This window comes from Pseudomonas sp. S2_H10 (assembly GCF_054668285.1).
Window position 1 is genome coordinate 1,378,114 of the sequence record NZ_CP162754.1, and the last position, 57,671, is coordinate 1,435,784.

The 57,671-nt window shown below is 60.3% G+C and carries 53 protein-coding genes and 1 pseudogene (2 of these 54 only partly in view); 37 read left to right on the top strand and 17 right to left on the bottom strand.

All coding sequences use genetic code 11. The features are described from left to right. Nucleotides 1-324 carry the 5' portion of a hypothetical protein gene (locus tag AB4O16_RS06090; RefSeq protein WP_460157306.1) on the bottom strand. Its footprint begins 27 nt before the window's first position, so the window shows 324 of its 351 coding nt (coding positions 1-324); it begins with the start codon at nt 322-324; its stop codon lies beyond the left edge, outside the window. A 148-nt stretch (nt 325-472) separates the two neighbouring features. Between AB4O16_RS06090 and AB4O16_RS06095 the strand changes: the two genes are divergently transcribed. The 9 genes from AB4O16_RS06095 (at nt 473) to AB4O16_RS06135 (ending at nt 5,471) form a co-directional block, all read left to right on the top strand. After that, nucleotides 473-721: a hypothetical protein gene (locus AB4O16_RS06095; RefSeq protein ID WP_160390037.1), complete on the top strand. Its 249-nt coding sequence runs from the start codon at nt 473-475 to the stop codon at nt 719-721. Nucleotides 722-741: 20 nt separating this feature from the next. Then, on the top strand, nt 742-1,071 hold the full coding sequence (locus AB4O16_RS06100) for a DUF6388 family protein (protein ID WP_160390036.1): 330 nt from the start codon (nt 742-744) through the stop codon (nt 1,069-1,071). 24 nt (nt 1,072-1,095) lie between these two features. Further along, the gene (locus AB4O16_RS06105; RefSeq protein WP_460157307.1) at nt 1,096-1,800 is read left to right on the top strand and encodes a YoaK family protein; all 705 of its coding nucleotides are present in this window, start codon (nt 1,096-1,098) and stop codon (nt 1,798-1,800) included. A gap of 198 nt (nt 1,801-1,998) precedes the next feature. Further along, nucleotides 1,999-2,391, top strand: coding sequence for a sulfurtransferase complex subunit TusD (gene tusD / locus AB4O16_RS06110; RefSeq protein WP_160390097.1), 393 nt, complete (start codon nt 1,999-2,001; stop codon nt 2,389-2,391). Between the two features lies 1 nt (nt 2,392). Beyond that, nucleotides 2,393-2,755, top strand: a complete 363-nt coding sequence (gene tusC / locus AB4O16_RS06115; RefSeq protein WP_460157308.1) for a sulfurtransferase complex subunit TusC — start codon at nt 2,393-2,395, stop codon at nt 2,753-2,755. Beyond that, a complete protein-coding gene (gene tusB, locus AB4O16_RS06120; RefSeq protein WP_160390033.1) occupies nt 2,755-3,048 on the top strand; it encodes a sulfurtransferase complex subunit TusB in 294 nt (97 codons plus the stop codon). The genes tusC and tusB overlap by 1 nt, the downstream gene beginning before the upstream one ends. Next, nucleotides 3,045-3,380, top strand: coding sequence for a TusE/DsrC/DsvC family sulfur relay protein (locus AB4O16_RS06125; protein ID WP_046037873.1), 336 nt, complete (start codon nt 3,045-3,047; stop codon nt 3,378-3,380). The genes tusB and AB4O16_RS06125 overlap by 4 nt, the downstream gene beginning before the upstream one ends. Then, nucleotides 3,377-4,378 carry a glycosyl transferase family protein gene (locus AB4O16_RS06130; RefSeq protein ID WP_460157309.1) on the top strand — a complete coding sequence of 334 codons (1,002 nt, stop codon included), beginning with the start codon at nt 3,377-3,379 and terminating at the stop codon, nt 4,376-4,378. Before AB4O16_RS06125 ends, AB4O16_RS06130 begins: the two co-directional genes overlap by 4 nt. Nucleotides 4,379-4,469: 91 nt before the next feature. Next, complete coding sequence (locus AB4O16_RS06135) at nt 4,470-5,471, top strand: glutathione S-transferase family protein (protein ID WP_160390030.1); 1,002 nt, start codon at nt 4,470-4,472, stop codon at nt 5,469-5,471. A gap of 131 nt (nt 5,472-5,602) precedes the next feature. On the opposite strand, the gene cysG is transcribed toward AB4O16_RS06135, so the two are convergent. The 6 genes from cysG to AB4O16_RS06165 form a co-directional block, all read right to left on the bottom strand. Further along, the gene (gene cysG / locus AB4O16_RS06140; RefSeq protein WP_460157310.1) at nt 5,603-6,997 is read right to left on the bottom strand and encodes a siroheme synthase CysG; all 1,395 of its coding nucleotides are present in this window, start codon (nt 6,995-6,997) and stop codon (nt 5,603-5,605) included. Beyond that, nucleotides 6,998-8,278, bottom strand: a complete 1,281-nt coding sequence (gene serS, locus AB4O16_RS06145; protein ID WP_160390028.1) for a serine--tRNA ligase — start codon at nt 8,276-8,278, stop codon at nt 6,998-7,000. 16 nt (nt 8,279-8,294) lie between these two features. Beyond that, entirely contained in the window at nt 8,295-8,669 is a 375-nt protein-coding gene (crcB, locus tag AB4O16_RS06150; RefSeq protein WP_460157311.1) for a fluoride efflux transporter CrcB, read from the bottom strand. Further along, the gene (locus AB4O16_RS06155) at nt 8,669-9,991 is read right to left on the bottom strand and encodes a replication-associated recombination protein A (RefSeq protein ID WP_460157312.1); all 1,323 of its coding nucleotides are present in this window, start codon (nt 9,989-9,991) and stop codon (nt 8,669-8,671) included. The genes crcB and AB4O16_RS06155 overlap by 1 nt, the downstream gene beginning before the upstream one ends. Nucleotides 9,992-10,131: 140 nt before the next feature. Beyond that, nucleotides 10,132-10,755 (bottom strand): outer membrane lipoprotein chaperone LolA, encoded by a 624-nt coding sequence (lolA, locus tag AB4O16_RS06160; RefSeq protein ID WP_160390025.1) that lies wholly within the window; start codon nt 10,753-10,755, stop codon nt 10,132-10,134. Nucleotides 10,756-10,820: 65 nt separating this feature from the next. Further along, the gene (locus AB4O16_RS06165) at nt 10,821-13,232 is read right to left on the bottom strand and encodes a DNA translocase FtsK (RefSeq protein WP_160390024.1); all 2,412 of its coding nucleotides are present in this window, start codon (nt 13,230-13,232) and stop codon (nt 10,821-10,823) included. Between the two features lie 306 nt (nt 13,233-13,538). On the opposite strand from AB4O16_RS06165, the gene trxB reads away from it, so the two are divergent. The 4 genes from trxB to infA all read left to right on the top strand — a co-directional run bounded on the left by trxB (nt 13,539) and on the right by infA (nt 16,601). Then, on the top strand, nt 13,539-14,498 hold the full coding sequence (gene trxB / locus AB4O16_RS06170; protein WP_160390023.1) for a thioredoxin-disulfide reductase: 960 nt from the start codon (nt 13,539-13,541) through the stop codon (nt 14,496-14,498). A 61-nt stretch (nt 14,499-14,559) separates the two neighbouring features. Next, entirely contained in the window at nt 14,560-15,240 is a 681-nt protein-coding gene (aat, locus tag AB4O16_RS06175) for a leucyl/phenylalanyl-tRNA--protein transferase (RefSeq protein WP_460157313.1), read from the top strand. A 323-nt stretch (nt 15,241-15,563) separates the two neighbouring features. Then, nucleotides 15,564-16,271: an arginyltransferase gene (locus tag AB4O16_RS06180; RefSeq protein WP_160390021.1), complete on the top strand. Its 708-nt coding sequence runs from the start codon at nt 15,564-15,566 to the stop codon at nt 16,269-16,271. A gap of 111 nt (nt 16,272-16,382) precedes the next feature. Continuing rightward, nucleotides 16,383-16,601, top strand: coding sequence for a translation initiation factor IF-1 (gene infA / locus AB4O16_RS06185; protein WP_002553999.1), 219 nt, complete (start codon nt 16,383-16,385; stop codon nt 16,599-16,601). Between the two features lie 231 nt (nt 16,602-16,832). Here infA and clpA read toward each other — a convergent pair whose 3' ends face one another. Together clpA and clpS are read right to left on the bottom strand one after the other, a co-directional pair. Beyond that, on the bottom strand, nt 16,833-19,103 hold the full coding sequence (clpA, locus tag AB4O16_RS06190) for an ATP-dependent Clp protease ATP-binding subunit ClpA (RefSeq protein ID WP_110660637.1): 2,271 nt from the start codon (nt 19,101-19,103) through the stop codon (nt 16,833-16,835). Between the two features lie 30 nt (nt 19,104-19,133). Next, nucleotides 19,134-19,496 carry an ATP-dependent Clp protease adapter ClpS gene (gene clpS / locus AB4O16_RS06195; RefSeq protein WP_027925124.1) on the bottom strand — a complete coding sequence of 121 codons (363 nt, stop codon included), beginning with the start codon at nt 19,494-19,496 and terminating at the stop codon, nt 19,134-19,136. A 224-nt stretch (nt 19,497-19,720) separates the two neighbouring features. On the opposite strand from clpS, the gene cspD reads away from it, so the two are divergent. Further along, nucleotides 19,721-19,975 carry a cold shock domain-containing protein CspD gene (cspD, locus tag AB4O16_RS06200; RefSeq protein ID WP_160390020.1) on the top strand — a complete coding sequence of 85 codons (255 nt, stop codon included), beginning with the start codon at nt 19,721-19,723 and terminating at the stop codon, nt 19,973-19,975. A gap of 81 nt (nt 19,976-20,056) precedes the next feature. On the opposite strand, the gene icd is transcribed toward cspD, so the two are convergent. Next, on the bottom strand, nt 20,057-21,313 hold the full coding sequence (icd, locus tag AB4O16_RS06205; RefSeq protein ID WP_075947937.1) for an NADP-dependent isocitrate dehydrogenase: 1,257 nt from the start codon (nt 21,311-21,313) through the stop codon (nt 20,057-20,059). On the opposite strand from icd, the gene AB4O16_RS06210 reads away from it, so the two are divergent. From AB4O16_RS06210 to aceA, 10 genes are all read left to right on the top strand, one after another. Continuing rightward, entirely contained in the window at nt 21,312-21,479 is a 168-nt protein-coding gene (locus AB4O16_RS06210) for a hypothetical protein (RefSeq protein ID WP_178120805.1), read from the top strand. The genes icd and AB4O16_RS06210 overlap by 2 nt on opposite strands. Nucleotides 21,480-21,806: 327 nt before the next feature. Then, a complete protein-coding gene (locus tag AB4O16_RS06215; protein ID WP_460157314.1) occupies nt 21,807-24,032 on the top strand; it encodes an NADP-dependent isocitrate dehydrogenase in 2,226 nt (741 codons plus the stop codon). Nucleotides 24,033-24,229: 197 nt separating this feature from the next. After that, nucleotides 24,230-24,676, top strand: a complete 447-nt coding sequence (locus AB4O16_RS06220; RefSeq protein WP_460157315.1) for an NUDIX hydrolase — start codon at nt 24,230-24,232, stop codon at nt 24,674-24,676. Nucleotides 24,677-24,735: 59 nt separating this feature from the next. Continuing rightward, nucleotides 24,736-25,869: a tRNA 2-thiouridine(34) synthase MnmA gene (gene mnmA / locus AB4O16_RS06225; protein ID WP_160390017.1), complete on the top strand. Its 1,134-nt coding sequence runs from the start codon at nt 24,736-24,738 to the stop codon at nt 25,867-25,869. Beyond that, nucleotides 25,866-26,489 carry a high frequency lysogenization protein HflD gene (gene hflD, locus AB4O16_RS06230; RefSeq protein ID WP_150717149.1) on the top strand — a complete coding sequence of 208 codons (624 nt, stop codon included), beginning with the start codon at nt 25,866-25,868 and terminating at the stop codon, nt 26,487-26,489. Before mnmA ends, hflD begins: the two co-directional genes overlap by 4 nt. Before the next feature lie 124 nt (nt 26,490-26,613). Beyond that, entirely contained in the window at nt 26,614-27,984 is a 1,371-nt protein-coding gene (purB, locus tag AB4O16_RS06235; RefSeq protein WP_460157316.1) for an adenylosuccinate lyase, read from the top strand. Between the two features lie 86 nt (nt 27,985-28,070). Then, nucleotides 28,071-29,240 carry a ribosomal protein uL16 3-hydroxylase gene (locus tag AB4O16_RS06240; RefSeq protein WP_460157317.1) on the top strand — a complete coding sequence of 390 codons (1,170 nt, stop codon included), beginning with the start codon at nt 28,071-28,073 and terminating at the stop codon, nt 29,238-29,240. After that, nucleotides 29,233-29,658, top strand: a complete 426-nt coding sequence (locus tag AB4O16_RS06245; protein ID WP_160390015.1) for a GNAT family N-acetyltransferase — start codon at nt 29,233-29,235, stop codon at nt 29,656-29,658. The genes AB4O16_RS06240 and AB4O16_RS06245 overlap by 8 nt, the downstream gene beginning before the upstream one ends. A gap of 213 nt (nt 29,659-29,871) precedes the next feature. Further along, nucleotides 29,872-30,633, top strand: a complete 762-nt coding sequence (locus tag AB4O16_RS06250) for a secretin N-terminal domain-containing protein (protein WP_460157318.1) — start codon at nt 29,872-29,874, stop codon at nt 30,631-30,633. 476 nt (nt 30,634-31,109) lie between these two features. Then, nucleotides 31,110-32,435 carry an isocitrate lyase gene (gene aceA / locus AB4O16_RS06255; protein WP_110662143.1) on the top strand — a complete coding sequence of 442 codons (1,326 nt, stop codon included), beginning with the start codon at nt 31,110-31,112 and terminating at the stop codon, nt 32,433-32,435. Nucleotides 32,436-32,680: 245 nt separating this feature from the next. Here the strand turns inward: aceA and leuS are convergent. Together leuS and AB4O16_RS06265 are read right to left on the bottom strand one after the other, a co-directional pair. Further along, nucleotides 32,681-35,268, bottom strand: a pseudogene (gene leuS, locus AB4O16_RS06260) (leucine--tRNA ligase). Nucleotides 35,269-35,350: 82 nt separating this feature from the next. Next, entirely contained in the window at nt 35,351-36,565 is a 1,215-nt protein-coding gene (locus AB4O16_RS06265; RefSeq protein WP_160390012.1) for an MFS transporter, read from the bottom strand. A gap of 1,569 nt (nt 36,566-38,134) precedes the next feature. On the opposite strand from AB4O16_RS06265, the gene AB4O16_RS06270 reads away from it, so the two are divergent. The 13 genes from AB4O16_RS06270 (at nt 38,135) to nuoN (ending at nt 53,072) form a co-directional block, all read left to right on the top strand. Then, entirely contained in the window at nt 38,135-38,548 is a 414-nt protein-coding gene (locus tag AB4O16_RS06270) for an NADH-quinone oxidoreductase subunit A (protein ID WP_003223812.1), read from the top strand. Nucleotides 38,549-38,558: 10 nt separating this feature from the next. Next, nucleotides 38,559-39,233 (top strand): NuoB/complex I 20 kDa subunit family protein, encoded by a 675-nt coding sequence (locus AB4O16_RS06275; protein WP_046037844.1) that lies wholly within the window; start codon nt 38,559-38,561, stop codon nt 39,231-39,233. A gap of 72 nt (nt 39,234-39,305) precedes the next feature. Further along, nucleotides 39,306-41,090 carry an NADH-quinone oxidoreductase subunit C/D gene (gene nuoC / locus AB4O16_RS06280; protein ID WP_460157319.1) on the top strand — a complete coding sequence of 595 codons (1,785 nt, stop codon included), beginning with the start codon at nt 39,306-39,308 and terminating at the stop codon, nt 41,088-41,090. 2 nt (nt 41,091-41,092) lie between these two features. After that, on the top strand, nt 41,093-41,590 hold the full coding sequence (gene nuoE / locus AB4O16_RS06285) for an NADH-quinone oxidoreductase subunit NuoE (RefSeq protein ID WP_129394523.1): 498 nt from the start codon (nt 41,093-41,095) through the stop codon (nt 41,588-41,590). Then, nucleotides 41,587-42,942 carry an NADH-quinone oxidoreductase subunit NuoF gene (gene nuoF / locus AB4O16_RS06290; protein WP_160390010.1) on the top strand — a complete coding sequence of 452 codons (1,356 nt, stop codon included), beginning with the start codon at nt 41,587-41,589 and terminating at the stop codon, nt 42,940-42,942. The genes nuoE and nuoF overlap by 4 nt, the downstream gene beginning before the upstream one ends. 136 nt (nt 42,943-43,078) lie before the next feature. Next, entirely contained in the window at nt 43,079-45,793 is a 2,715-nt protein-coding gene (gene nuoG / locus AB4O16_RS06295; protein ID WP_460157320.1) for an NADH-quinone oxidoreductase subunit NuoG, read from the top strand. After that, entirely contained in the window at nt 45,790-46,797 is a 1,008-nt protein-coding gene (nuoH, locus tag AB4O16_RS06300; protein ID WP_160390008.1) for an NADH-quinone oxidoreductase subunit NuoH, read from the top strand. Before nuoG ends, nuoH begins: the two co-directional genes overlap by 4 nt. 12 nt (nt 46,798-46,809) lie before the next feature. Next, nucleotides 46,810-47,355, top strand: a complete 546-nt coding sequence (gene nuoI / locus AB4O16_RS06305; RefSeq protein ID WP_178120804.1) for an NADH-quinone oxidoreductase subunit NuoI — start codon at nt 46,810-46,812, stop codon at nt 47,353-47,355. A 9-nt stretch (nt 47,356-47,364) separates the two neighbouring features. Beyond that, nucleotides 47,365-47,868, top strand: coding sequence for an NADH-quinone oxidoreductase subunit J (gene nuoJ, locus AB4O16_RS06310; RefSeq protein WP_160390007.1), 504 nt, complete (start codon nt 47,365-47,367; stop codon nt 47,866-47,868). A 2-nt stretch (nt 47,869-47,870) separates the two neighbouring features. After that, a complete protein-coding gene (gene nuoK / locus AB4O16_RS06315) occupies nt 47,871-48,179 on the top strand; it encodes an NADH-quinone oxidoreductase subunit NuoK (RefSeq protein WP_007946416.1) in 309 nt (102 codons plus the stop codon). Beyond that, nucleotides 48,176-50,029, top strand: coding sequence for an NADH-quinone oxidoreductase subunit L (gene nuoL, locus AB4O16_RS06320; protein WP_160390006.1), 1,854 nt, complete (start codon nt 48,176-48,178; stop codon nt 50,027-50,029). The genes nuoK and nuoL overlap by 4 nt, the downstream gene beginning before the upstream one ends. 39 nt (nt 50,030-50,068) lie before the next feature. Beyond that, nucleotides 50,069-51,601, top strand: coding sequence for an NADH-quinone oxidoreductase subunit M (gene nuoM, locus AB4O16_RS06325; protein ID WP_460157321.1), 1,533 nt, complete (start codon nt 50,069-50,071; stop codon nt 51,599-51,601). A 7-nt stretch (nt 51,602-51,608) separates the two neighbouring features. Further along, the gene (gene nuoN / locus AB4O16_RS06330; protein WP_160390004.1) at nt 51,609-53,072 is read left to right on the top strand and encodes an NADH-quinone oxidoreductase subunit NuoN; all 1,464 of its coding nucleotides are present in this window, start codon (nt 51,609-51,611) and stop codon (nt 53,070-53,072) included. Nucleotides 53,073-53,331: 259 nt separating this feature from the next. On the opposite strand, the gene AB4O16_RS06335 is transcribed toward nuoN, so the two are convergent. The 5 genes in view from AB4O16_RS06335 to AB4O16_RS06355 are tightly spaced (at most 47 nt apart) and all read right to left on the bottom strand, a layout consistent with a single transcriptional unit that may run on beyond the window. After that, a complete protein-coding gene (locus AB4O16_RS06335) occupies nt 53,332-55,074 on the bottom strand; it encodes an ABC transporter substrate-binding protein (protein WP_160390003.1) in 1,743 nt (580 codons plus the stop codon). A 47-nt stretch (nt 55,075-55,121) separates the two neighbouring features. Continuing rightward, entirely contained in the window at nt 55,122-55,394 is a 273-nt protein-coding gene (locus AB4O16_RS06340) for a DUF2160 domain-containing protein (RefSeq protein WP_103395750.1), read from the bottom strand. Nucleotides 55,395-55,404: 10 nt separating this feature from the next. Next, entirely contained in the window at nt 55,405-56,205 is an 801-nt protein-coding gene (locus tag AB4O16_RS06345; RefSeq protein ID WP_110662253.1) for a carbohydrate ABC transporter permease, read from the bottom strand. 10 nt (nt 56,206-56,215) lie between these two features. Then, nucleotides 56,216-57,082, bottom strand: a complete 867-nt coding sequence (locus AB4O16_RS06350) for a carbohydrate ABC transporter permease (protein ID WP_103395468.1) — start codon at nt 57,080-57,082, stop codon at nt 56,216-56,218. Next, a protein-coding gene (locus AB4O16_RS06355) for an ABC transporter ATP-binding protein (protein WP_160390002.1) crosses the window boundary here: on the bottom strand, nt 57,079-57,671 show its 3' portion. 523 nt of this gene lie beyond the right edge of the window; only the last 593 of its 1,116 coding nucleotides appear in the window; its start codon lies beyond the right edge, outside the window — the gene reads right to left on this strand; it ends in the stop codon at nt 57,079-57,081. The genes AB4O16_RS06350 and AB4O16_RS06355 overlap by 4 nt, the downstream gene beginning before the upstream one ends.

Below are 57,671 nucleotides of genomic sequence, written 5' to 3' on the forward strand. Positions count from 1 at the left end.
CCGGCGCTTGGCGACGAAATCATCCTGCTGTGCGTAGTAGCTCAACACCGTCCCCGAGGCATCGGTGGTCACGTCCACGAACGACTCTGCCGAACGGGTATAAACGGTGGTGCCGCCCTTCTCGCCCGGTTGCAGATAGGCCGCCGCATCGACGCCGAACACGGACTCGTCCTGCCAGGAAAACTGTATGCACTGGGCGACGTCTTTTGCCGGTTTTTCCGAGTTCAGGGTCTTGTACGGGGCCTTGGTGCGGGCATCGTTCATCGCCGAGCCCGCACATCCCGCCAGCACAGTCACGGCCAGCGCCACCATCAGAATTCGCATTGCATACACTCATCAGGAAAAAGCGGACTTTATCATCCCGGCAGCCGGTATCGTTCTGCTTTACTTCATTTATACCGCGACATGGCGCGACGATTCGCGCACCCTGTCGCGCCTATCGCACCGCATCGCACCCATGACTGGAAACCTGATGACACCCAACGCCGAGTTCTACAAACCGACCACCGAATACGCCGACAAGCTGATCAGCCAGATCGGCCAGACGCCGTCCTGGATCGCCAAGCGAATCGGTGTCACCGAAAAACGGATCAAGTACATCCTCGACGGCGAAAGAACCGTCAAAGGCGATACCACGCCGATCCAGATGACCTACACCGAACAGTTCGCCCTCGAATGCCTGGCGGCAGCGGCCAAGGCCAGCAAGCAGCAGAATTCGTAATCCCCAATCAAGGAGTGACCATGGCGGCAACCGACCAGCAGCATGAGCAGGCACTGAAGCGTTTTCTCGACGAACGCCCCGAGTTGCGCCACGACCTCGACAATCTCAACCCGTTGCTGGCCCAGGCCAAGGGAGAAACCCAGGCACAGTACCGTGACGAACGCTTGCATGAGGCCTTCGAAGCCGAAGCCGAGCGCCTCGGACTGTTCGCCTGGGAGCTCACTCTGCAACTGACGGCGGCCACGGCCGCAGACTACGAAGCCCAGCGCCTTGAAGTGCACCGGGAAGTGGCGGAAATGGCCGGCATGGACTGGCTGGAATATTGCGAGTTGTATGGGATAAAACCCTAAGCACATTCAGGGATACCATCACCGATGCTGCCCAACACCACCAGGACCCACGCCAGCCCCGGTCATCTGCACACGCAGAAATGGCGCGGACGCATTGGCCTGGGCCTGGTGGCCATGCTCTCGGTACTCGCCGGCATGACCGACGCCATCGGCTTCATGGCCAGCGGTGACTTCGTCTCGTTCATGAGCGGCAATACCACCCGGATGGCGGTCGCCATCAGCACTGGCGACCTTGGCTTGACCCTGCGCCTGGTGATCCTCGTCGCTACCTTCATCGTCGGCAACGCGCTGGGCATTATCGTCAGCCGCCTGGGTGGCCGTCGGGCCCTGCCCTTGTTGCTGTGCATCGCCGCCCTGCTGTGTGCCGCCGCGGCCTGGCCTTTTGACGCGCAGCTGCCAGCCCTGCTGGCGGCGATCATTGCAATGGGCATGCTCAACGCCGCGGTGGAACAAGTGAACGGCCTGCCGGTGGGCCTGACTTACGTCACCGGAGCCCTGTCGCGTTTCGGCCGCGGACTGGGCCGCTGGATGCTCGGCGAGCGCCGCAGCGGCTGGCGCGTGCAACTGATCCCCTGGACCGGCATGTTCGCCGGCGCGGTACTCGGTGCCGTGCTGGAACATCACCTGGGGCTCAAGGCATTGTTTGCCAGTGGCCTGCTGGCTGCCGCGCTCGGGGTGTTGTCGTTGAAGATCCCGCGGCGCTGGCAGCTGGGGTATATGCCGGGCTGAGACTTGCATCGCCTGTTCGGCCGCTATCGCTGGCAAGCCAGCTCCCACAGGTTTTGTGGTCATACCGCAATCGTTGGCATGGCATAGATCACTGTGGGAGCGGGCTTGCCCGCGATGAGGCCCGTCCAGACAACATCACTTTAGCCGCCCCGCCGATAAAGCTTTATCATGGCCGCAGTTTCGCTGATCGAGTCCGTCATGAAGTTCGCCATCGCCGTGTTTTCCGCCGCCCACGCGCCCTCCTCGCGCCGCGCCTTGCTGTTCGCCCAAGCGGCGCTGGCCGGCGGGCATGAGATTGTCCGGCTGTTTTTCTATCAGGACGGTGTCTACAACGCGTCCGCCAGCGTGGTCACGCCCCAGGATGAACTGGACTTGCCCAAACAATGGCGCACCTTTGTCAGCGACCATCGACTCGATGGCGTGGTGTGCATCGCCGCCGCCCTGCGTCGTGGCGTGTTGAACGAAGAAGAAGCCAGGCGCTATCAGCGTGAGGCCGTTGCCGTCGGCGCGCCGTGGGAATTGTCCGGACTCGGCCAGTTGCATGACGCCGCGCAGGATGCCGACCGCCTGATCTGTTTTGGAGGCGCATGACATGGCCAAATCCCTGTTGATCATCAGCCGCCAGTCGCCATGGTCCGGCCCGGGCGCGCGCGAAGCGCTGGACATCGTGCTGGCCGGCGGCGCCTTCGACCTGCCGATCGGCCTGTTGTTTCTCGACGACGGCGTGTTCCAGCTGGCCGCCAGCCAGAATGCCAAGGCCTTGCAGCAGAAAGACCTCAGCGCCAACCTGCAGGCCCTGCCGATGTTCGGTGTCGAGGAACTGTTCGCCTGCGCCGACAGCATCACCCAACGCGGCCTCGACCCAAGTGGCCTGTCGCTGCAGGAAGCCCAAGTGCTGGCCACCGACGAAATCACCGCCCTCATTGACCGTTACGACCAGGTGATCACCCTCTGATGTCGACTTTGCATGTGTTGTCTCATTCCCCGTTCGCCGACGAACGCCTGACCAGTTGCCTGCGCGTGATCGGCGCCAACGACGGCTTGCTGCTGTGCGGTGATGCGGCCTATGCGTTGCAGCCAGGCACCGCCCCCTTCACTGCGCTCAGCGCACGTGGCCTGAACCTGTTCGTCCTCGACGAAGATGCCCGGGCCCGGGCGCTGGCGGTTCCAGACTGGGCCCGCGCCATCGACTACCCGGCCTTCGTCGAACTGTCGATTCACTACGACAAGGTCAACAGCTGGCTATGAATGCATTGACGGTCGGCGCCCGCGCCATCGAGCTGGACAAGGACGGTTTCCTCGTCGAACTGAGCGACTGGTCGGCCGATGTGGCCAGTGCCCTGGCGGCGGCCGAAGACATCGAGTTGACGCCCGAACACTGGGAAGTCCTCGAACTGCTGCGCAGTTTCTACGCCGAATTCCAGCTGTCCCCGGCCACCCGCCCACTGATCAAATACACCGCATTGAAACTCGGCCCGGAAAAAGGCAACAGCCTGCACCTGAACCGACTGTTCAAAGGCACCCCCGCCAAACTCGCCGCGAAACTGGCGGGCCTGCCCAAACCGACGAATTGCCTATGACCGACTATCCAGCACTGACACTCGAAACGCCCGCCGAGCATCCGTTCGCCCAGTTCGTGCGGATCCTTGGCAAAGGCAAACGCGGCGCCCGCGACCTGACTCGGGTCGAGGCCCGCGAAGCCATGGGCATGGTGCTCGACGAAAAGGTCGAGGAAACCCAGCTCGGCGCGTTCCTGATGCTGTTGCGGCACAAGGAAGAAAGCGCCGAGGAAATGGCCGGCTTCACCGAGGCCTTGCGCGAACGCCTGAATCCTCCGGCAATGGCGGTAGATCTGGATTGGCCGACCTATGCCGGCAAGAAGCGTCATCTGCCGTGGTATCTGTTGGCGGCCAAGTGCCTGGCGCAGAACGGCGTGCGGATCTTCATGCACGGCGGCGGCGCCCACACGGCGGGTCGACTGTACAGCGAGCAATTGCTGGGCGAATTGAACATCCCGCTGTGCCGCAACTGGCAGCAAGTCGGCGCGGCACTGGACAACGGCGGCCTGGCGTTCATGCCGCTGGTGGACTGGGCGCCACAGCTGCAACGGATGATCGACCTGCGCAACACCCTGGGGCTGCGCTCGCCGATCCATTCGCTGACGCGGATTCTCAACCCGCTGGGTGCGCGTTGCGGCCTGCAGAGCATTTTCCACCCTGGCTATCAGGCCGTGCATCGCGATGCCAGCGGACTGCTGGGTGATACCGCCATCGTGATCAAGGGCGATGGCGGCGAAATCGAGATCAACCCGGACGCCGACAGTCACCTGTACGGCACCACGGGTGGCGTCAGCTGGGATGAGGAATGGCCGCAACTGTCGAGCCAGCGCCACGTCAAACCGGCATCCCTCGAGCCAGAACACCTGAAAGCCGTATGGCGTGGCGAAGTGGTCGACAGCTACCCGCAAATGGCCTTGATCTCCACCATGGCGCTGGCCTTGCGTGGCCTCGGCCAGACCCGCGAGCAGGCGTTCGAAACCGCTGAAAAATACTGGGCTGCGCGGGATAAATCGATTTAACCGATCATTCACGCCCGATCTTTGCGCTTTTTGTTCGAACTCATCGGAATAGACTCGACTCCAACGATTATTGCCTTCTGGAGTCTTGAACATGGGTTTGTTAGTGGATGGCCGCTGGCAGGACAAGTGGTACGAAAGCAGCAAGGACGGCGCGTTCCAGCGTGAACAGGCGCAACGTCGCAACTGGGTTACGGCTGACGGCCAACCCGGCCCGAGCGGTGTCGGCGGTTTTGCAGCCGAGCCTGGTCGCTATCACCTGTACGTGTCCCTGGCTTGTCCGTGGGCCCATCGCACGCTGATCCTGCGCAAACTCAAAGGTCTGGAAAGCCTGATCGATGTGTCGGTGGTCAGTTGGCTGATGCTGGAAAACGGCTGGACCTTCGACAAAACCCTCGGCTCTACCGGCGACAAGCTCGACGGCTTCGCATTCATGCACCAGCGCTACACCGCCGACACCGCCGACTACACCGGCCGCGTCACCGTGCCGGTGCTCTGGGACAAACAGCAGAAGCGCATCGTCAACAACGAATCGGCGGAAATCATCCGCATGTTCAACAGCGCCTTCGATGATTTGACCGGCAATGACCTGGACTTCTACCCGGCCCCGCTGCGCAGTGAGATCGATGCGCTGAACGAGCGGATCTATCCGGCGGTGAACAACGGCGTATACCGCGCCGGTTTTGCCACCTCGCAACAAGCTTATGAAGAAGCTTTCGATGATGTGTTTGCAGAGCTGGACCGACTGGAGCAGGTGCTGGACGCCAACCGTTACCTGACCGGCGAATACCTGACCGAAGCGGACATCCGCCTGTTCACCACGCTGATTCGCTTCGATGCGGTGTACTTCGGGCACTTCAAGTGCAACCTGCGGCGCATTGCCGATTATCCGAACCTGTCGAACTGGCTGCGGGAGATTTATCAGTGGCCGGGGATTGCCGAGACGGTGGATTTCACCCACATCAAGCATCACTACTACGCCAGCCACAAGACCATCAATCCAACCGGGATTGTGCCAAAAGGTCCAGAGCAGGATTTCACCGCGCCCCATGATCGGGAGCGGTTGAGCGGGAAAGGGGTTTGGCGCAGGGCCTGAGATTTGCGTAGGTTTTGAAGGCCCCATCGCTGGCAAGCCAGCTCCCACAGTGATCCATGTGATGTTGAAGACTGCAGCTTCAACACAAAATCTGTGGGAGCTGGCTTGCCAGCGATGGGGACACCCGGGTTTCAGAGTTGCCCCTGAGCCCCTTCGAACCACGCCAGTTTTTCGCGCAGTTGCACCACTTCACCGACGATCACCAATGTCGGCGCATGCACTTCATGCTCCGCCACCAATCGTGGCAAATCGGCCAGGGTGCCGGTAAACACTCGCTGGTTGACCGTAGTGCCCTGCTGGATCAAGGCCGCCGGGGTATCTGCACCGCGACCGTGCTTGATCAACTGTTCGCAGATGATCGGCAAGCCCACCAGCCCCATGTAGAACACCAGGGTCTGCGCGGGGGCCACCAGATCGGCCCATGGCAAATCGCTGGAGCCGTCCTTGAGGTGGCCGGTGATGAAACGCACCGACTGCGCGTAATCGCGATGGGTCAGCGGAATCCCGGCATAGGCTGCACAACCACTGGCTGCCGTGATCCCCGGCACGACCTGGAACGGGATGCCATTGGCCGCCAGTTCCTCGATCTCTTCACCGCCACGACCGAAGATGAACGGATCGCCGCCCTTCAATCGCACCACGCGCTTGCCTTGCTTGGCCAGGTTCACCAATTGCTGGTTGATCTGCTCCTGCGGCACCGCGTGATCGGCCCGGCGCTTGCCGACATAAACCCGCTCGGCGTCGCGGCGGCACAGTTCGAGGATCGCCGGTGCGACCAAGCGGTCGTACAGCACCACGTCGGCTTGCTGCATCAGACGCAATGCCTTGAACGTCAGCAGATCGGGATCACCCGGCCCTGCACCCACCAGATAGACCTCACCGGTCGCGACCGGCGCCTCGCCGTCGATTTTCGCCTGCAGCAGACGCTCGGCTTCAGCGCCCTGCCCGGCCATTTGCCGATCGGCAACCGGGCCCTGGAAAACATCCTCCCAGAACGCCCGACGCTGCTGCACATCCGGAAACAGGCCTTTGACCTGATGACGGAAGCGCGCAGCCAGTCCGGCCAGTTGACCATAGGTGGAAGGAATCCAGGTTTCGATCTTGGCCCGGATCAAGCGCGCCAGCACTGGCGCATCGCCGCCGCTGGACACGGCAATGATCAAGGGCGAACGATCGACGATCGCCGGGAAGATCACGCTGCACAGGGCCGGCGCGTCCACCACGTTGACCGGCACGCAACGCCGATGGGCATCGGCGGAGACTTGCGCGTTCAGCGCTTCATCGTCGGTGGCGGCGATGACCAGCCCGCAACCGTCCAGGTCCGTTTCGGCGTAGCCACGCAACAGGCACTCGCCACCGCTGCCGGCAACCAGTTCGCGCAGTTGCGCTTCGATTTCGGGTGCAACCACCCGCAGCAGCGCACCGGCATCGGCCAGCAGGCGGGATTTGCGCAAGGCGATCTCCCCCCCACCGACGACCAACACACGACTGCCGCGAAGGTTGTGGAACAGCGGCAGATATTTCATTTAGCCGATGACCTCGAGGCCACCCATGTACGGCTTCAGCACGTCCGGCACGCGAATCGAACCGTCGGCCTGCTGATAGTTCTCGAGCACCGCCACCAGGGTACGGCCGACTGCAAGACCGGAACCGTTCAGGGTGTGCACCAGTTCCGGCTTGCCGGTTTCCGGGTTGCGGAAGCGCGCTTGCATCCGACGGGCCTGGAAGTCGCCGCAGTTGGAGCACGACGAGATCTCGCGGTACTTGTCCTGGCTCGGGATCCACACTTCCAGGTCGTAGGTCTTGACCGCGCTGAAGCCCATGTCGCCGGTGCACAGCGCCAGGGTGCGGTAAGGCAGCTCCAGCAGTTGCAGGACTTTCTCGGCGTTGGCGGTCAGGCCTTCCAGCGCTTCCATCGACTGCGACGGCTCGACGATCTGCACCATCTCGACCTTGTCGAACTGGTGCTGGCGGATCATCCCGCGGGTGTCACGACCCGACGCACCGGCTTCGCTGCGGAAGCACGGCGTGTGGGCGACGAACTTGATCGGCAGCAGTTTCGAATCGACGATTTCACCGGCGACGATGTTGGTCAGCGACACTTCGGCGGTCGGAATCAGGTACAGGTCGGCCTCGCCTTCGCGCGCGATCTTGAACAGGTCTTCTTCGAACTTCGGCAGCTGGCCGGTGCCTTGCAGCGCCGGAGCCTGGACCAGATAAGGCGTGTAGGCCTCTTCATAGCCGTGCTCGGTGACGTGCAGGTTGATCATGAACTGCGCCAGGGCGCGATGCAGACGGGCGATCGGGCCGCGCAGCAGAGCGAAACGGGCGCCGGACAGCTTGGCGGCGGTTTCGAAGTCCAGCCAGCCGAACTTCTCGCCCAGGGCCACGTGGTCCTGAACCGGGAAATCGAAGGCAGTCGGGGTGCCCCAACGGCGCACTTCGACGTTGCCGTCTTCGTCTTCGCCGACCGGTACCGATTCGTGCGGCAGGTTGGGGATGCCCAGCAGGATCGAATCCAGATCGGTCTGGATCGCGTCCAGTTCGACTTTACCGGCGCTCAATTCGCCCGCCATGCGCTCGACGTCCGCCATCAGCGGCGCGATGTCTTCGCCGCGCTGCTTGGCCTGACCGATGGATTTGGAACGCGCATTACGTTCAGCCTGCAGTGCTTCGGTGCGGGTCTGGACGGTCTTGCGCTGTTCTTCCAGCGCTTCGATGCGCGCAACATCCAGGGTATAGCCACGGGATGCCAGGCGGTCCGCTACGTCCTGAAGGTTGCTACGTAACAGTTTGGAATCGAGCATGTCGGTTTCTCGTTTATCAAAGTTTGGTCAAGGACAGGCCGGCCCAGGTGGCAAGCAGCCCGCCGAATACGCTGAGCGCCGCATAGCCCAGGGCCAGCAGCACTTGCCCGCTTTCCAGCAGGCGCACCGTATCCAGTGAAAAGGATGAAAAAGTCGTCAGCCCCCCGAGGAAGCCGACGATCAACCCGGCACGCACCTCGATGGGCACCTCCGGGCGTATCAAAAACAGACCGTATAGAACGCCGATCAGCAAACAGCCCACGATATTAACGGCCAGCGTCGCGGTATAGAAGTGCCGCGGCCAATTCGCGTTGATCCAGTTGCCCGTGGCGAAGCGCAACAGCGTGCCGGCCATCCCGCCGACGGAAACCGCAACGATCAGTGGAAGCACTATTTTCTCCGCTGCCGGGGGCTTAAACGGTCGAGTTTTGCCAGGTGATTGAGCTTCTCGCCGATTTTCAACTCCAGGCCACGGGGCACCGGTTGATAGAACGGGATCGGGTCGAGTTCTTCCGGGAAATAGTCTTCGCCGGCGGCATAGGCGTCCGGCTCATCGTGGGCATAACGGTATTCATCGCCGTAGCCCAGCTGCTTCATCAGCTTGGTCGGCGCATTGCGCAGGTGCAGCGGCACTTCCAGCGAGCCGTGTTCGGCGGCGGCGCGCAATGCGGTCTTGAAGCCCATGTACACCGCGTTGCTTTTTGGTGCGCAGGCCAGATAGGTGATGGCCTGGGCCACCGCCAATTCGCCTTCGGGGCTGCCCAGGCGCTCCTGCACTTCCCACGCAGCCAGGCACAGGCTCAGGGCGCGCGGGTCGGCGTTGCCGATGTCTTCGCTGGCCATGCGCACTACGCGGCGTGCCAGGTACAGCGGGTCGCAACCGCCGTCGATCATGCGCGCGAACCAGTACAACGCGCCGTCGGGGTTGGAGCCGCGCACGGATTTATGCAGCGCGGAAATCTGGTCGTAGAAGGCTTCACCGCCCTTGTCGAAGCGTCGGCGCGTATCACCGAGCAGGCTTTGCAGGAGCTCGGTACCGATTTCGCTGTTGTCTTCCGCCAGGTCCGAGGCGTTTTCCAGCAGATTGAGCAGGCGTCGGCCATCACCGTCGGCGGCCGACAGCAGCATCTGGAAGCCTTCGTCGCTGAGGCTCAGGTTGCGCTTGCCCAGGCCCCGTTCTTCGCTCAGCGCGCGCTGCACCAGTTTGCGCAGCGCCGTTTCGTCGAGGCTTTTCAGCACATAGACGCGCGCACGGGAGAGCAAGGCGTTGTTGAGTTCGAAGGAAGGATTTTCCGTGGTCGCGCCGATGAAAATCAGCGTGCCGTCTTCGACATACGGCAGGAACGCATCCTGCTGGGATTTGTTGAACCGATGCACTTCATCGACGAACAGGATGGTGCGGCGACCGTACTGCGCGGCCTGCTGCTTGGCGATTTCCACCGACTGGCGGATCTCCTTGACCCCGGCCAGCACCGCCGAGACCGTTTCGAAGTGCGCGTCCGAGACTTCGGCGAGCAATCGCGCCAGGGTCGTCTTGCCCACGCCAGGCGGCCCCCAGAAAATCATCGAATGCAGGGCACCCTGCTCCAGCGCTTCGCGCAAGGGCTTGCCGCGAGCGAGCACGTGTTCCTGACCGACGTACTCGTCCAGATTGGCCGCGCGTAAACGGGCGGCCAGGGGCTGGGCGATGGGGGTGCTGCGAAACAGGTCCATCACGTACTTTTAAAACCTCGCTATGAACACCGCATCCCCCTGTAGGAGCCGGCTTGCTGGCGATGGTGGGTCAGTCGACATTAATGTTGAATGACAAACCGCCATCGCCAGCAAGCCGGCTCCTACAAGGGTTGTGCGTGTTACTCCTGGATCACGTCCGCACCCTTGGGGATGTCGAACTTGAACTTGGACGCCGGGATCGGCTCGTTGGCCTTCACCCCGGTGAACAGGATATTAGTGCGCTGGCCGACGCTGTCGATCAGTTGCATGTCATTGACCAGACCATTGCGGAACGACAGGCGCAGGCTGTCGAACAAGGTGTCCTTGGTTTTCGGCTTCAAGGTGAAGTCGATCACGCCACCGGCTTCCTTGGCGCTGATGTCGAAGCTCTGGCTGATCTTGGACACGTCACCGGACAGCAGCAAGGCCGGCGTCTGGGTCAGGCGCTGGTCGAGGTTCTTGATGGTGGCCTGTTCCAGGTCCGGGTCCCACAGGGTGACCTTCTTGCCGTCGGAAATCATGGTCTGTTCGGCCGGTGCATCGGTGTGCCAGTAGAACAGGCCCGGGCGCTGCAGGGACATCTCGCCAGCGGTTTCCTGCAACTGGGTGCCGGTGCCATCCAGGGTCAGTTGCGAGAAACGCGCGGTCAGGGTCTGGGATTTTTCCAGCAATTGGGTCAGGCGCGCCACGTCCTTGTCATCGGCGTGAGCCTGGAGCGTGGTCAAGGCCAGTACCGGCAGCAACAGCATGCGGATCAGACGCATGGGAGTCCTCATAACATTCGTGGGAGTGCGGGCGGCGCCAATGGCACCGCCCCTTTCATACTCGGTCAGTCGCGCACCGGGCCCGGAGCCAGGACTTCACGCGAACCGTTGGTGTTCATGGACGTCACGACCCCGGCCATTTCCATGGCTTCGATCATGCGCGCGGCGCGGTTGTAGCCGATCTTCAGCTTGCGCTGAACCGCGGAAATGGAGGCGCGACGGCTTTCCAGCACGAACTGCACCGCTTCGTCGTACAGTGCATCGGCCTCGGGATCGTCACCGTCGCCGCCACCGCTGCTACCTTCAAAGCCGCTACCGGCCTCTTCGACGCCATTGAGGATGTCGTCGTTGTATTCCGGCGCGCCACGCAACTTCCAGGCTTCCACCACGCGGTGAACCTCGTCGTCGGACACGAAAGCCCCGTGAACTCGAATCGGCAGGCTGGTGCCCGGCGGCATGTAGAGCATGTCACCGTGGCCCAGCAGTTGCTCGGCGCCGCCCTGGTCGATGATGGTCCGCGAGTCGATCTTGCTCGATACCTGGAACGCCATGCGGGTCGGGATGTTGGCCTTGATCAGACCGGTGATCACATCCACCGACGGACGCTGGGTCGCGAGGATCAAGTGAATACCGGCCGCACGCGCCTTCTGGGCGATACGGGCGATCAGTTCTTCAACCTTCTTGCCGACGATCATCATCATGTCGGCGAATTCGTCCACGACCACGACGATGGTCGGCAGCTTTTGCAGCAGTGGCGCTTCGTCGTGGATGCTTTCGCGCTTGTACAGCGGATCGCTCAACGGCGTGCCGGCGTCCTGGGCTTCCTTGACCTTGGCGTTGAAGCCCGACAGGTTTCGCACGCCCATCTTGGCCATCAGCTTGTAGCGTCGCTCCATCTCGGCAACGCTCCAGCGCAGGGCGTTGGCGGCGTCCTTCATGTCGGTGACCACCGGGCACAGCAGGTGCGGAATGCCTTCGTAGATCGACAATTCCAGCATCTTCGGGTCGATCATGATCAGCTTGGCGTCTTCCGGGCCGGACTTGAACAGGATCGACAGGATCATCGCGTTCACGCCCACCGACTTACCGGAACCGGTAGTACCGGCCACCAGCAAGTGCGGCATCTTCGCCAGGTCGGTGATGACCGGCTTGCCGCCGATGTCGTGGCCCAGGGCCAGGGTGACCGGCGACTTGAAGTTGTCGTACTCGGGGGTCGACAACACCTCGGAGAAACGCACGATCTGCCGGTCTTCGTTGGGAATCTCGATACCGACCGTGGTCTTGCCCGGAATCACTTCCACCACGCGCACGCTGGTCACGGCCAGGGAGCGCGCAAGGTCCTTGGCCAGGTTGGCGATACGGCTGACCTTGACGCCAGCGGCGGGCTGGATTTCGTAACGGGTAATCACCGGACCCGGATGGATCGAATCCACGGTGACTTCGACGCCAAATTCCTTGAGCTTGATTTCCAGCAGGTGGCCGACCGCAGCCAGGGATTCAGGCGAATAATTGAGCTGTTTCTTTTCCGCCGGGTCGAGAATCGAGATCGGCGGCAAGGTGCCTTCCACGGCGCTGTCGACGAACAGCGGCGCCTGCTTCTCTTTTTCGACGCGTTTGCTCGGTGCGGCGGGTTTTGGCGGTGCAGGCGCAATCACCGGCGGCACCTGCTTCTCGCGCTCTGACATGTGCTTGCTCAGCGCCTGTTCACGCTCGATCAGGCGCTCCTTGACCTTGGCCTGCTCGCGCTTGTCGGTGACGCTCGGCGCGACCACTTCATCCATACGGTCGTCGACTGCACGCAACTGGGCAACCAGCTGTTTTCGCTCGGTACGGGCCGCCCACCAGCGATTGGCCGCGCCCTGGAACAGTTCGAACAGGTCGAGGGTGATCTTGCCGGTGATGTCCATCACCTTGAACCACGACAGGTCGGTAAACACGGTCAGGCCGAACAGGAACAACGCGATGAACAACAGCGTGCTGCCCTGGATGTTCAGGGCGTTCCTCGCCAGTTCGCCGAGGCTTTCCCCCAGCGCACCGCCCGCCCCGGCCGGCAGGCCGGTCGCGGCATGGAAATGGATGTGGGCCAGGGCGGCGCCGGACAACACCAGGAACACCAGGCCGATCAGGCGCCAGGAGAACAGCCAACCGCTCCACTGCCAGGGTTCGTGACGCTGGCGGAAGATCTGGTACGCCTTGATCGCCAGCAGCAACGGGAAGATGTAGGCGAAGTAACCCAGCACCATGAACAGGATATCGGCGCTGTAGGAGCCCGCTGGCCCGCCGAAGTTCTGCACGTCGTCGATCTTGCTGTTATGGCTCCAGCCCGGATCATCCTTGCCATAGGTCAACAAGGCCATCATCAGGAACAGGCACAGGGCACCGATGGCGATCAGCGCACCTTCCTTGAGTCGGTAGTGCAAGTGCTGGCGCCAGAGCGGAACGACGGCTGGTTTAGGTGCTGCGGTGGATTTCTTCAAAACGCTTCTTTTCCTGCGCCATGGGCGCGTCCATCTGGTGAATGTCTATAAAAACTGCGAAAAAACCGCCCAATCCAGGCAGGTAAAAAAGTTAACACGTGTAACCGGGACTACTTTTAACACTGCGCCCCGGTTTTTATAAACACGGTGCGCACTGAATATATGTAACACGCAGGGCATTGTACGGGTTTGTGCGCACGACGCCATGCCTGAGACCCTTGGGTGTAGCATAGTCAACAGCACATGACATGCTGTTCAATTTGAGCACGCATTCTCTTTTGTGACAAAGGCTTATGAGGTGTTTTTATGAGCGAAGCGAAGCATTCCCGCCTGATCATCCTGGGCTCCGGCCCTGCCGGTTACAGCGCAGCCGTTTATGCCGCCCGCGCCAACCTCAAGCCCGTTGTCATCACCGGCATACAGGCAGGTGGCCAGCTCACCACCACGGTCGAAGTGGATAACTGGCCAGGCGACGTCGAAGGCCTGACTGGACCTGTGCTGATGGATCGCATGCAAAAACACGCCGAACGCTTTGCCACCGAGATCGTTTACGACCACATCCATACCGCCAAGTTGCAACAACGGCCGTTCGAACTGATCGGCGATGGCGGCACCTACACCTGCGACGCACTGATCATTGCCACCGGCGCTTCTGCGCAATACCTGGGCCTGCCCTCGGAAGAAGCGTTTGCCGGCAAAGGGGTTTCGGCCTGTGCGACCTGTGACGGATTTTTCTATCGTAATCAGGTGGTTGCAGTGGTCGGCGGCGGCAATACGGCGGTCGAGGAAGCCTTGTACCTGTCGAATATTGCCAAGGAAGTGCACCTGGTGCATCGTCGCGACAAGTTGCGTTCGGAGAAGATCCTCCAGGACAAACTCTTCGAAAAAGCCGCCAACGGCAATATCCGCCTGCACTGGAACCAGAACCTGGACGAAGTGCTTGGCGATGCCAGCGGCGTGACCGGCGCCCGTCTGCGCGACAGCCAAACCGGTGAAACCCGGGAGCTGCCGCTGGCCGGGGTGTTTATCGCCATCGGCCATAAACCCAACACCGACCTGTTCACGGGCCAGCTGGAAATGCGCGACGGCTATCTGCTGGTCAGGGGCGGTAGCGAAGGCGATGCCACCGCCACGGCGATTGCCGGTGTGTTTGCCGCCGGCGACGTGGCCGACCACGTTTATCGCCAGGCCGTTACGTCTGCCGGGGCCGGCTGCATGGCGGCACTGGACGCGGAAAAATACCTCGACGACATTCCCACCGTTTGAAGGCAAACTTATGGCGGGCCCACACCCGCCACTGCCCTCCCCTTCTGCAAGCCCGGATGCCATGCTGACTTGGTTACAACGTAATACCATGCTTTTCCCACCGCTGGAAAAGGCCATGCGCGACCCCAACGGGCTTCTGGCTGCCGGCGGTGATCTGTCCGCCGATCGGCTGATCTCGGCTTATCGCCACGGCTGCTTTCCATGGTTTTCCGAAGGCCAGCCAATTCTGTGGTGGTCTCCGGACCCGCGCACGGTCTTGTTTCCCGACGAATTGCACATCTCGCGCAGCCTGAACAAACTGCTGCGCCAGCAACGCTATCAAGTGACCTTCGACCAGGACTTCGCCGCCGTCATCCGCGCCTGCGCCGCACCCCGGGATTACGCCGACGGCACCTGGATCACCGAGGCAATGCAGGATGCCTACATCGAACTGCACCGACGTGGTCACGCGCACTCGGTGGAAGTGTGGGACGGCGACGAACTGGTCGGCGGGCTGTATGGCCTGGCGATGGGCCAGTTGTTTTTCGGCGAGTCCATGTTCAGCCGCGCCGACAACGCCTCGAAATTCGGCTTTGCCACATTGGTCCGGAATCTGAAAGACTCGGGTTTTGTGCTGATCGATTGCCAGATGCCCACCGATCACCTGCACAGCCTGGGTGCCCGGGCCATCCCCCGCCGCGAGTTTGCCAACTATTTGGCCAGGCACCTGGACCAACCCAACACCGCCACCTGGGTTTGCTGAGCGACATTTGCGCGCGTGGCTTACACTTAGGGGGCGTTCTCAGTTGATTTCACCGCCGCGCCGGGTCTGCTGTTGTGCAGGGCAAGGCGCGAGAAGCGTGGTTTGGTCATTCCAAATAAGCTTCGAGCAACGCAGCCCTGCACAACAGCAGGCCCGGCCCTTCGGGTTGTGCCTTAAAGCGAGCCAGGCTGCGTTGCACGCCTTGGAAAGGGAACACCATTCCCAGCGGCCTGCGCCTTGCCTGGCTCGCTTTAAGGCGACAACGCGGCGGTGAAATCAACTGAGAACGCCCCCAATCAAAAGCATTATCCCGAGGGTTGATCATGACCGAGTTGGCGCGTTTGAAGTTCTATGCCACTCAGCCGCACTCTTGCAGTTATCTGCCGGAGGAACAGGCCACAACCCTGTTCCTCGACCCTAGCCAGCCCATGGATGTGCATGTCTATGCAGACCTGTCGGAGATGGGTTTTCGTCGCAGCGGCGATCATCTCTACCGGCCGCATTGCCAGAATTGCAATGCGTGCGTTCCGGCGCGCATCCCCGTGGGACAGTTCACGCCCAACCGGCAACAGAAACGCATCTTCAAGCGCAACGCGGATTTGCAGGTGCGCCCGGCCAAGCCCTGTTTCAACGAAGAGTATTTCGATCTTTACCAGCGCTATATCGAACAACGGCATGCCGACGGCGATATGTACCCGCCCAGTCGCGACCAGTTTTCGACTTTCCTGGTGCGGGACCTGCCGTTTTCACGGTTCTATGAGTTCCGCCTGAACGGCCGACTGCTGGCCGTCGCCGTCACCGACTTGCTGCCGAACGGTCTTTCGGCGGTCTACACCTTCTATGAACCCTGCGAAGAGCGTCGCAGCCTCGGGCGCTACGCAATCCTCTGGCAGATCGGCGAGGCCCGACGGCTGGGGCTGGAGGCGGTCTACCTCGGCTACTGGATCAAAAACTGCAAAAAGATGAGCTACAAGACTCAATATCGCCCCATTGAGTTGCTGATTAATCAGCGCTGGGTGGTTCTAAACTAGAGCCGGCCCTAAACCCCTTGGCTTAAACCCCACTTTTCGGGCACAATGCACGCCGCTTTTGCCTGGCGCAGTTGCACCGGGCCATTCATTGGACACCGAGGGCTTTACTGCATGTCGAAAGAAGACAGCTTCGAAATGGAAGGCACTGTCGTCGACACCCTGCCCAACACCATGTTTCGTGTGGAGTTGGAAAATGGGCACGTCGTAACCGCGCACATCTCCGGCAAGATGCGCAAGAACTACATCCGTATTCTTACCGGCGACAAAGTGCGCGTAGAGCTGACTCCCTATGACTTGAGCAAAGGGCGCATTACTTACCGCGCCCGCTAATCAGGTCAATACAAGACGCCCGGCTTATGCCGGGCGTTTTTGTTTGCTTGCGATTTGGCGACCACCCCCTCCTGTGGGAGCTGGCTTGCCAGCGATAGCGGACTGTCAGCCAATAAAGATGCTGACTGGGACGACCTCATCGCGGGCAAGCCCGCTCCCACAGGGATTTGGTGTGTTTTGGCAGATAGCAAAAAGGCGCCTCTCGGCGCCTTTTTGTTTTGCCTCTGAACGTCAGGCCATTTCGGCCGTGGTTTCGAACTCGAAGGTCAGTTCGCCGTCCTTGATGTCGATGTGTACCACACCGCCATGTTCGGCCAGTTCGCCAAAGAGAATCTCCTCCGCCAGCGGACGCTTGATCTTGTCCTGGATCAGGCGAGCCATTGGGCGAGCACCCATCGCCGCGTCGTAGCCACCTTCGGCCAGCCAGCTGCGGGCCGCATCGGTGACTTCCAGCAACACACGCTTGTCTTCCAGCTGCGCCTGGAGTTCGGTAAGGAACTTGTCCACCACGCTCTTGATGACCTCATGGCTGAGGCGACCAAACTGGATGATGGTGTCCAGACGGTTGCGGAATTCCGGCGTGAAGCTCTTCTTGATCACTTCCATCGCATCGGACGAGTGGTCCTGATAAGTGAAACCGATCGAAGCGCGGGCTGCGGTCTCGGCACCGGCGTTGGTCGTCATGATGACGATCACGTTACGGAAATCCGCCTTGCGCCCGTTGTTATCGGTCAACGTACCGTGGTCCATCACCTGCAGGAGCAGGTTGAAGACTTCCGGATGCGCCTTCTCGATCTCATCGAGCAACAGCACGCAGTGTGGCTGCTTGGTGATGGCTTCGGTCAGCAGACCGCCCTGATCGAACCCGACATAACCCGGAGGCGCACCGATCAGACGCGATACGGTGTGGCGCTCCATGTACTCGGACATGTCGAAGCGAATCAGCTCGACACCCAGCGCCTTGGCCAACTGACGCGCCGCTTCGGTTTTACCGACACCGGTAGGCCCTGCGAACAGGAACGAACCGACAGGCTTGTCAGGCGACTTGAGGCCGGCACGGGACAGCTTGATCGCGGTGGCCAGCGAGTCGATCGCCGCATCCTGACCAAACACGGTCAGCTTCAAGTCACGCTCGAGGTTACGCAGCAGTTCCTTGTCGGAGCTGGTGACGTGTTTTGGCGGAATCCGCGCGATTTTCGCGACGATGTCCTCGACTTGCGGCACTTCGATGCGCTTCACACGCTTCTCGACCGGTTGCAGGCGCTGGTAGGCACCCGCTTCGTCGATGACGTCGATCGCCTTGTCCGGCATGTGACGGTCATTGATGTAGCGCGAAGCCAGTTCGGCAGCCGCGCGCAGGGCTTCATCACTGTATTCGATATTGTGATGGCTTTCGAAACGCCCCTTCAGGCCGCGCAGAATGCCGATGGTGTCTTCCACCGAAGGCTCCGACACATCGACCTTCTGGAAGCGCCGGGCCAAGGCTCGGTCCTTCTCGAAGATGCCGCGGAATTCCTGGAAGGTGGTCGAACCGATGCAACGGATATCACCGGACGACAGCAGTGGCTTGAGCAGGTTCGAGGCATCCATGACACCACCGGACGCGGCACCCGCACCGATGATGGTGTGGATCTCGTCGATGAACAGGATCGCCTGCGGACGTTTTTTCAGCTCATTGAGCAACGCCTTGAAGCGCTTCTCGAAATCGCCACGGTACTTGGTACCGGCCAGCAAGGCACCCAGGTCAAGGGAGTAAACCACGCTGTTGGCCAGCAGGTCCGGCACCTGGTTGTCGACAATGCGCTTGGCCAGGCCTTCGGCAATCGCGGTTTTACCCACGCCCGCCTCGCCCACCAGCAGAGGATTGTTTTTGCGGCGACGCGCCAGGATCTGCGCGACGCGCTCGACTTCCAGCTCACGACCTACCAACGGATCGATACGACCCTGGCGCGCGAGTTCATTGAGGTTGCTGGCATACGCATCCAGGGGATTGCCCGAGGAAGAAGACTCACCGCCCTCGTCGTCCTGCATATCTTGCTCACCTTCAGAGTGATCGCCATGCCCCGGCACCTTGGAAATGCCATGGGCGATGTAGTTGACGACATCTATACGGGCAACGCTCTGCTGCTTCAGCAGGAACACCGCCTGACTCTCTTGCTCACTGAAGATCGCGACCAGCACGTTGGCGCCAGTCACTTCGCGTTTGCCCGAGCTCTGTACGTGAAACACAGCACGTTGCAGGACACGCTGGAAGCCCAGGGTTGGCTGGGTTTCACGATCCTCGTCATGAACGGGAATCAATGGCGTGGTGGAGTCGATGAACTCCTGCAGGTCATGCTTGAGTTTGTCGAGGTTTGCGCCGCACGCACGCAGAACGGTGGCGGCAGCCTCATTGTCCAATAGGGCCAGCAAGAGGTGTTCGACGGTCATGAACTCATGACGCTTCGAACGGGCTTCCTTGAAGGCAAGATTGAGGGTGACTTCGAGCTCGCGGTTTAACATAGCTTCACCTCATACCCAAGTGGTCGGCGATTAACCGTCCTTCTCGATTTCACAGAGTAGCGGATGCTGGCTTTCCCTGGCGTACTGGTTGACCTGCATAGCCTTGGTCTCAGCGATGTCGCGGGTAAACACTCCACATACTGCCCGCCCTTCTGTATGGACGGCCAGCATGACCTTGGTCGCCAGCTCGCGATTCAGGTTAAAAAACACCTCGAGCACTTCGACGACGAAATCCATCGGTGTGTAGTCATCATTGAACAAAACCACCTTGTACATCGGCGGCGCCTGAAGTGCAGGCTTTGCTTCCTGAACAGCAATGCCTGCGGAATCGTCGTCGTGTGAATCAGGATGATCCTGATTGAATGTTAGTCGAATCTGGCTGATTGCATGCATGGAAAGAAAGGTTCGTCAGTTGTGCAAATACAGTGGTGGGGGCGGCTATCAGCGATTTCAACTCCGAGTGCCGGGTCAGCTTGACTATCGGCAAAAGGGTGTTACAACCAATAGAGCCCACAGTGGGTAAAAAAGGTCCGCGGAGTCAATCTTATTTTCAGATTCGACTGCGGATGTACTGGATGATACTCCAGTGATGGAGTCTGTTGCAGAGGGAGTTGGGTATGGCTGTCGGCAAGGTAAAGTGGTTCAACAATGCCAAGGGTTACGGTTTCATCATCGAGGACGGCAAGACAGAAGATCTGTTTGCCCACTACTCGGCCATTAAAATGGATGGTTATAAAACCCTGAAAGCCGGGCAAGCCGTCGTATTCGAGATTATCCAGGGCCCCAAGGGTCTGCACGCGGTCAACATCACCAATCCGGTGGACACCACGGCAACCACGTCACCCGTTGCTGAACAGACAGTTTCGGCTTAACACCACAGCGTTTTCCAGTCATTAAAAAAACCGCCTGACTCAACTTCTTGAATCAGGCGGTTTTTGTGTGCCTGCAGTTTCTTACATGTGCGAAATCAGCGCGTCACCGAAACCGGAAGACGACACCAGCTTCGCGCCATCCATCAGGCGTTCGAAGTCGTAGGTCACGGTCTTGGCGGAAATCGCGCCGTTGGTGCCCTTGATGATCAGGTCGGCCGCTTCGGTCCAGCCCATGTGACGCAGCATCATTTCAGCGGACAGGATCAGCGAACCCGGGTTGACCTGGTCCTTGCCGGCGTACTTCGGTGCCGTACCGTGGGTAGCTTCGAACATGGCCACGGTGTCCGACAGGTTGGCGCCTGGCGCGATACCGATACCGCCCACTTCCGCCGCCAGGGCGTCGGACAGGTAGTCGCCGTTCAGGTTCAGGGTCGCGATCACATCGTACTCGGCCGGGCGCAGCAGGATCTGCTGGAGCATGGCGTCGGCGATGGCATCCTTGACGATGACGTTCTTGCCGGTTTTAGGGTTCTTGAACTGCATCCACGGACCGCCGTCAAGCAGGGTCGCGCCGAACTCTTCAGCCGCCACTTCGTAGGCCCATTCCTTGAAGGCACCTTCGGTGAACTTCATGATGTTGCCTTTGTGCACGATGGTCAGCGAATCGCGATCATTGTCGACCACATATTGCAGGGCCTTGCGCGCCAGACGCTTGGTGCCTTGCAGGGACACCGGCTTGACGCCGATACCGCAGTTCTCGTCGAAACGGATCTTGGTAACGCCCATTTCTTCTTTCAGGAACTTGATGACCTTGGTGGCTTCCGGCGTGCCGGCCTTCCACTCGATGCCGGCGTAGATGTCTTCGGAGTTCTCGCGGAAGATCGTCATGTCGACGTCGCCTGGCTTCTTGACCGGGCTAGGCACGCCTTCGAACCAGCGCACCGGGCGCAGGCAGACGTACAGGTCGAGTTGCTGGCGCAGGGCCACGTTCAGCGAACGGATGCCGCCACCGACCGGAGTGGTCAGCGGGCCCTTGATGGAAACCACGTAATCCTTGACCGCATCCAGGGTTTCCTGAGGCAGCCAGGTGTCCTGATCGTAGACCTGAGTCGCTTTTTCCCCGGCGTACACTTCCATCCAGGAAATCTTGCGCTCGCCACCGTAAGCCTTCTTAACAGCAGCATCGACAACCTTGATCATGACCGGGCTGATGTCGACACCAATGCCGTCGCCTTCGATGAAGGGGATGATCGGGTTATTAGGAACATTGAGAGAATGGTCTGCATTGACGGTGATTTTGTCGCCGACGGCTGGAACCTGAATCTTCTTGTAACCCATGCTGAACTCCATTGATTGGATTGAACATCTGGCTTGGTTCGAGCGTAACCCAGTTGAATCGGCGCGCAAACCCTATGTTCCGTCCATCTGCCGCAAAGCCCCGAAACTCGCGAGCTACAAGCCTGAAAGCAAAGGGAAAAACGCCAAACTCAAGCACGACGAATGACCATACGCCCTGCTCGCCCCTGCGACCTTTAGACCAATGGACGACTTTCGTTGCGTATGAACCATCGGCAGATTGCCAGCTACCTATGTATAATGCCGCCGCTGACTAAAGGGTCACGTCAGGTTGAACAGCTCTACGACGAGTGTTTCCGCCAGTTAAGTCGATCTGTTACCGCAGCCCGGCTACTTGACACCCTACTGATGCACCCAACATCACAGCAACGAAACCTCGATATTCGGCTCATGGATGACTTTGAACGAACGCGCTTACCCGGCGCCCTCGAGTTTCTGCGCACGCTTTAGCAAAGAAGAGAGAGTTAATCCGAATATGCCCACCCGCTCGAAGATCATCTATACCTTCACCGACGAAGCTCCTGCCCTCGCCACCTATTCACTGTTGCCTATCGTAGAGGCGTTCACCGCCTCGGCTGATATCGCCGTTGAAACCCGCGATATCTCTCTTGCAGGGCGCATCCTGGCCAGCTTCCCCGAGCAACTGGGTGACAAAGCCGTAGCCGACCACCTCGCCGAACTGGGCGCCCTGGCCGTTACGCCTGAAGCCAACATCATCAAGCTGCCGAACATCAGCGCTTCGGTCCCACAACTGCAAGCCGCGATCAAAGAGCTGCAAGCTCAGGGCTATGCACTGCCGGACTACCCTGAGACCGTCACCAGCGACGCGGACAAAGAAGCCAAGGCGCGCTACGACAAGATCAAGGGCAGCGCCGTGAACCCGGTTCTGCGCGAAGGCAACTCCGACCGCCGCGCTCCGCTGTCGGTCAAGAACTACGCACGCAAGCACCCGCACAAAATGGGCGCCTGGGCCAAGGACTCCAAGTCCCACGTCGCGCACATGAGCACCGGCGATTTCTACGGCAGCGAAAAAGCCGCCCTGATCGACGCCGCTGACGCCGTGAAAATCGAACTGATCGCTCAAGACGGTACCGCTACCGTCCTGAAAGAAAAGACCAGCGTTCAAGCTGGCGAGATCCTCGATTGCGCCGTGATGAGCAAAAACGCCCTGCGCGCTTTCATCGCCGCTGAAATCGAAAGCGCCAAGGCACAAGGCGTGCTGCTTTCGGTTCACCTGAAAGCCACCATGATGAAGGTCTCCGACCCGATCATGTTCGGCCAGATCGTTGCCGAGTTCTATAAAGACGCACTGGCCAAGCACGCAGACGTGCTGGCACAGATCGGCTTCAACCTGAACAACGGCATCGGCGACCTGTACGCTCGCATCAAGGCCTTGCCTGCCGAGCAGCAAGCTGCGATCGAAGCTGACATCCAGGCGGTCTACGCCGTTCGCCCATCGCTTGCGATGGTCAATTCCGACAAAGGCATCACCAACCTGCACGTGCCGAGCGACGTGATCGTCGACGCCTCGATGCCGGCGATGATCCGTGACTCCGGCAAGATGTGGGGCACCGACGGCCTGCTGCACGATACCAAGGCCGTGATCCCGGATCGCTGCTACGCCACCATCTACCAGGCCGTGATCGAAGACTGCAAAGCCAACGGCGCGTTCGATCCGACCACCATGGGCAGCGTGCCGAACGTCGGCCTGATGGCGAAAAAAGCCGAAGAGTACGGCTCCCACGACAAGACGTTCCAGATCAAGGCTGACGGCGTTGTTCGCGTCACCGACAGCAAGGGCAACCTGCTGCTGGAGCAGTCGGTCGAAGCCGGCGACATCTTCCGCATGTGCCAGACCAAAGACGCGCCGATCCAGGACTGGGTCAAACTGGCCGTCAACCGTGCTCGCGCCAGCAGCACTCCAGCGATTTTCTGGCTGGACCCGATGCGCGCCCACGACGGCGTGGTGATCGAGAAAGTTCAGGCCTACCTGAAGGATCACGACACTGCCGGTCTGGACATCCAGATCATGTCGCCTGTCGACGCCATGAAGTACACCCTGCAGCGTACCCGCGACGGTAAAGACACCATCTCGGTAACCGGCAACGTACTGCGCGACTACCTGACCGACCTGTTCCCGATCATGGAACTGGGCACCAGCGCCAAGATGCTGTCGATCGTGCCGCTGATGAACGGCGGTGGCCTGTTCGAAACCGGCGCCGGCGGTTCGGCTCCGAAACACGTTCAGCAGCTGCTGGAAGAAAACTTCCTGCGCTGGGATTCGCTGGGTGAATTCCTCGCCCTGGCCGCATCCCTGGAACACCTGGGCGTGACCTACGACAATCCCAAGGCGCTGGTTCTGGCCAAGACCCTGGACCAGGCCACCGGCCAGTTCCTGGACAACAACAAGTCGCCATCGCGCAAAGTCGGCAACATCGACAACCGCGGCAGCCACTTCTACCTGGCGCTGTACTGGGCCCAGGCCCTGGCTGCCCAGACCGAAGACTCTGCACTGCAAGCGCAGTTCGCGACCCTGGCCAAGACCCTGACCGAGAACGAGGCGACCATCGTTGCCGAACTCAACGCCGTACAGGGCAAGCCAGTGGACATCGGCGGTTACTACCACGCCGACGCCGAGCTGATCAGCAAGGCCATGCGCCCAAGCGCAACCTTCAACGCGGCGGTTGCTGCGCTGGTTTAAGGTTGTAAGGGAACATCACAAACCCCGGCCCTGTGCCGGGGTTTGTGTTTGTGCCTTTTGTAAATCGACACAAAACCCTGTAGGAGCCGGCTTGCTGGCGATAGCGGTTTATCATTCATATCTTCGTTGACTGATACGCCGCTATCGCCAGCAAGCCGGCTCCTACAGGGATCACATTTCAACATCGAGGGCATTTTATGGACTGGAAACCCCACATCACCGTCGCCACCATCGTCGAAGACAACTGCCGCTTCCTGATGGTCGAGGAACTCAAGCACGGGCGCGTGGTGCTCAACCAGCCCGCCGGCCACCTTGACCCGCATGAAACCCTCACCGAAGCCGCCGTGCGCGAAACCCTCGAGGAAACCGGCTGGGACGTCGAACCCACCGGCGTACTGGGCATTTACCTGTACACCGCACCGAGCAACGGCGTGACCTACCAGCGGGTGTGCTTCATCGCCAAAGCACTGAAACATCGCCCGGACTATCAACTGGACGACGGCATCGTCGGCGCCAAGTGGTTGACCCGCGAAGAATTAATCGAGCAGCGCGACAACTGGCGCAGCGAGCTGATCATCCGCTGCATCGACGACTATCTGGCAGGCAATCACTTCGGCCTCGAATTGATCCGTCCTTCTCTTTAGCCATGCAGGCTCCAGCCTGTTAGAATCGCGTCCTTTTTCAAGACACTCATTGAATCCCTATGCGTGATCCAGCCCCTTCTGACACACAAAAGAAGCGCGTCATTGTCGGCATGTCCGGCGGCGTGGACTCTTCCGTTTCCGCCCTCCTGCTGATCGAGCAGGGTTATGAGGTGGAAGGCCTGTTCATGAAGAACTGGGAAGAAGACGATGGAACGGAATACTGCACCGCCATGGATGACCTGGCGGACGCCCAGGCCGTGTGCGACAAGATTGGCATCAAGCTGCACACCGCCAACTTCGCCGCCGAGTACTGGGACAACGTGTTCGAGCATTTCCTCGCCGAATACAAGGCCGGACGCACGCCGAACCCGGACATCCTGTGCAACCGCGAAATCAAGTTCAAGGCGTTCCTCGACTACGCCATGGTGCTGGGCGCCGACCTGATCGCCACCGGCCACTACGTGCGTCGCCGCGACATCGACGGCCGCACCGAACTGCTCAAGGGCCTGGACCCGAACAAGGACCAGAGCTACTTCCTGCACGCCGTCGGCGGTGAACAGATCGCCAAGACCCTGTTCCCGGTCGGCGAACTGGAAAAACCACAGGTGCGCGCGATTGCCGAGAAGTACGAACTGGCGACCGCGAAGAAAAAGGATTCCACCGGGATCTGCTTTATCGGCGAGCGCCGCTTCAGCGACTTCCTCAAGCAGTACCTGCCGGCGCAACCGGGCGAGATCAAGACCACCGAAGGTGAAATCATCGGCCGCCACCACGGCCTGATGTATCACACCATCGGCCAGCGTCAGGGCCTGGGCATCGGCGGCCTGAAAGACGCCAGCGACGAGCCGTGGTACGTGCTGATCAAGGACCTGGAACACAACGAGCTGATCGTTGGCCAGGGCAATGATCACCCGTGGCTGTTCTCCCGCGCCCTGCTCGCTTCGGACATCTACTGGGTCAACCCGATCGACCTGACCGAGCCACGCAAGCTGACCGCCAAAGTGCGCTATCGCCAGAGCGACCAGCCCTGCACCCTGGAAAAAACCGCCAGCGGTTATCGCGCGACCTTCGACGATCCGCAACGCGCGGTGACTCCGGGCCAGTCCGTGGTGTTCTATGACGGCGAAATCTGCCTCGGCGGCGGCGTGATTGAAGTTGCCGAGCCGTGGACGAGCAAGGGCCAGGCCCTATGAACCCGATTCAGGAGCAACTGACAGCACTGGGCGGCGTGTTTCTTGCCGCTGTGCTGGTGGACAGGATTGCCAAGTCCGGCCAGACCAACGAAGCCGGCCTGACCTGCATGCTCGGCAGCCTGCTGATCCGCGACCCCAAGGACACCCTGGAAGTCTATGGCGGCGACGACATCAACCTGCGTGAAGGCTACCGCGCCCTGATCGGCGCCCTCGAGCGTGATCCGAGCGCCCTGCAGCGCGAGCCGCTGCGCTATGCCCTGGCGATGCTCGGCCTTGAGCGCCAACTGGCCAAGCGCGAGGACATGCTCGAGGTGATCGGCAAGCGTCTGCCGCAGATTCAGTCCCAGGTCGAACACTTCGGCCCGGCCCACGAAAACGTGATCGCCGCCTGCGGCGCGCTGTATCAGGACACCCTGAGCACCCTGCGCCAACGCATCCAGGTGCACGGCGACATGCGCAACCTGCAACAACCGAGCAACGCCTCGAAAATTCGTGCCCTGCTGCTGGCCGGCATCCGCTCTGCGCGCCTGTGGCGGCAATTGGGCGGTCACCGCTGGCAGTTGGTGGTCAGCCGTCGCAAATTGCTCAAAGAGCTTTACCCATTGATGCGTAACGAATAACCCGCATCGACAGCACCGAACTTAGCAATACGCGTAATACGCCGGTCAGTTGGCGACGGACCGGCGGATTTTTTCATGTATGATACGCGCCCCATTTCGTTGCCCGACTGTCCGAGAACACCCCATGCAGCTCTCTTCGCTCACTGCGGTTTCCCCTGTTGACGGCCGCTACGCCGGCAAAACCCAGGCCCTGCGCCCAATTTTCAGCGAGTACGGCCTGATCCGTGCCCGCGTCCTGGTTGAAGTGCGCTGGCTCCAGCGCCTGGCCGCTCACCCTGCCATCAGCGAAGTGCCGGCGTTCTCCGCCGAAGCCAATGCTGTGCTCAACACCCTGGCGGAAAACTTCTCTCTGGAGCACGCCGACCGCGTCAAAGAGATCGAGCGCACCACCAACCACGACGTCAAAGCCATTGAGTACCTGCTCAAGGAGCAAGCGGCCAAGCTGCCGGAACTGGCCAAGGTCAGCGAGTTCATCCACTTTGCCTGCACCAGCGAGGACATCAACAACCTGTCCCACGCCCTGATGCTGCGCGAAGGCCGTGATGACGTGATGCTGCCGCTGATGCGCCAGACCGCCAACGCCATCCGCGAACTGGCCATCCGCTTCGCCGACGTGCCGATGCTGTCGCGCACCCACGGTCAGCCGGCCTCGCCGACCACCCTGGGCAAAGAACTGGCGAACGTGGTGTACCGCCTGGAGCGCCAGATCGCTCAAGTCGCTGCCGTGCCGCTGCTGGGCAAGATCAACGGCGCCGTGGGCAACTACAACGCTCACCTGTCGGCCTACCCTGAGATCGACTGGGAAGCCAACGCCCGCGCCTTCATCGAAGACGAGCTGGGCCTGGGCTTCAACCCGTACACCACGCAGATCGAACCGCACGACTACATTGCCGAGCTGTTTGACGCGATCGCGCGCTTCAACACCATCCTGATCGACTTCGACCGCGACATCTGGGGCTACATCTCCCTGGGTTATTTCAAACAGCGCACCATCGCTGGCGAAATCGGTTCGTCGACCATGCCGCACAAGGTCAACCCGATCGACTTCGAAAACTCCGAAGGCAACCTGGGCATCGCCAACGCACTGTTCCAGCACCTGGCGAGCAAGCTGCCGATCTCCCGCTGGCAGCGCGACCTGACCGACTCCACCGTACTGCGCAACCTCGGCGTCGGCTTCGCCCACAGCGTGATCGCGTACGAAGCCAGCCTCAAAGGCATCAGCAAGCTGGAGCTCAACGAGCAGAAGATCGCCGCTGACCTGGACGCCTGCTGGGAAGTACTGGCCGAGCCGATCCAGACCGTGATGCGTCGCTACAACATCGAAAACCCGTACGAAAAGCTGAAAGAACTGACCCGCGGCAAGGGCATCAGCCCAGAAGCGTTGCAGACTTTCATCGACGGCCTGGACATGCCAGCCGCCGCCAAGGCCGAGCTGAAATTGCTCACCCCGGCCAACTACATCGGCAACGCTGTGGAACAAGCCAAGCGCATCTGATCGACCGCTAGACCCTTTTAAGACGCCCGGCCGCGCCGGGCGTTTTTATTCCCGTCTGAAAAGTGCATTTTTTCAATAGGTTACACATGAATTCTGATATTCCTCTTCAACTTCTGGGCGGCATCACGGCACGGGAATTCCTGCGCGACTACTGGCAGAAAAAGCCGCTGTTGATCCGTCAGGCGATTCCTGATTTCGAAAGCCCGATCGACGCCGACGAACTGGCCGGCCTGGCGCTGGAAGAAGAAGTCGAATCGCGCCTGATCATCGAGAATGGCGAGCGTCCGTGGGAACTGCGTCGCGGCCCGTTCGCCGAAGATGAATTCAGCAAGCTGCCTGAGACTGACTGGACACTGCTGGTGCAAGCCGTGGATCAGTTCGTGCCGGAAGTCAGCGAACTGCTGGAAAACTTCCGTTTTCTGCCGAGCTGGCGCATCGACGACGTGATGATCAGCTACGCCGCGCCAGGTGGCAGCGTCGGTCCGCATTTCGACAACTACGACGTGTTCCTGCTGCAAGGCCACGGCAAGCGCAACTGGAAGATCGGCCAGATGTGCAACACCGAGAGCCCGATGCTGGCCCACGCCGACCTGCGCATCCTCGCCGAATTCGAAGCCACCGATGAATGGGTGCTGGAACCGGGCGACATGCTCTACCTGCCACCGCGCCTGGCTCACTGCGGCGTCGCCGTTGATGACTGCATGACCTACTCGGTCGGTTTCCGCGCGCCGAGCGCCGCTGAAGTGCTGACCCACTTCACCGACTTCCTCAGCCAGTTCCTGTCGGACGAAGAACGCTACACCGACGCCGACGCCGTGCCGACCGCCGACCCTCACCAGATCCAGCGCGACGCACTCGACCGCTTGAAAGGCCTGCTGGCCGAGCACATGAGCGACGAGCGCCTGCTGCTGACCTGGTTCGGCCAGTTCATGACCGAACCACGCTACCCGGAGCTGGTAACAGGCCCGGAAGAAATCGCAGAAGACGATTTCATCAACGATCTGGAGCAAGGCGCGATCCTGATTCGCAACCCAAGCGCACGCCTGGCATGGTCGGAAGTCGATGACGACCTGCTGCTGTTCGCCAGCGGCCAGAGCCGTTATCTGCCGGGCAAACTGCGCGAACTGCTGAAGATGATCTGCGCTGCCGACGCGCTGCACGCCGACAACCTCGGTGAATGGCTGAAAGACGAAGACGGTCGCGGCCTGCTGTGCGAACTGGTCAAGCAAGGAAGCCTGGGGTTTGCCGATGAATAAGATTCACGTACGTGTCGCAGACTGGCAGAAGGACAACGCCGAGATCCGGCGCATTCGTGAAGCGGTGTTCGTCGCAGAGCAATCCGTTCCGCCAGAACTGGAATGGGATGCCGATGACATTGATGCAGTGCACTTCCTCGCTTACGAAGGCGACTTTCCAATCGGCACCGCGCGCCTGCTGCCCGACGGGCACGTCGGCCGGGTCTCGGTACTCAAGGACTGGCGCGGCCTGAAAGTCGGCGATGCGCTGATGCAAGCAGTGATCGGTGAAGCCGAAGAGCGCGGACTCAAGCAGCAGATGCTCAGCGCTCAAGTGCAGGCCACTGCGTTCTATGAGCGCCTGGGCTTCAACATGGTCAGTGAGGAGTTCCTGGAAGCCGGGATTCCGCATGTGGACATGGTTCGCCATTCGGCTTAGGACCGAGGTGCTCCTTTCGCGAGCAAGCCCGCTCCCACAAGGTTCACGCTGAACCTGTGGGAGCGGGCTTGCCCGCGAAGAGGCCATAAAGCACTCCACAAAACGCCCCGACATCACACGATGCCGGGGCGTTTTGCTGTCTACGATTCAACTAGCGCCACGCCAGGCCGACAAACTGGCAATATCAAGCTTCAGAACGCGGAGATAACGGACATGTCCCTACGCCCCCTGCTCACCACCTTGCTGCTCTGCTGCAGTTTTTCGGTGATGGCAGCCACAGAAATCGTGCCCCTCAAGTATCACACCAGCGCCGACCTGCTGCCGGTAGCGCAGGACTTCATCGGCAAGGACGGACAGGTCAGCGCCTATGGCAATCAACTGATTGTCAACGCCGATCAACGCAAGATCGACGAACTTAAAGCCCTTCTTTCGCAACTCGATACAGCCCCCAAGCGCCTGCTGATCACCGTCGACACCAGCGACAGCAACGGCCAGGGTGAGCAGGGCTATTCGGTGAATGGCGCCAAGCCCAGCCAGACCCGCATCATCAACTACGGCACCGCCAGCCGTGACGGCGGCACCCAGCAGGTCCAGGCCAGCGAAGGCACCCCGGCGCTGATCCAGGTCGGCCAGAGCGTGCCGATCACCAGTAGCCAGAGCGATTCCTACGGCGGCTACAGCAGCGAAACCCAATACCGCAACGTCACCCAGGGTTTCTACGTCACCGCAAACGTCACCGGCGACATCGTTCACCTGTCGATCAGCACCAACCGTGACCGCATGAGCCAGGAACGTCCCGATGTAGTGAACGTACAAAGCACCGACACAACCGTCACCGGCCACCTCGGTGAGTGGATCCTGCTGGCCGGGGTCAATGGCCAGACCCAGGCCGACAAACAGGGCCAGACCCGCAGCTACTCGACCCAGGGTCGCAACGACATGACTTTGCGGGTGAAAGTCGACACCCTGGACTAAACCACCGAAAACTGACCGGCGAGTCGTATTAGACCAAAGATGTAGTGCCTGAAAAAAAGCACTACAAAACGTTTGACGAGCCAAAAAAGCGAAGGCATGATGGCCTCGCTCCCGCTAATCAGGGGCCCTGGCAAGGGCCTTCGAGGCGATGTTCGCAACCTACCCCCGCGAACCGCTTCGTGTCTGTACCGCCCACAAGGTGTGTTTGACGAGGTTGTCGACTGGAACGAAGTTGTCCCGAGGGACGGAAGCGTAATTAGGTAACCCGGCACCACACTGATGTTCGTACCAAGGCCCACGACGCCCGAATGCGCCCGCAGTTCGCCTTTACCTGCTCACTTCCCCTCGAGCCCATCGTTCATCTTGTCGCCCTCCCCGCCGAATCCGACTTGACCATCAAAGCTTCTGGTCAGCGAGCGCAGGAATTTTCCACCGCAGAACAACTTTTCATAAAGACGCGACGAGGTTTATCTCCCATGGCACTGACACGCGAACAGCAAATTGCAGCCCTCGAAAAAGACTGGGCTGAAAACCCGCGCTGGAAAGGCGTGACACGCACTTACTCCGCTGCTGACGTCGTCCGCCTGCGTGGCTCGGTTCAACCTGAGCACACCTTTGCAAAAATGGGCGCCGAGAAGCTGTGGAACCTGGTTACCCAGGGTGCCAAGCCGGCCTTCCGTCCTGAAAAAGATTTCGTCAACTGCATGGGCGCCCTGACCGGCGGCCAGGCTGTGCAACAGGTCAAGGCCGGCATCCAGGCAATCTACCTGTCGGGCTGGCAAGTGGCTGCGGACAACAACTCCGCCGAATCGATGTACCCGGACCAGTCGCTGTACCCGGTGGACTCGGTTCCAACCGTGGTCAAGCGCATCAACAACTCGTTCCGTCGCGCCGACCAGATCCAGTGGAAAGCCGGCAAGAACCCGGGCGACGCTGGCTACATCGACTACTTCGCACCGATCGTGGCTGACGCTGAAGCCGGTTTCGGCGGCGTACTGAACGCTTACGAGCTGATGAAGAGCATGATCGAAGCAGGCGCCGCCGGCGTTCACTTCGAAGACCAACTGGCTTCCGTGAAAAAATGCGGCCACATGGGCGGCAAGGTACTGGTTCCTACCCAGGAAGCCGTACAGAAGCTGACCGCTGCTCGCCTGGCTGCTGACGTTGCCGGTACTCCGACCATCATCCTGGCCCGTACCGACGCCAACGCCGCTGACCTGCTGACCTCCGACTGCGACCCGTACGACCAGCCATTCGTGACTGGCGAACGCACCCAGGAAGGTTTCTACAAGGTTCGCGCCGGTCTGGACCAGGCCATCGCTCGCGGCCTGGCCTACGCGCCGTACGCCGACCTGATCTGGTGCGAAACCGCCAAGCCGGACCTGGACGAGGCTCGTCGCTTCGCTGAAGCGATCAAGAAGGAATACCCGGACCAACTGCTGTCGTACAACTGCTCGCCTTCCTTCAACTGGAAGAAAAACCTGGACGACGCGACCATCGCCAAGTTCCAGCGCGAACTGTCCGCCATGGGCTACAAGCACCAGTTCATCACCCTGGCCGGCATTCACAACATGTGGCACAGCATGTTCAACCTGGCGCACGACTACGCCCGCAACGACATGACTGCCTACGTGAAGCTGCAAGAGCAGGAATTCGCTGACGCCTCCAAGGGTTACACCTTCGTGGCGCACCAGCAGGAAGTGGGCACCGGCTACTTCGACGACATGACCACCGTGATCCAGGGTGGCTCGTCTTCGGTAACCGCACTGACCGGTTCGACCGAAGAAGAACAGTTCCACTGATCTGCTTCGACTGAGACATCAGCCGCTGCGGACCGAATAGAAAGCTAACCGCAGCGCTGCACATCTGACGCCCCGACTGGTTCGGGGCGTTTTTTTGCCCGGAATTCACCCCGCCCTTGTAGGAGCCGGCTTGCCGGCGAAGGCGTCTTTATGAGCGCTGCAAGCTTGAGGCCGTCTTCGCTGCGGTGCGGCGATCCGACAAGCCAGCTCCTACAAGGGGCGGCAGCGGAGTAAGCGATCGAGAATCAGATAACGAAGTTAACCAGTCGGTTGGGCACCACAATCATCCTGCTCGCGCCTTCGAGATAGCTGCGCAACACTGGATCAGCCAATGCCTGGATCCGTATTGCGTCGTGATCGGCATCAGCCTGGATCAGGATTTCCCCACGCAACTTGCCGTTGACTTGCACCATCATTCTTACTTCATTCTGTTTCAAGGCTTCATAGTCCGGCACAGGCCATGAACTGTCATAAATGTCGCCTGGGAACCCCAGTTCCGACCAGAGTGTCTGGGTGATATGCGGCGTCACGGGATTCAGGACTTGCAACAGGATCGCCATCCCCTCGCGGGCCACCTGGAGGCCGGCCGACCTGCCCCCCTCCAGCACCTTGAGCATCTTCATCGCACCCGACACTACTGTGTTGTATTGCATCCGCTCGTAATCGTTGTTGATCTGCCGTAGCAAGCGATGCATCTCAAAGCGCACGGTGGATTCGGCAACGTCCTCAACCCGATCGTCCCTGCTGTCCCGGGCCTGACTGTCACAGGCAAACGTCCATAGCCGGCGCAGGAAGCGATAAGCCCCCTCGACCCCACTGTCGCTCCAGATCGTGTCCTGGTCGGGAGGTCCCGCGAAAATGGTAAACAAACGGGCAGTGTCGGCGCCGAACCTGTCAATGATGTCCTTCGGCTCGACAACGTTGTTCTTCGACTTCGACATTTTTTCCACGCCGCCAATGATGACGGGCAAACCGTCCTCAAGCGCCGTAGCCTTCACCGGTCGACTTTTTCATCGCACTCGACCGTCACCTGCGCCGGATAAAACCATCGCCGACTGCCATCATCCGCGTTTCGGTAATAACTTTCCCGCAACAGCATGCCTTGGGTGAACAGGTTCTTGAACGGTTCGCTGAACGTCACCAACCCTTCATCCCGCATAGCCCGGGTCCAGAACCTGGCGTACAGCAAATGCAGCACCGCGTGCTCGATACCGCCGATGTATTGATCGATGGGCATCCAGTATCGACTGCCAGGCCCGACCATCGCGGTATCACTGTCGGGATCGCAATAGCGCATGAAATACCAGCTCGAGTCGACGAAGGTGTCCAAGGTGTCCGTTTCCCGTAGCGCCGGAGCCGCACAGCGGGGGCAAGCCACATGGCGAAACCCGTCATGCGCCAGCAACGGGTTTGCGCTGCCGTCGGGAATGCATTCGGTTGGTAACACTACGGGTAGATCCGAGTAAGGCACCGGGACGTCGCCACAATGTTCACAAAGAATGATGGGGATAGGCGTCCCCCAGTAACGTTGCCGTGAAATCCCCCAATCGCGCAGGCGCCAAGTGGTGGTTTCCTCGCCCATCCCACGTTCAACCAACGCCACGACGATGGCCTGGGTGGCCTGTGCGACAGTCAGCCCATCGTAGACGCCGGAGTTGATAAGATGACCGTCCCGACTGGCATGGCTGTCTGACCAGACTTGAAAGTCATACACCTGATCGGCGCAAGCAATGACCTGCCGAACAGGCAATCCGTATTGATTGGCAAAGTCGAAGTCACGCTTATCGTGGGCAGGCACGGCCATCAAGGCGCCTTCACCATATTCGCTGAGCACGTAACTGGTAATCCAAAGGGCGACAGGCTCACCGGTCAACGGGTGCTCGACGTGCAAACCGCTGGGAACGCCGATCTTGACCTGGGCGCTGGAGGCCGGACCGGCCTCTGCCGCTTGACGACACGCCCGCACCTGCGACTCAAGGCTGGGATCAAGCTCCAGAGCACGCCTGGCAAGTGCATGCTCGGGAGAAATGGCACAGAAGGTCACCCCCATAAGCGTATCCACCCGGGTTGTGAACACCCACAGCTTGCCTGCATCGATCAGTTGCTCCGACGCATCCCGGATTCGGTGGGCAAATGCCAGACGAACACCGCTCGCCTTGTCGATCCAATTGCACTGCATGGCGCGCACCCTGTCGGGCCAGCCATCCAGTGTGTCGATGGCAGACAGCAACTCTTCGGCATATTGCGTGATACGCAGGTAGTACCCGGGAATTTCCCGCTTCTCGACCAGCGCCCCCGAGCGCCAGCCTCGACCGTCGATCACTTGCTCATTGGCCAGCACCGTTTGGTCGACAGGATCCCAGTTGACTATCTGGGTTTTCTTGTAGGCCACGCCCTTTTCCAGCAGCTTGAGGAAGAACCACTGACTCCATTTGTAATACTGTGGGTCGCAGGTGGCGATCTCGCGCGACCAATCGAAGGCCAGTCCCAGCGGCTGCATTTGCGCCTTCATGTCCGCAATGTTCAGCCGTGTCCACTCGGCGGGAGAAACACCCGACTGCATGGCCGCATTCTCTGCCGGCAAACCGAAAGCGTCCCAGCCCATCGGCATTAGCACATTGAATCCCTTCATGCGCAAATGACGGGCCAACATGTCGTTGATCGTATAGTTGCGTACGTGCCCCATGTGCAACTTACCCGAGGGATAAGGGAGCATGGAGCAGGCATAAAACTTGGGCCGACTGTCATCTTCGACCGCCCTGAATACATTACCTAGAAGCCATTTGGCCTGCGCCGTACTTTCAACCCAGGCTGGATCATACTGCGGTCGCATAGAGGTTCCTTGACATTGCTGGAGCTGAACGACAAATGATTCGCTCGGCTCACACTCCTTTAAAAGTTGCCGGTCTAATGCTTCAATTCCTGTCCGGCGATGGAACACGGGGCGCTGCAGCCATCCTGGCCGCAACCAAAAGACAGCCGCCTCCAAACAGGATGCCCACCAGCCCGTAGAGACTCCAGCTCAGTTGGAAACCGACCCCGGCGATCAACGAGGCGCCCAGCCCTACGGATACCATCCTCGCCCCCGCCAGCACGGTCGGAATAAGAGAAAAAAGACTGGCCTGGGTTTGCAATGTGGTTTTCTGAGAAATCAACGCAGTGATGTAGGTAATGCCGAGAATCTCACCCAACGTCCAGAAGAAAACAAACGACAGGATCAGTATCATCTGCTCGAAAAAGGCGTAGGCGCCAAATCCGATACCGTAAAAAACCGCAGCCATGGACAGATTGGTAAGCGCCCCGAAACGCGACGTCAACGCTATCAATGGTTGCGTCAACAAGATCACCAGCAAGGCATTGACGATACCGACAGCACCGAACAAGCTGGCGGCCTTACCCGCCGTCACCATGTCAAGCCATAGAGGCAGCTGATATTCACGCTGTGCATCCAGCACCGACAACGCAAAGAACATGGCGCCCGCAACGATCACGATCCTTGGCACGTCGACCATCGTGCCGAGGGAAGCCCTTCTGGCCTCAGGCACAGCGCTCGGGCGCTCCGGCAGTGCCAGAACGACACTCGCCAAAAAGCACAACACACTCACGACCATCGCAAAAAGCATCAGGTAGTGACTGTCGAGGCCGAGCAAATACCCACCTATCACGAACAGCAGCGCGCCCCCCAGATTGCTGGCCAGGTGTAAATAGCCAAAGGAGGCGATGCGGTTGCCTTCATCCGCCGCCAAGGACGTGAGGACACTGAATACCGGCGTGATCAGACCCGCGCACAGCATGAACAACAACACCATAGCAATGGAGGCGATCGATGAGCTGGACACGGCAGCGAACAACAAAAACACCGATGAACAGGACGAGGTACTGATCAAAAGCGCCCGGAAGGAATAACGACCGACGAGCGCCCCGCCTAACAGATTGCCCACCAGATAGAACGCCGACATCAGCGTGATCACCAAGGCCACCGCCGAACTGTCGAGCTGGTAATGACGTTGAAAAAACAAGGCCGCAAAAGGCCCCAAGGCATTTGCCATGACGAACAGCAACCGGAGCAAAACGATATTGCGCATCTCAGCCGCCAGGCCAATCCTTTTCAGCGGGTGACGTCCTTTCATCCATTGCGTCCTGAGTTTTAAACATCCTGTCAGCAAGCGTTACCGAACCGCTGTTTTGTGACATCACTCCTGCAACAAGCATTGCCGCTTCCGCGCAATATCGCTTTTAGGAATGTTTTGAAGTCCGACTGAACAGGAACGGCCACTCGCAACATGTTGCGGGGCAGGCCGAAGCTGTGGGGTACTGCGAACAGTCGCTTCACGGCAACGATGCATTCTGGCAATTAATGGCGCATCGATGACGACCAAATAAACGGCGATGATCCCTTCGGCCCGGGCCAATTGTTCATCCGATAGCAGAGAGGCGCACATGACGTCTCTCTAGAATCAAGATACAGACCAGCACCAATTTCAATGCCTCCTCTCTAGCCACCGAATTTACCTAACGGCAGCCCACTATCAACCCCACAGAACCAGCTTCATCAACACTTTAAGAAAGGTCGCTCTTTTTAAAATGAATGATCCGTAGGAGTTTTCCGAAAACCGACCAAAAACCTCCAAAACACAACAGATAGCAGAGCCCGAGCCATCCTCCTGGCATCTGATGAATCAGCACGGATGATCGGTGCCGATTTGGTAATTGACGGGGGGCACAGCTGCATTTAGAGACACCGGGAAGTCGCGGCGGGCGTACGCAATTTATTTCTATTGGGATGAGGCATTGCCCGGTCTTGGCCAGCCGCCGCTGATCTTACTTGGGTTTGGCGCATGAGACATTCGCCGCTTCACCCAACGAACCAAACCGCAATCTCGGGACATCGGTGCTTATGTAGCCCTTAGTGACTGGGTTACACCTTCGTGGCTCACCAGCAGGAAGTGGGCACCGGCTACTTCGACGACATGACCACCGTGATCCAGGGTGGCTCGTCTTCGGTAGCCGCACTGACCGGTTCGACTGAAGAAGAACAGTTCCACTGATCTGCTTCGCCTGAGACATCAGCCGTTGCGGGCCGAATAGAAAGCTAACCGCAGCGCTGCACATCTGACGCCCCGACTGGTTCGGGGCGTTTTTTTTGCGCGCGATTCAACAAACACCGCCCCTCCCCTGTAGGAGCGAGCCTGCTCGCGATTAACTCCAGGACACCGCTGGGTGTCAGGCTGCCAGCGTCATCGTTGACGACCATCGCGAGCAGGCTCGCTCCTACAGGAGATGATGGCGGCCCGGAAAAACATTGATCCAGAGCGCTATCGCCCTCAGAAAAATCCGCTAAAACGCACCCCGCCGCTACTTGCAGTAACGCCCATATAAGACAACTTCCCAACTCGCCACCGGGTAAACAGTTTAAAAACCAAGCCAAACAATATTGATTATCATTTAGCTGTAACTATGTTCGTTACATTCCCTACAAAACATAATTGGCGAAATGCCGGCTAATGCCCAAGGGGCAAGGCCTGCGGGAGTTTTCAAGCGCGCTATGTCCTTATTCCTATAATAAATTTCGCTATAGGAATTTTACTTGCCGGGTGTTTAGCCATAAAATCAGCGGGATTGATTGCTGCGACATATCGTCACTGCTTTTGTTTCTTTTCAAGCTCAGAGACCTTTGCTCTCTGTTAAGGATTACCAGCATGCCCGAAGCGACAGGACTCATGGCCCATAACTGGGGCTTTGCCATTTTCCTTCTAGGCGTCGTCGGCCTCTGTGCCTTCATGCTGGGCGTTTCCAGCCTCCTCGGGTCAAAAGCCTGGGGCCGCAGCAAAAACGAACCGTTCGAGTCCGGCATGCTACCTACAGGTGGCGCCCGCTTGCGGCTCTCAGCCAAATTCTATCTGGTCGCGATGCTCTTCGTGATCTTCGATATCGAAGCCCTCTTTCTCTTTGCATGGTCTGTGTCCGTCCGCGAAAGCGGCTGGACCGGATTCGTCGAAGCTCTCGTTTTCATAGCAATTCTGTTGGCAGGCCTTGTCTACCTATTCCGAGTGGGCGCCCTTGACTGGGCTCCGGAAGCTCGGCGCAAGCGGCAAGCGAAGCTGAAACAATGAGGCTTTGGCAATGCAATACAATCTCACCAGGATCGACCCCGATGCTCCTAACGAGCAGTATCCGATTGGCCAACGGGAAACCGTTTCCGATCCGTTAGAAGATCAAGTCCACAAAAACATTTTCATGGGCAAGCTCGAAGACGTGCTTAACGGCACGATCAACTGGGGGCGCAAGAACTCCCTGTGGCCGTATAACTTCGGCCTTTCGTGCTGCTACGTGGAAATGACCACCGCCTTCACGGCGCCCCACGACATCGCGCGCTTTGGCGCCGAGGTTATCCGGGCATCGCCGCGTCAGGCGGATTTCATGGTTATCGCCGGTACCTGCTTCATCAAGATGGCGCCGATCATCCAGCGTCTCTACGAGCAAATGCTCGAACCTAAATGGGTTATTTCCATGGGTTCGTGCGCCAACTCCGGTGGCATGTACGACATCTACTCCGTCGTTCAAGGGGTGGACAAGTTCCTGCCCGTGGACGTCTACGTGCCTGGCTGCCCGCCCCGTCCTGAAGCTTTCCTGCAAGGCCTGATGCTGTTGCAGGAGTCGATTGGACAGGAGCGTCGTCCGCTTTCCTGGGTCGTTGGTGATCAAGGCGTATACCGCGCCGAGATGCCTTCCGAAAAGGAAAAGCGCCGCGAACAGCGAATCGCAGTCACCAACCTGCGCAGCCCCGACGAAGTCTGATCCAGATCTGCTTCTTTAATAGAACGAGACACTGGCTTCATTCTTTACGTTGACCGAAAGCGATAAATAACCATGACTACAGGCAGTGCTCTGTACATCCCGCCTTACAAGGCAGACGACCAGGATGTGGTCGTCGAACTGAACAACCGTTTTGGCCCCGAGGCGTTCACCGCCCAGGCTACCCGCACCGGCATGCCGGTGCTTTGGGTTGCCCGCGCCAGACTCGTCGAAGTCCTGACTTTCCTGCGCAACCTGCCCAAGCCGTACGTCATGCTCTATGACCTGCACGGCGTGGACGAGCGTCTGCGCACCAAGCGTCAAGGGCTGCCAAGCGGCGTCGACTTCTCCGTGTTCTATCACCTGATGTCGATCGAACGTAATAGTGACGTAATGATCAAGGTCGCCTTGTCCGAAAGCGACCTCAGCCTGCCGACCGTCACCAGCATCTGGCCGAACGCCAACTGGTACGAGCGTGAAGTCTGGGACATGTTCGGCATCGACTTCAAAGGCCACCCGCACCTGTCGCGCATCATGATGCCGCCGACCTGGGAAGGGCACCCGCTGCGCAAGGATTTCCCGGCGCGCGCCACCGAGTTCGACCCGTTCACCCTGAACCTGGCCAAGCAGCAGCTCGAAGAAGAGTCCGCGCGCTTCAAGCCGGAAGACTGGGGCATGAAGCGTTCCGGCCCGAACGAGGACTACATGTTCCTCAACCTCGGCCCGAACCACCCGTCCGCGCACGGTGCGTTCCGCATCATCCTGCAGCTGGACGGTGAAGAGATCGTCGATTGCGTACCGGACGTCGGTTACCACCACCGTGGTGCCGAGAAGATGGCCGAGCGTCAGTCTTGGCACAGCTTCATCCCGTACACCGACCGTATCGACTACCTCGGCGGCGTGATGAACAACCTGCCATACGTGCTCTCGGTCGAGAAGCTGGCCGGCATCAAGGTGCCCGAGAAGGTCGACGTCATCCGCATCATGATGGCCGAGTTCTTCCGGATCACCAGCCACCTGCTGTTCCTGGGTACCTACATCCAGGACGTCGGCGCCATGACCCCGGTGTTCTTCACCTTCACCGACCGCCAGCGTGCGTACACGGTGATCGAAGCCATTACCGGTTTCCGTCTGCACCCGGCCTGGTACCGCATCGGTGGCGTCGCCCACGACCTGCCGCGCGGCTGGGAAAAACTGGTCAAGGACTTCGTCGAGTGGATGCCCAAGCGTCTGGACGAATACCAGAAAGCCGCACTGGACAACAGCATCCTGCGTGGCCGCACCATCGGCGTCGCCGACTACAACACCAAAGAGGCCCTGGAATGGGGCGTCACCGGTGCCGGCCTGCGTTCGACCGGTTGCGATTTCGACCTGCGTAAAGCGCGCCCGTACTCGGGTTACGAGAACTTCGAATTCGAAGTGCCGCTGGCCGCCAATGGCGATGCCTACGACCGCTGCATCGTGCGTGTCGAGGAGATGCGCCAGAGCATCAGGATCATCGACCAGTGCCTGCGCAACATGCCGGAAGGCCCGTACAAGGCGGATCACCCGCTGACCACGCCGCCACCGAAAGAGCGCACCCTGCAGCACATCGAAACCTTGATCACGCACTTCCTGCAAGTTTCGTGGGGCCCGGTCATGCCGGCCAACGAATCCTTCCAGATGATCGAAGCGACCAAGGGCATCAACAGTTATTACCTGACGAGCGATGGCGGCACCATGAGCTACCGCACCCGGATTCGCACCCCAAGCTTCCCGCACCTGCAGCAGATCCCTTCGGTGATCAAAGGCAGCATGGTCGCGGACTTGATTGCGTACCTGGGTAGTATCGATTTCGTTATGGCCGACGTGGACCGCTAAGCATGAACAGCACGCTTATCCAGACAGACCGTTTCACCCTGAGTGAAACCGAGCGCTCGGCCATCGAGCACGAGCTGCATCACTACGAAGACCCGCGCGCGGCGTCGATCGAAGCCCTGAAGATCGTCCAGAAGGAACGTGGCTGGGTGCCGGACGGTGCCTTGTACGCCATCGGCGAAATCCTCGGCATCCCGGCCAGCGACGTAGAAGGCGTGGCTACTTTCTATAGCCAGATCTTCCGCCAGCCGGTCGGCCGCCACATCATTCGCGTCTGCGACAGCATGGTCTGCTACATCGGCGGCCACGAGTCGGTGGTCAGCGAAATCCAGAACAAGCTGGGCATCGGCCTGGGTCAGACCACCACCGACGGTCGTTTCACCCTGCTGCCGGTCTGCTGCCTCGGCAACTGCGACAAGGCGCCGGCGTTGATGATCGATGACGACACTTTCGGTGATGTGCAGCCCGCAGGCGTTGCCAAATTGCTCGAGGGCTACGTATGACCCTGACTTCTTTCGGTCCAGCCAACCGCATCAAGCGTTCGGCCGAGACTCACCCGCTCACCTGGCGTCTGCGTGACGACGGCGAAGCCGTATGGCTCGACGAGTACCAGGCCAAGAACGGGTACGCCGCTGCGCGCAAGGCCTTCGCCGACATGGCTCAGGACGACATCGTCCAGACCGTGAAAGACGCCGGCCTTAAAGGTCGCGGCGGTGCAGGCTTCCCCACTGGCGTGAAGTGGGGCCTGATGCCCAAGGACGAATCCATCAACATCCGCTACCTGCTGTGCAACGCGGATGAAATGGAGCCCAACACCTGGAAAGACCGCATGCTGATGGAGCAACTGCCCCATCTGCTGATCGAAGGCATGCTGATCAGTGCCCGCGCGCTGAAAACCTACCGTGGCTACATCTTCCTGCGTGGCGAGTACACCACCGCCGCCAAGCACCTCAACCGTGCCGTGGAAGAAGCCAAGGCAGCGGGCCTGCTGGGCAAGAACATCCTGGGCAGCGGCTTCGATTTCGAGCTGTTCGTCCACACCGGCGCCGGGCGTTACATCTGCGGTGAAGAAACCGCACTGATCAACTCCCTCGAAGGCCGCCGCGCCAACCCGCGCTCCAAGCCGCCCTTCCCTGCCGCCGTTGGCGTGTGGGGCAAGCCGACTTGCGTGAACAACGTTGAAACCCTGTGCAACGTGCCGGCGATCATCGCCGACGGCGTGGACTGGTACAAATCGTTGGCTCGCGAAGGCAGTGAAGACATGGGCACCAAGCTCATGGGCTTCTCCGGCAAGGTCAAGAACCCTGGTCTGTGGGAACTGCCGTTCGGCGTCACCGGTCGCGAGCTGTTCGAAGACTACGCCGGCGGCATGCGCGACGGTTACAAGCTCAAGGCCTGGCAGCCAGGCGGCGCCGGTACCGGTTTCCTGTTGCCGGAACACCTGGACGCACAAATGTACGCCGGCGGCATCGCCAAGGTGGGCACCCGTATGGGTACCGGCCTGGCCATGGCGGTGGACGACAGCGTCAACATGGTGTCCCTGCTGCGCAACATGGAGCAGTTCTTCGCCCGTGAATCCTGCGGTTTCTGCACCCCGTGCCGCGATGGCTTGCCATGGAGCGTCAAGCTCCTGATGGCCATCGAGAACGGTCAAGGCCAGCCAGGCGACATCGAGACCCTGCTGGGTCTGGTCGGTTTCCTCGGCCCAGGCAAGACCTTCTGTGCTCACGCACCGGGCGCCGTGGAGCCGTTGGGCAGCGCAATCAAATACTTCCGTCCAGAGTTCGAAGCCGGTATCGCGCCTGTCAGCGCCGCCGTCCCGCCTCTGGCAAGGCCGATCGTAGTCGGCGCGTAAACGCTTAAAAAAGCGAAGGGTCCGTGCCCTTCGCTTTTCGTGTGATGACGCCTTTAACGGCTGTGTTGATTCACGCGGATAACAAGATTCCATTAGCCACGCCCGCTGACACCGGGCCAACGAAGAACTTTGAACCATGGCCACTATCCACGTAGACGGCAAAGAGCTCGAAGTCGATGGGGCAGACAACCTGTTACAGGCATGTCTGTCGCTAGGCCTCGATATCCCTTATTTCTGCTGGCACCCTGCCCTGGGCAGCGTTGGCGCTTGCCGCCAGTGCGCGGTCAAGCAGTACACCGACGAGAACGACACCCGTGGTCGCATCGTCATGTCCTGCATGACGCCTGCCACCGACGGCACCTGGATCTCCATCGAAGATGAAGAATCCAAGGCATTCCGCGCCAGCGTTGTTGAATGGTTGATGACCAACCACCCTCACGACTGCCCGGTCTGTGAAGAAGGCGGTCACTGCCACCTGCAAGACATGACGGTAATGACCGGCCACAACGAGCGCCGTTACCGCTTCACCAAGCGTACTCACCAGAACCAGCAACTGGGCCCGTTCATTTCCCACGAAATGAACCGCTGCATCGCTTGCTACCGCTGCGTGCGCTTCTATAAGGATTACGCCGGCGGCACCGACCTCGGTGTATTCGGCGCCCACGACAACGTGTACTTCGGTCGCGTTGAAGACGGCACCCTGGAAAGCGAGTTCTCCGGCAACCTCACCGAGGTCTGCCCGACCGGTGTGTTCACCGACAAGACTCACTCCGAGCGCTACAACCGCAAGTGGGACATGCAGTTCTCGCCGAGCATCTGCCATGGCTGCTCCAGCGGTTGCAACATCTCCCCGGGCGAGCGCTACGGCGAACTGCGTCGCATCGAAAACCGTTTCAACGGTTCGGTGAACCAGTACTTCCTGTGCGACCGCGGCCGTTTCGGCTATGGCTACGTCAACCGCGAAGACCGTCCGCGTCAGCCGTTGCTGGCCAATGGCACCAAGCTGAGCCTCGACGAAGCGCTGGATAAAGCCGCCGACCTGCTGCGCGGTCGCAACATCGTCGGTATCGGTTCGCCTCGCGCCAGCCTCGAAAGCAACTACGCGTTGCGCGAGCTGGTCGGTGCCGAGCACTTCTACTCGGGTATCGAAGCTGCCGAGCTGGAGCGCATCCGTCTGGTCCTGCAGGTGCTCAAAGACAGTCCGCTGCCATTGCCGAACATGCGCGACATCGAAGACCACGACGCCGTGTTCGTCCTCGGTGAAGACCTGACCCAGACTGCTGCGCGCATGGCCCTGTCCCTGCGTCAATCGGTCAAGGGCAAGGCCGAAGACATGGCCGACGCCATGCGCGTCCAGCCTTGGCTCGACGCCGCCGTGAAGAACATCGGTCAGCACGCGCTGAATCCGCTGTTCATCGCCAGCCTGGCTGAAACCAAGCTCGACGACATCGCCGAAGAGTGCGTTCACGCCGCGCCAGACGACCTGGCCCGCATCGGTTTCGCCGTGGCTCACGCCCTCGACGCCAGCGCACCGGCCGTTGAAGGCCTGGACGCTGAAGCCCTCGAGCTGGCCAAGCGCATTGCCGATGCCCTGCTCGCGGCCAAGCGCCCGCTGATCATCGCCGGTACTTCCCTGGGCTCCAAAGCCTTGATCGAAGCCGCCGCGAACATCGCCAAAGCCTTGAAGCTGCGCGAGAAGAACGGTTCCATCAGCCTGATCGTGCCAGAGGCCAACAGCCTCGGCCTGGCCATGCTCGGTGGCGAATCGGTCGACGCCGCGCTGCAAGCCGTGATCGATGGCAAGGCCGACGCTATCGTCGTGCTGGAAAACGATCTGTACACCCGTACCGACAAGGCCAAGGTCGATGCTGCCCTGACCGCCGCCAAAGTGCTGATCGTCGCCGACCATCAGAAGACCGCCACCAGCGATCGCGCGCACCTGGTCCTGCCAGCCGCCAGCTTCGCTGAAGGCGACGGTACCCTGGTCAGCCAGGAAGGCCGCGCCCAGCGCTTCTTCCAGGTCTTCGATCCGAAGTACATGGACGCGAGCATCCTGGTTCACGAAGGCTGGCGCTGGCTGCATGCCCTGCGCGCGACCCTGCTGAACCAGCCGATCGACTGGACCCAACTGGACCACGTCACCGCTGCCGTCGCTTCCAGCACTTCGATCCTGAACCGCATCGTCGACGCCGCACCGTCCGCCGCGTTCCGCATCAAGGGCATGAAACTGGCCCGTGAACCGCTGCGTTACTCCGGTCGTACCGCCATGCGCGCCGACATCAGCGTGCACGAACCGCGTACCCCGCAGGACAAGGACACCGCGTTCGCCTTCTCGATGGAAGGTTACTCGGGTTCGGTTGAACCGCGTCAGCAAGTGCCATTCGCCTGGTCTCCGGGCTGGAACTCGCCGCAAGCCTGGAACAAGTTCCAGGACGAAGTTGGCGGTCACATCCGTGCTGGCGACCCGGGCACCCGCCTGATCGAGAGCACCGGTGACTCGCTGAACTGGTTCGCCAGCGCTCCGCGTGCGTTCAACCCGGCGCCAGGTACCTGGCAGGCCGTGCCGTTCTTCCACCTGCTCGGCAGCGAAGAGAACTCTTCGAAAGCCGCTCCGGTTCAGGAACGCATTCCGGCTGCCTACGTTGCCCTGGCCAAGTCCGAAGCCGATCGCCTCGGTGTCAACGACGGCGCCATGCTGAGCCTGAACGTGGCCGGCCAGACCCTGCGTCTGCCGCTGCGCATCAATGAAGAGCTGGGCGCAGGCCTGGTGGCATTGCCTGCGGGCATCGCCGGCATTCCGCCAGCAATCTTTGGCAAATCCGTTGACGGTCTGCAGGAGGCAGCTCAATGACCTGGTTCACTCCTGAAGTGATCGATGTGATCATCGCGGTCCTCAAGGCCGTGGTGATTCTGCTCGCCGTGGTGGTCTGCGGCGCCCTGCTCAGCTGGGTCGAGCGTCGTTTGCTCGCCCTCTGGCAGGACCGTTACGGTCCGAACCGCGTGGGTCCGTTCGGCGCGTTCCAGATCGCCGCCGACATGATCAAGATGTTCTTCAAGGAAGACTGGACGCCTCCATTCGCCGACAAGATGATCTTCACCCTGGCACCGGTAGTCGCCATGAGCGCCCTGCTGATTGCCTTCGCGATCATCCCGATCACCCCGACCTGGGGTGTGGCGGACCTGAACATCGGCATCCTGTTCTTCTTCGCCATGGCCGGTCTGTCGGTCTACGCGGTGCTGTTCGCCGGCTGGTCGAGCAACAACAAGTTCGCCCTGCTGGGCAGCTTGCGGGCCTCGGCGCAGACCGTGTCGTACGAAGTGTTCATGGGCCTGTCGCTGATGGGCATCGTGATCCAGGTCGGCTCGTTCAACATGCGCGACATCGTCGACTACCAGGCGCAGAACCTGTGGTTCATCATTCCGCAGATCTTCGGTTTCCTGACCTTCTTCATCGCTGGCGTGGCCGTGACTCACCGTCACCCGTTCGACCAGCCGGAAGCGGAACAGGAACTGGCCGACGGTTACCACATTGAATACGCCGGCATGAAATGGGGCATGTTCTTCGTCGGCGAGTACATCGGCATCGTGCTGATCTCGGCGCTGCTGGTGACCTTGTTCTTCGGTGGCTGGCACGGTCCGTTCGGCATCCTGCCGCAGATCCCGTTCATCTGGTTCGCACTGAAAACCGCGTTTTTCATCATGCTGTTCATCCTGCTGCGCGCATCGATCCCGCGCCCACGGTATGACCAGGTGATGGATTTCAGCTGGAAGTTCTGCCTGCCGCTGACCCTCGTCAACATGCTGGTGACCGCTGCGATCGTGTTGCTCAACACGCCCGCCGTCGCGGCTCAGTGAGGATAGAGAATCATGAAGTACATATTTGACATCGTGCATGGCCTCTACACCCAGCTTCGCAGCCTGGTGATGATCTTCGGCCACGCCTTCCGCAAGCGCGACACGCTGCAGTACCCGGAAGAAGCCGTGTACCTGCCGCCGCGCTACCGTGGGCGTATCGTCCTGACCCGCGACCCCGACGGTGAAGAGCGTTGTGTAGCGTGCAACCTGTGTGCCGTGGCGTGCCCGGTCGGTTGCATCTCGCTGCAGAAAGCTGAAACCGAAGACGGTCGCTGGTACCCGGACTTCTTCCGCATCAACTTCTCGCGCTGCATTTTTTGCGGCCTCTGCGAGGAAGCCTGCCCGACCACCGCGATCCAGCTGACGCCGGATTTCGAAATGGCCGAGTTCAAACGTCAGGACCTGGTGTACGAGAAAGAAGATCTGCTGATCTCCGGCCCCGGCAAAAACCCTGATTACAACTTCTATCGTGTTGCAGGTATGGCGATTGCCGGGAAGCCGAAAGGCTCCGCGCAGAATGAAGCCGAACCGATCAACGTGAAGAGCTTGCTGCCTTAAGGAAGAAAGATGGAATTCGCTTTCTATTTCGCATCGGGTATCGCTGTGGTGTCCACGCTTCGCGTGATCACCAACACCAACCCTGTGCACGCCCTGCTCTACCTGATCATTTCGCTGATCGCCGTGGCGATGACGTTCTTCGCCCTCGGCGCACCGTTTGCCGGTGTCCTGGAAGTGATCGCCTACGCTGGCGCCATCATGGTGCTGTTCGTGTTCGTGGTGATGATGCTCAACCTGGGCCCGGCCTCGGTTCAGCAAGAGCGCGCCTGGCTCAAGCCCGGTATCTGGGGCGGCCCGGTCCTGCTCGCCGCCCTGCTGCTGGTTGAACTGCTGTACGTGCTGTTCTCCCACCAGACCGGTGAAGCCGTCGGCCACACCACCGTAGACGCCAAGGCCGTGGGCATCAGCCTGTTCGGTCCTTACCTGCTGGTGGTCGAACTCGCCTCGATGCTGCTGCTCGCCGCAGCCGTCACGGCGTTCCACTTGGGCCGCAACGAAGCCAAGGAGCAATGACGATGCCTGCTATCCCTATGGAGCATGGTCTGGCGGTCGCCGGCATCCTGTTCTGCCTCGGTCTGGTCGGCCTGATGGTCCGCCGCAACATTTTGTTTGTGTTGATGAGTCTTGAAGTGATGATGAACGCCTCTGCACTGGCCTTCATCGTTGCCGGCAGCCGTTGGGCGCAGCCGGATGGACAGATCATGTTCATCCTGGTGATCAGCCTGGCAGCCGCCGAGGCCAGCATCGGCCTGGCGATCCTGTTGCAACTGTATCGCCGCTTCCACACGCTCGATATCGACGCTGCCAGTGAGATGCGCGGATGAACCTACTCTTTCTGACTTTCGTATTCCCTCTCATCGGTTTCCTGCTGCTGTCGTTCTCCCGTGGACGCATCTCGGAAAACCTGGCCGCACTGATCGGCGTGGGTTCCATCGGTCTGTCGGCGATCGTCACCGCCTACGTGATCTGGCAATTCAACGTCGCCCCGCCGGAAGGCGGCCACTACACCCAGGTGTTGTGGCAGTGGATGGCGGTGGAAGGCTTCACGCCGAACTTCGCGCTGTATCTGGACGGCCTGTCCGTGACCATGCTCGGCGTGGTCGTCGGCGTCGGCTTCCTGATCCACCTGTTCGCGTCCTGGTACATGCGTGGTGAAGACGGCTACTCGCGTTTCTTCGCGTACACCAACCTGTTTATCGCCAGCATGCTGTTCCTGGTCCTGGGCGATAACCTGTTGTTCCTGTACTTCGGCTGGGAAGGCGTGGGCCTGTGCTCGTACCTGTTGATCGGTTTCTACTACAGCAACCGCAACAACGGTAACGCGGCACTCAAGGCCTTCATCGTGACCCGTATCGGTGACGTGTTCATGGCCATCGGCCTGTTCATTCTGTTTGCCCAACTGGGCACGCTGAACGTCCAGGAACTGCTGGTGCTGGCACCGCAGAAATTCCAGGCCGGCGACTTCTGGATGGTCATGGCCACCCTGATGCTGCTGGGTGGCGCTGTCGGTAAATCCGCGCAACTGCCACTGCAAACCTGGCTGGCGGACGCGATGGCCGGTCCTACCCCGGTTTCGGCACTGATCCACGCCGCAACCATGGTGACCGCAGGCGTCTACCTGATCGCCCGTACCCACGGCCTGTTCACCCTGGCGCCGGAAATCCTGCACCTGGTGGGCCTGGTTGGCGGTGTGACCCTGGTGCTGGCCGGTTTCGCCGCACTGGTCCAGACCGACATCAAGCGTATCCTCGCCTACTCGACCATGAGCCAGATCGGCTACATGTTCCTGGCCCTGGGCGTTGGTGCCTGGGATGGCGCGATCTTCCACCTGATGACCCACGCCTTCTTCAAGGCCCTGCTGTTCCTTGCTTCCGGTGCGGTGATCGTTGCCTGCCACCACGAGCAGAACATCTTCAAGATGGGCGGTCTGTGGAAGAAACTGCCACTGGCCTACGCCAGCTTCATCGTCGGCGGCGCGGCCCTCGCGGCCTTGCCACTGGTCACCGCAGGCTTCTACTCCAAGGACGAAATCCTCTGGGAAGCGTTCGCCAGCGGCAACAACGGTCTGCTCTACGCAGGTCTGGTCGGCGCGTTCATGACCTCGCTGTACACCTTCCGCCTGATCTTCATCGCGTTCCACGGTGAAGCGAAGACCGAAGCCCACGCCGGTCACGGTATCGCCCACTGGCTGCCACTGTCGGTGCTGATCGTATTGTCCACCGCCATCGGCGCGATGATCGTTCCACCGCTGCACGGCGTACTGCCGGAGAGCGTCGGCCATGCCGGCGGCGAAGCCAAGCACAGCCTGGAAATCGCTTCGGGCGCCATCGCCCTGGCCGGTATCCTGCTGGCAGCCTTGCTGTTCCTCGGCAAGCGTCGCTTCGTCACCGCCGTCGCCAACAGCGGCATCGGCCGTTTCCTCTCGGCCTGGTGGTTCGCTGCCTGGGGCTTCGACTGGATCTACGACAAACTGTTCGTCAAGCCGTACCTGGCGATCAGCCACATCCTGCGCAAAGACCCGCTCGACCAGACCATCGGTCTGATCCCGCGCATGGCCAAAGGCGGTCACACCGCCCTGAGCCGTACCGAGACCGGTCAACTGCGTTGGTATGCCGCCTCGATGGCTGCTGGTGCCGTGCTGGTCATTGGCGCCGTCGTGCTGGTAGCGGTCTGATATGAACCTTGCGAATTTGCGAAAGGAAACGAACCCGTCATGATTCTGCCTTGGCTAATCCTGATTCCCTTCATCGGCGGCCTGCTGTGCTGGATGGGTGAGCGCTTCGGCGCCACCCTCCCCCGCTGGATTGCGCTGATCACCATGTCCCTGTTGCTCTCCCTCGGCCTCTGGCTGTGGGCCAACGGTGATTATTCATTTGCCCCGGCGCCTGGCGCCGACCCGACCTGGGCGCTTGAGTTCAAGCACGTCTGGATCCAGCGCTTCGGCATCAACGTGCACCTGGCCCTCGACGGCCTGTCGCTGTTGATGATCATGCTGACCGGTCTGCTGGGTGTGCTCTCGGTACTCTGCTCGTGGAAAGAGATCCAGCGTCACGTGGGCTTCTTCCACCTGAACCTGATGTGGATCCTGGGCGGCGTCGTCGGCGTGTTCCTCGCCCTCGACCTGTTCATGTTCTTCTTCTTCTGGGAAATGATGCTGGTGCCGATGTACTTCCTCATCGCGCTCTGGGGTCACAGTTCTTCGGACGGCAAGAAAACCCGGATCTACGCGGCGACCAAGTTCTTCATCTTCACTCAGGCTTCCGGCCTGATCATGTTGGTGGCGATCCTGGGCCTGGTACTGGTCAACTTCAACGAAACCGGCGTGATTACCTTCAACTACGCCGATCTGTTGAAGACCAAGATGTCGATGACCACCGAGTACATCCTGATGCTCGGCTTCTTCATCGCCTTCGCGGTCAAGCTGCCGGTCGTACCGTTCCACTCCTGGTTGCCTGACGCTCACGCCCAGGCACCGACCGCTGGTTCCGTCGACCTCGCCGGTATCTTGCTGAAGACTGCGGCCTACGGCCTGCTGCGTTTCGCCCTGCCGCTGTTCCCGAATGCCTCGGCCGAGTTCGCGCCGATCGCCATGACCCTGGGTCTTATCGGGATCTTCTACGGTGCGTTCCTGGCGTTCGCGCAAACCGACATCAAGCGTCTGATTGCCTTCTCGTCCGTTTCCCACATGGGCTTCGTACTGATCGGCATCTACTCCGGCAGCCAACTGGCGCTGCAAGGCGCGGTGATGCAGATGCTGGCGCACGGTCTGTCGGCCGCGGCACTGTTTATCCTGAGTGGCCAGCTGTACGAACGCACCCACACCCGCGACATGCGTGAAATGGGTGGCCTGTGGTCGAAGATCGCTTACCTGCCGGCGCTCAGCCTGTTCTTCGCAGCCGCGTCGCTGGGCTTGCCGGGTACCGGTAACTTCGTCGGTGAGTTCCTGATCCTGATCGGCACCTTCCCTGCTGCGCCGTTGGTCACCATCATCGCGACGTCCGGCCTGGTGTTCGGTTCGGTCTACTCGCTGATCATGATCCACCGTGCATACTTCGGCCCGGCCAAATCGGACGCGGTGCTGCATGGCATGGACGGTCGCGAAATGATCATGGTGGTCGGTCTGGCTGCACTGCTGATCTACATCGGCGTGTATCCACAACCGTTCCTCGATACCTCTGCCGCGACGATGCATGGCGTGCAGCAGTGGCTCGGCACCGCCTTCACTCAACTCGCTTCGGCCCGGTAAGAGCGCTATGGAATTCACGACTCAACACTTTATCGCGCTAGCGCCGCTGTTGATTACCAGCCTCACCATTATCGTGGTGATGCTGGCAATCGCCTGGCGCCGCAACCACTCGCAGACCTTCCTGATTTCAGTGGCGGGCCTGAACCTGGCGTTGCTGTCGATCCTGCCAGCCTTGAAGGTCGCGCCATTGGCTGTGACCCCACTGCTGCAAATCGATAGCTTCGCTTGCCTGTACATGGCGCTGATCCTGGTCGCCACCCTCGCCTGTGTCACCCTCGCCCATGCCTACCTCGGCGATGGCGGCACGGGTTACCCGGGCAACCGTGAAGAACTGTACCTGCTGATCCTGATGGCCGCCGCCGGTGGCCTGGTTCTGGTCAGCGCGCAGCACCTGGCCGGGTTGTTCATCGGTCTGGAACTGCTCTCGGTGCCGGTCTACGGTCTGGTGGCCTACGCCTTCTTCAACAAGCGCTCGCTGGAAGCCGGTATCAAGTACATGGTGCTGTCGGCTGCCGGTTCCGCCTTCCTGTTGTTCGGTATGGCGCTGCTGTACGCAGACTCGGGTTCCCTGAGCTTCGTGGGTATCGGTCAGGCGCTGGCGGCCACTGGGCTGCCAAGCTCGCTGGCTCAGCTGGGCCTGGGCATGATGCTGATCGGCCTGGCGTTCAAGCTGTCGCTGGTTCCGTTCCATCTGTGGACTCCAGACGTTTACGAAGGTGCTCCGGCGCCGGTTGCAGCGTTCCTCGCGACCGCTTCCAAGGTTGCCGTGTTCGCCGTGATGGTGCGTCTGTTCCAGATCTCGCCAGCGGCCAGCAGCGGCGTGCTGAGCGACGTGCTGACCATCATCGCCATTGCCTCGATCCTGTTCGGTAACCTGTTGGCCCTGACCCAGAGCAACCTCAAGCGTCTGCTGGGTTACTCGTCCATCGCCCACTTCGGTTACCTGCTGATCGCCCTGGTGGCGAGCAAGGGCCTGGCCGTGGAAGCCATCGGCGTGTACCTGGTCACCTACGTGATCACCAGCCTCGGCGCCTTCGGCGTGATCACCCTGATGTCCTCGCCGTACAAAGGCCGTGACGCGGACGCCCTGTACGAATACCGCGGCCTGTTCTGGCGCCGTCCGTACCTGACCGCCGTACTGACCGTGATGATGCTGTCCCTGGCCGGTATCCCGCTGACCGCGGGCTTCATCGGCAAGTTCTACATCATCGCCACCGGTGTCGAATCGCATCAATGGTGGCTGGTTGGCTCGCTGGTACTGGGCAGCGCCATCGGCGTGTTCTACTACCTGCGCGTCATGGTCACCCTGTACCTGATCGAACCGAACCTGCGTCGCGTCGATGCGCAACTGCACTGGGAACAGAAGGCAGGCGGCGTGATGCTGCTGGCCATCGCCCTGGTCGCGTTCTTCCTCGGCGTCTACCCACAACCGCTGCTGAACCTGGTTCAACAGTCGGGCCTGGTGGGTTGATCGCTTAGGCGACATTCGGCAGTAAACGGAAACGGCACCTTCGGGTGCCGTTTTTTGTGAGGTAATCCTGTTCAGAGAGCCCTACTGCCCTCAATGCCCTCATCGCGGGCAAGCCCGCTCCCACAGGTTATGTGTCGTGCACAAAATTTGTGGTCTCACTCGGTTACTGTGGGAGCGGGCTTGCCCGCGAAGGCGCCGGGACAGACACCAACAAAAACGGCACCTTCCGGTGCCGTTTGCCTTTCACAGTCCAGACACTTTACTTACGCGCATCCGCCCACGATTTCAGCAGCTCGTTGTAGCTCACGGTTTCGCCTTTTGGTTTCTCGTTCTCCAGTTTCGGCTTCGGTGCACCCGGCTGGTCGAACCAGTATTGCGCATCGCGCTCTGGGTTCATTTTCGGCGCGCAGGTGGCTTGTGCCTTGGAGCGTTCCAGACGGGACATGATCGCGTCCTGATCCTTGGCCAGGCCGTCGAGTGCCTGTTGCGGGGTTTTCTCGCCGCTGGCGGCTTCGGCGATGTGGCTCCACCACAGTTGCGCCAGGCGTGGATAGTCCGGCACGTTGGTCCCGGTCGGGGTCCATTGCACGCGGGCCGGGCTGCGGTAGAACTCCACCAGGCCACCGAGCTTCGGTGCCAGGTCGGTCATGGCTTGCGAGTTGATGTCCGATTCACGGATCGGCGTCAGGCCGACAATGGTTTTCTTCAGCGACACGGTTTTCGAAGTCACGAACTGTGCATAGAGCCAGGCTGCGAGTTTCTGCTTCTCAGGGGTGGACTTCATGAAGGTCCAGGAACCCACGTCCTGATAGCCCAGTTTCATCCCCTCCTCCCAGTACGGCCCACGTGGCGACGGCGCCATGCGCCATTTCGGCGTGCCGTCGGCGTTCATCACCGCAAGACCCGGTTTGGTCATGTCGGCGGTGAAGGCGGTGTACCAGAAGATCTGCTGGGCGATGGCGCCTTGGGACGGTACGGGACCCGATTCGGAGAAGGTCATGCCCGCCGCTTCCGGTGGCGCGTACTTCTTCAGCCAGTCGACGTACTTGGTGGTCGCGAACACCGCCGCCGGCCCGTTGGTGTCGCCGCCGCGGGTCACGCTGGAACCCACTGGATGGCAGTCCTCGACGCGAATGCCCCACTCGTCCACCGGCAAGCCGTTGGGGATGCCCTTGTCGCCGCCGCCGGCCATGGAGAACCAGGCGTCGGTGAAGCGCCAGCCCAGGGATGGGTCTTTCTTGCCGTAGTCCATGTGCCCGTAGACACGTTTGCCGTCGATTTCCTTGACGTCCTCGCTGAAGAACTTGGCAATGTCCTCATAGGCTGACCAGTTCACCGGCACGCCCAGCTCATAGCCGTATTTTTCCTTGAACTTGGCCTTGAGGTCCGCGCGCTCGAACCAGTCGGCGCGGAACCAGTACAGGTTGGCGAACTGCTGGTCAGGCAACTGGTAGATCTTGCCGTCCGGCGCGGTGGTGAAGGAGATGCCGATGAAGTCCTTGAGGTCGAGAGTCGGCGAGGTGAAGTCCTTGCCCTCGTTGGCCATCAGGTCGGTGATCGATTCAGTCTTGCCGTAGCGGAAGTGCGTGCCGATCAGGTCCGAGTCGTTGACCCAGCCGTCATAGATGCTCTTGTCCGACTGCATCACGGTCTGCAGCTTTTCCACCACGTCGCCTTCCTGCAGCAGGTCGTGGGTCAGTTTGATCCCGGTGATCTCGGTGAAGGCCTTGGCCAGCACCTTGGACTCATACTCGTGGGTGGCGATGGTTTCCGACACCACCTTGATGTTCATCCCGCGAAACGGCTCCGCCGCCTTGATGAACCATTTCAACTCTTCCAACTGCTGATCGGCCGTCAGGGTGGACGGTTTGAATTCACTGCCGATCCATTTCTTCGCGGCATCTTCGTAGGCATCGGCCCAGGCCGAAGCGCTCAAACCGCTGAGTGCCAGCATGGCTGCCAGTGAAATGCTATGTCGCAGCTTATTGTTTTTGTCGAACATAGAGACCTCCTTTTAGGGTTTCGGAGCAACATTGCCGAGCGATTCGACTAGCCCCAACGCATCACAGCCAACAGCCACACCAGGGACAACGCGAACGCCACCCAGATGCTCCAGTCGGTGACGCCGATTACCAGCAAGTGCAGGTAGGCGCTACCGAGAAGACCGATGAACAAGCGATCGCCACGGGTGGTGGCAATCGGCAGAAAACCACGCCGAAGGATGCTCGGCGAACGCAACTCCCAAGTGGTCATGACCACCAGGATCAGGGCAATCACACTGAAGAATGCCGCCGTGGGGACGGTCCAGCTCATCCATTCCATCATCAGTTCCTCATACCCGGCCCAGGGCAAAGCCCTTGGCCACGTGGTTGCGAACAAACCAGATCACCAGCATGCCCGGCAGGATGGTCAACACCCCCGCCGCCGCCAGCACGCCCCAGTCGATGCCCGACGCCGAAACCGTACGGGTCATCACCGCGGCGATCGGCTTGGCATTCACCGAAGTCAGTGTTCGTGCCAGCAGCAGTTCGACCCAGGAAAACATGAAGCAGAAAAACGCCGTCACCCCGATGCCGGAGCCGATCAAGGGGATGAAGATCTTCACGAAGAACTTGGGGAAACTGTAGCCGTCGATGTAGGCCGTTTCGTCGATTTCCTTGGGCACGCCGGACATGAAGCCTTCGAGAATCCACACTGCCAGCGGCACGTTGAACAAGCAGTGAGCCAGGGCCACGGCGATGTGGGTGTCGAACAGCCCGATCGAGGAATACAGCTGGAAGAACGGCAGCAGGAACACCGCCGGTGGCGCCATGCGGTTGGTCAGCAGCCAGAAGAACAGGTGCTTGTCGCCCAGGAAGCGATAGCGCGAGAAGGCATAGGCCGCCGGCAGCGCCACGGTCAGGGAAATGATCGTGTTCAGGCTCACGTAGTACGCCGAGTTGATGTAGCCGGTGTACCAGCTTGGGTCGGTGAAGATCACCTTGTAGTTGGCCAGGGTGAAATCCTGTGGGAAAAGCGTCAGGCCGCCGAGGATTTCGGTGTTGCTCTTGAAGGACATGTTCAGCAGCCAATAGATCGGCACCAGCAGGAACAGGATGTAGAGCAGCAACGGGATAAGTTTTCTTTTGCTCATGGCGCGGGCCTCAACGGTTGGCGTCAGAGTGAGTCATGGCGGTGTAGAACAGCCAGGACACCAACAGGATGATCAGGAAGTACACCAGCGAGAACGCCGCTGCCGGCCCCAGGTCGAATTGCCCTACGGCCATCTGGGTCAAGGTCTGACTGAGGAAGGTCGTGGCATTGCCCGGACCGCCGCCCGTGAGCACGAACGGCTCGGTGTAGATCATGAAACTGTCCATGAAACGCAACATCACGGCGATCAGCAGCACACTCTTGAGCTTGGGCAGCTGGATATGCCGGAACACCGCCCAGGCCGAAGCACGGTCGATGCGCGCCGCCTGGTAATACACATCCGGAATCGCCCGCAACCCGGAGAAGCACAACAGCGCCACCAGCGAGGTCCAGTGCCAGACGTCCATGATCAGCACGGTGACCCAGGCGTCCATGGTGTTCGCCGCATAGTTGTAGTTGATGCCCATGGCCTTGAGGCTCGCCCCCAGCAGACCGATGTCGGCGCGGCCGAAGATCTGCCAGATGGTGCCGACCACGTTCCACGGGATCAGCAGCGGGATAGCCAGGACGATCAACACCACCGAAGACCAGCGCCCCTTGGTCGGCATGGTCAGGGCGATGGCGATGCCCAGGGGAATTTCGATCAGCAGCACACAGGCCGAATAGATGAACTGGCGCAGCAACGAGTCATGCAGGCGCGGATCGAGCAGCACCTGCTTGTACCAATCGGCGCCGACAAAATAGCGGCTGGACTGGTCGAAGATGTCCTGCACCGAATAGTTGACCACGGTCATCATCGGGATCACCGCACTGAACGCCACCAGCAGGAACACCGGCAACACCAGCCACCAGGCCTTGTTGTTCTGCACCTTGTTCATGGCTGCACCTCGGTATTGGCCTGGGCTTCCAGGAGGAATTCGTCGGCGTAGACCATCAGCCACTGCGCCGGGAAACTGATGTAGGCCGTGCCTTGCGGCACCGGTTTGTCTTCGGCCAGGCGCACCTTCAGGGTGGCGCCATCGAGGTTGAGGGTCATGATCTTGTAGGTGCCCAGGTCTTCGACGTGTACGACCTGTGCCCGCAGCGCGTCATCAAAGGCTTCATCCCACACATGGATGAACTCCGGACGAATGCCGACCTTCAGGGTTTTCCATCCGGACTCGGCGATACGCTGTTGCATGGCCTCGGACAGCGGCAGATGGGTCGAGGCGAACCCGACACCCCCCGGTTGCGGCTGCACCTCGATCAGGTTCATCCCCGGGCTGCCGATGAAGTAGCCGACAAAGGTGTGGCTCGGCCGCTCGAACAACTCCCTTGGCGTGCCGAACTGCACGATCTGCCCGCCGTACATCACCGCAATCTTGTCGGCGAAGGTCGAGGCTTCGAGCTGATCGTGGGTGACGTAGACCATGGTGATGTTGAACTGTTCGTGAATCTGCTTGAGCTTGCGCCGCAGCTTCCACTTCA

Bases quoted from the DNA above. Each gene is read 5' to 3' on its own strand.
- AB4O16_RS06095 (WP_160390037.1), top strand. From the start codon at position 473: ATGACACCCAACGCCGAGTTCTACAAACCGACCACCGAATACGCCGAC.
- AB4O16_RS06100 (WP_160390036.1), top strand. From the start codon at position 742: ATGGCGGCAACCGACCAGCAGCATGAGCAGGCACTGAAGCGTTTTCTC.
- AB4O16_RS06105 (WP_460157307.1), top strand. From the start codon at position 1,096: ATGCTGCCCAACACCACCAGGACCCACGCCAGCCCCGGTCATCTGCAC.
- tusD (WP_160390097.1), top strand. From the start codon at position 1,999: ATGAAGTTCGCCATCGCCGTGTTTTCCGCCGCCCACGCGCCCTCCTCG.
- tusC (WP_460157308.1), top strand. From the start codon at position 2,393: ATGGCCAAATCCCTGTTGATCATCAGCCGCCAGTCGCCATGGTCCGGC.
- tusB (WP_160390033.1), top strand. From the start codon at position 2,755: ATGTCGACTTTGCATGTGTTGTCTCATTCCCCGTTCGCCGACGAACGC.
- AB4O16_RS06125 (WP_046037873.1), top strand. From the start codon at position 3,045: ATGAATGCATTGACGGTCGGCGCCCGCGCCATCGAGCTGGACAAGGAC.
- AB4O16_RS06130 (WP_460157309.1), top strand. From the start codon at position 3,377: ATGACCGACTATCCAGCACTGACACTCGAAACGCCCGCCGAGCATCCG.
- AB4O16_RS06135 (WP_160390030.1), top strand. From the start codon at position 4,470: ATGGGTTTGTTAGTGGATGGCCGCTGGCAGGACAAGTGGTACGAAAGC.
- cysG (WP_460157310.1), bottom strand. From the start codon at position 6,997: ATGAAATATCTGCCGCTGTTCCACAACCTTCGCGGCAGTCGTGTGTTG.
- serS (WP_160390028.1), bottom strand. From the start codon at position 8,278: ATGCTCGATTCCAAACTGTTACGTAGCAACCTTCAGGACGTAGCGGAC.
- AB4O16_RS06155 (WP_460157312.1), bottom strand. From the start codon at position 9,991: ATGGACCTGTTTCGCAGCACCCCCATCGCCCAGCCCCTGGCCGCCCGT.
- lolA (WP_160390025.1), bottom strand. From the start codon at position 10,755: ATGCGTCTGATCCGCATGCTGTTGCTGCCGGTACTGGCCTTGACCACG.
- trxB (WP_160390023.1), top strand. From the start codon at position 13,539: ATGAGCGAAGCGAAGCATTCCCGCCTGATCATCCTGGGCTCCGGCCCT.
- aat (WP_460157313.1), top strand. From the start codon at position 14,560: ATGCTGACTTGGTTACAACGTAATACCATGCTTTTCCCACCGCTGGAA.
- AB4O16_RS06180 (WP_160390021.1), top strand. From the start codon at position 15,564: ATGACCGAGTTGGCGCGTTTGAAGTTCTATGCCACTCAGCCGCACTCT.
- infA (WP_002553999.1), top strand. From the start codon at position 16,383: ATGTCGAAAGAAGACAGCTTCGAAATGGAAGGCACTGTCGTCGACACC.
- clpA (WP_110660637.1), bottom strand. From the start codon at position 19,103: ATGTTAAACCGCGAGCTCGAAGTCACCCTCAATCTTGCCTTCAAGGAA.
- clpS (WP_027925124.1), bottom strand. From the start codon at position 19,496: ATGCATGCAATCAGCCAGATTCGACTAACATTCAATCAGGATCATCCT.
- cspD (WP_160390020.1), top strand. From the start codon at position 19,721: ATGGCTGTCGGCAAGGTAAAGTGGTTCAACAATGCCAAGGGTTACGGT.
- AB4O16_RS06210 (WP_178120805.1), top strand. From the start codon at position 21,312: ATGCTGAACTCCATTGATTGGATTGAACATCTGGCTTGGTTCGAGCGT.
- icd (WP_075947937.1), bottom strand. From the start codon at position 21,313: ATGGGTTACAAGAAGATTCAGGTTCCAGCCGTCGGCGACAAAATCACC.
- AB4O16_RS06215 (WP_460157314.1), top strand. From the start codon at position 21,807: ATGCCCACCCGCTCGAAGATCATCTATACCTTCACCGACGAAGCTCCT.
- AB4O16_RS06220 (WP_460157315.1), top strand. From the start codon at position 24,230: ATGGACTGGAAACCCCACATCACCGTCGCCACCATCGTCGAAGACAAC.
- mnmA (WP_160390017.1), top strand. From the start codon at position 24,736: ATGCGTGATCCAGCCCCTTCTGACACACAAAAGAAGCGCGTCATTGTC.
- hflD (WP_150717149.1), top strand. From the start codon at position 25,866: ATGAACCCGATTCAGGAGCAACTGACAGCACTGGGCGGCGTGTTTCTT.
- purB (WP_460157316.1), top strand. From the start codon at position 26,614: ATGCAGCTCTCTTCGCTCACTGCGGTTTCCCCTGTTGACGGCCGCTAC.
- AB4O16_RS06240 (WP_460157317.1), top strand. From the start codon at position 28,071: ATGAATTCTGATATTCCTCTTCAACTTCTGGGCGGCATCACGGCACGG.
- AB4O16_RS06245 (WP_160390015.1), top strand. From the start codon at position 29,233: ATGAATAAGATTCACGTACGTGTCGCAGACTGGCAGAAGGACAACGCC.
- AB4O16_RS06250 (WP_460157318.1), top strand. From the start codon at position 29,872: ATGTCCCTACGCCCCCTGCTCACCACCTTGCTGCTCTGCTGCAGTTTT.
- aceA (WP_110662143.1), top strand. From the start codon at position 31,110: ATGGCACTGACACGCGAACAGCAAATTGCAGCCCTCGAAAAAGACTGG.
- AB4O16_RS06265 (WP_160390012.1), bottom strand. From the start codon at position 36,565: ATGAAAGGACGTCACCCGCTGAAAAGGATTGGCCTGGCGGCTGAGATG.
- AB4O16_RS06270 (WP_003223812.1), top strand. From the start codon at position 38,135: ATGCCCGAAGCGACAGGACTCATGGCCCATAACTGGGGCTTTGCCATT.
- AB4O16_RS06275 (WP_046037844.1), top strand. From the start codon at position 38,559: ATGCAATACAATCTCACCAGGATCGACCCCGATGCTCCTAACGAGCAG.
- nuoC (WP_460157319.1), top strand. From the start codon at position 39,306: ATGACTACAGGCAGTGCTCTGTACATCCCGCCTTACAAGGCAGACGAC.
- nuoE (WP_129394523.1), top strand. From the start codon at position 41,093: ATGAACAGCACGCTTATCCAGACAGACCGTTTCACCCTGAGTGAAACC.
- nuoF (WP_160390010.1), top strand. From the start codon at position 41,587: ATGACCCTGACTTCTTTCGGTCCAGCCAACCGCATCAAGCGTTCGGCC.
- nuoG (WP_460157320.1), top strand. From the start codon at position 43,079: ATGGCCACTATCCACGTAGACGGCAAAGAGCTCGAAGTCGATGGGGCA.
- nuoH (WP_160390008.1), top strand. From the start codon at position 45,790: ATGACCTGGTTCACTCCTGAAGTGATCGATGTGATCATCGCGGTCCTC.
- nuoI (WP_178120804.1), top strand. From the start codon at position 46,810: ATGAAGTACATATTTGACATCGTGCATGGCCTCTACACCCAGCTTCGC.
- nuoJ (WP_160390007.1), top strand. From the start codon at position 47,365: ATGGAATTCGCTTTCTATTTCGCATCGGGTATCGCTGTGGTGTCCACG.
- nuoK (WP_007946416.1), top strand. From the start codon at position 47,871: ATGCCTGCTATCCCTATGGAGCATGGTCTGGCGGTCGCCGGCATCCTG.
- nuoL (WP_160390006.1), top strand. From the start codon at position 48,176: ATGAACCTACTCTTTCTGACTTTCGTATTCCCTCTCATCGGTTTCCTG.
- nuoM (WP_460157321.1), top strand. From the start codon at position 50,069: ATGATTCTGCCTTGGCTAATCCTGATTCCCTTCATCGGCGGCCTGCTG.
- nuoN (WP_160390004.1), top strand. From the start codon at position 51,609: ATGGAATTCACGACTCAACACTTTATCGCGCTAGCGCCGCTGTTGATT.
- AB4O16_RS06335 (WP_160390003.1), bottom strand. From the start codon at position 55,074: ATGTTCGACAAAAACAATAAGCTGCGACATAGCATTTCACTGGCAGCC.
- AB4O16_RS06340 (WP_103395750.1), bottom strand. From the start codon at position 55,394: ATGGAATGGATGAGCTGGACCGTCCCCACGGCGGCATTCTTCAGTGTG.
- AB4O16_RS06345 (WP_110662253.1), bottom strand. From the start codon at position 56,205: ATGAGCAAAAGAAAACTTATCCCGTTGCTGCTCTACATCCTGTTCCTG.
- AB4O16_RS06350 (WP_103395468.1), bottom strand. From the start codon at position 57,082: ATGAACAAGGTGCAGAACAACAAGGCCTGGTGGCTGGTGTTGCCGGTG.